The sequence below is a fragment of the Paenibacillus sp. V4I7 genome, from assembly GCF_030817275.1.
Lineage (GTDB): Bacteria > Bacillota > Bacilli > Paenibacillales > NBRC-103111 > Paenibacillus_E.
The window spans coordinates 5,937,278-5,994,948 of the sequence record NZ_JAUSZD010000002.1 but is presented as its reverse complement, the minus strand read 5'-3'; the positions used below and the strand labels follow the sequence as shown (position 1 = coordinate 5,994,948).

Annotated in this window: 40 protein-coding genes, 10 tRNA genes, 3 rRNA genes and 1 pseudogene (1 of these 54 cut by a window edge); 41 read left to right on the top strand and 13 right to left on the bottom strand. The window is 45.9% G+C overall.

Annotation, left to right across the window (positions count from 1 at the left end; translation table 11 throughout):
* Together QFZ80_RS28100 and QFZ80_RS28095 are read left to right on the top strand one after the other, a co-directional pair.
* Positions 1-71, top strand: the 3' portion of a protein-coding gene (locus tag QFZ80_RS28100) for an SGNH/GDSL hydrolase family protein (protein ID WP_307552608.1). Its footprint begins 619 nt before the window's first position; 71 of the gene's 690 nt are visible here — the last part of the coding sequence; the start codon falls outside the window, past its left edge; its stop codon occupies positions 69-71.
* Complete coding sequence (locus QFZ80_RS28095) at positions 64-2,439, top strand: glycoside hydrolase family 95 protein (protein WP_307562117.1); 2,376 nt, start codon at positions 64-66, stop codon at positions 2,437-2,439. Before QFZ80_RS28100 ends, QFZ80_RS28095 begins: the two co-directional genes overlap by 8 nt.
* A 43-nt stretch (positions 2,440-2,482) precedes the next feature.
* Here the strand turns inward: QFZ80_RS28095 and QFZ80_RS28090 are convergent, their stop codons facing one another.
* Positions 2,483-3,514 (bottom strand): zinc-binding alcohol dehydrogenase family protein, encoded by a 1,032-nt coding sequence (locus tag QFZ80_RS28090; RefSeq protein WP_307562115.1) that lies wholly within the window; start codon positions 3,512-3,514, stop codon positions 2,483-2,485.
* A 147-nt stretch (positions 3,515-3,661) separates the two neighbouring features.
* Here QFZ80_RS28090 and QFZ80_RS28085 point away from each other — a divergent pair, with 147 nt between their 5' ends.
* Complete coding sequence (locus QFZ80_RS28085) at positions 3,662-4,039, top strand: winged helix-turn-helix transcriptional regulator (protein WP_047680336.1); 378 nt, start codon at positions 3,662-3,664, stop codon at positions 4,037-4,039.
* Positions 4,040-4,181: 142 nt separating this feature from the next.
* The gene (locus QFZ80_RS28080) at positions 4,182-5,018 is read left to right on the top strand and encodes a sugar phosphate isomerase/epimerase family protein (protein ID WP_307562113.1); all 837 of its coding nucleotides are present in this window, start codon (positions 4,182-4,184) and stop codon (positions 5,016-5,018) included.
* A 110-nt stretch (positions 5,019-5,128) separates the two neighbouring features.
* Here QFZ80_RS28080 and QFZ80_RS28075 read toward each other — a convergent pair whose 3' ends face one another.
* Together QFZ80_RS28075 and QFZ80_RS28070 are read right to left on the bottom strand one after the other, a co-directional pair.
* On the bottom strand, positions 5,129-5,650 hold the full coding sequence (locus QFZ80_RS28075) for a LysR substrate-binding domain-containing protein (RefSeq protein ID WP_307562111.1): 522 nt from the start codon (positions 5,648-5,650) through the stop codon (positions 5,129-5,131).
* A 562-nt stretch (positions 5,651-6,212) separates the two neighbouring features.
* Entirely contained in the window at positions 6,213-6,971 is a 759-nt protein-coding gene (locus QFZ80_RS28070) for an MBL fold metallo-hydrolase (RefSeq protein WP_307562109.1), read from the bottom strand.
* Positions 6,972-7,171: 200 nt separating this feature from the next.
* On the opposite strand from QFZ80_RS28070, the gene QFZ80_RS28065 reads away from it, so the two are divergent.
* Entirely contained in the window at positions 7,172-7,768 is a 597-nt protein-coding gene (locus tag QFZ80_RS28065; protein WP_307552619.1) for a TetR/AcrR family transcriptional regulator, read from the top strand.
* A gap of 198 nt (positions 7,769-7,966) precedes the next feature.
* Positions 7,967-8,521: pseudogene (locus tag QFZ80_RS28060) on the top strand (cupin domain-containing protein); the annotation flags it as partial.
* Positions 8,522-8,893: 372 nt separating this feature from the next.
* Here the strand turns inward: QFZ80_RS28060 and QFZ80_RS28055 are convergent.
* Together QFZ80_RS28055 and QFZ80_RS28050 are read right to left on the bottom strand one after the other, a co-directional pair.
* Positions 8,894-9,505, bottom strand: a complete 612-nt coding sequence (locus QFZ80_RS28055; protein ID WP_307562106.1) for an SGNH/GDSL hydrolase family protein — start codon at positions 9,503-9,505, stop codon at positions 8,894-8,896.
* Positions 9,506-9,522: 17 nt separating this feature from the next.
* Positions 9,523-10,929 carry an FAD-dependent oxidoreductase gene (locus tag QFZ80_RS28050; protein ID WP_307562104.1) on the bottom strand — a complete coding sequence of 469 codons (1,407 nt, stop codon included), beginning with the start codon at positions 10,927-10,929 and terminating at the stop codon, positions 9,523-9,525.
* A gap of 160 nt (positions 10,930-11,089) precedes the next feature.
* Between QFZ80_RS28050 and QFZ80_RS28045 the strand changes: the two genes are divergently transcribed.
* From QFZ80_RS28045 to QFZ80_RS27985, 13 genes are all read left to right on the top strand, one after another.
* Positions 11,090-12,154, top strand: a complete 1,065-nt coding sequence (locus QFZ80_RS28045) for a LacI family DNA-binding transcriptional regulator (protein ID WP_307562102.1) — start codon at positions 11,090-11,092, stop codon at positions 12,152-12,154.
* Positions 12,155-12,247: 93 nt separating this feature from the next.
* Positions 12,248-13,864, top strand: coding sequence for a response regulator (locus tag QFZ80_RS28040; protein WP_307562100.1), 1,617 nt, complete (start codon positions 12,248-12,250; stop codon positions 13,862-13,864).
* Positions 13,865-13,888: 24 nt separating this feature from the next.
* Positions 13,889-15,715, top strand: a complete 1,827-nt coding sequence (locus QFZ80_RS28035) for a sensor histidine kinase (protein WP_307562098.1) — start codon at positions 13,889-13,891, stop codon at positions 15,713-15,715.
* 128 nt (positions 15,716-15,843) lie between these two features.
* A complete protein-coding gene (locus QFZ80_RS28030) occupies positions 15,844-16,809 on the top strand; it encodes an ABC transporter permease (RefSeq protein WP_307552629.1) in 966 nt (321 codons plus the stop codon).
* 10 nt (positions 16,810-16,819) lie between these two features.
* Complete coding sequence (locus QFZ80_RS28025) at positions 16,820-17,695, top strand: carbohydrate ABC transporter permease (RefSeq protein ID WP_307562096.1); 876 nt, start codon at positions 16,820-16,822, stop codon at positions 17,693-17,695.
* Positions 17,696-17,772: 77 nt separating this feature from the next.
* Positions 17,773-19,323, top strand: coding sequence for an extracellular solute-binding protein (locus tag QFZ80_RS28020; protein ID WP_307562094.1), 1,551 nt, complete (start codon positions 17,773-17,775; stop codon positions 19,321-19,323).
* A gap of 435 nt (positions 19,324-19,758) precedes the next feature.
* Positions 19,759-21,381: a type 2 periplasmic-binding domain-containing protein gene (locus QFZ80_RS28015; protein WP_307562092.1), complete on the top strand. Its 1,623-nt coding sequence runs from the start codon at positions 19,759-19,761 to the stop codon at positions 21,379-21,381.
* 30 nt (positions 21,382-21,411) lie between these two features.
* Positions 21,412-22,380 (top strand): ABC transporter permease, encoded by a 969-nt coding sequence (locus QFZ80_RS28010; RefSeq protein ID WP_307552637.1) that lies wholly within the window; start codon positions 21,412-21,414, stop codon positions 22,378-22,380.
* 13 nt (positions 22,381-22,393) lie between these two features.
* The gene (locus QFZ80_RS28005; protein ID WP_307552638.1) at positions 22,394-23,269 is read left to right on the top strand and encodes a carbohydrate ABC transporter permease; all 876 of its coding nucleotides are present in this window, start codon (positions 22,394-22,396) and stop codon (positions 23,267-23,269) included.
* Positions 23,270-23,344: 75 nt separating this feature from the next.
* Positions 23,345-25,720 carry a helix-turn-helix domain-containing protein gene (locus tag QFZ80_RS28000; protein WP_307552640.1) on the top strand — a complete coding sequence of 792 codons (2,376 nt, stop codon included), beginning with the start codon at positions 23,345-23,347 and terminating at the stop codon, positions 25,718-25,720.
* Positions 25,721-25,740: 20 nt separating this feature from the next.
* A complete protein-coding gene (locus tag QFZ80_RS27995; protein ID WP_307562089.1) occupies positions 25,741-28,035 on the top strand; it encodes a polysaccharide lyase 6 family protein in 2,295 nt (764 codons plus the stop codon).
* 176 nt (positions 28,036-28,211) lie between these two features.
* Positions 28,212-30,047 (top strand): hypothetical protein, encoded by a 1,836-nt coding sequence (locus QFZ80_RS27990; RefSeq protein ID WP_307552644.1) that lies wholly within the window; start codon positions 28,212-28,214, stop codon positions 30,045-30,047.
* Positions 30,048-30,067: 20 nt separating this feature from the next.
* Positions 30,068-33,043 (top strand): galactose-binding domain-containing protein, encoded by a 2,976-nt coding sequence (locus QFZ80_RS27985; protein ID WP_307552645.1) that lies wholly within the window; start codon positions 30,068-30,070, stop codon positions 33,041-33,043.
* 102 nt (positions 33,044-33,145) lie between these two features.
* Here the strand turns inward: QFZ80_RS27985 and QFZ80_RS27980 are convergent, their stop codons facing one another.
* The 4 genes from QFZ80_RS27980 to QFZ80_RS27965 are packed head-to-tail and all read right to left on the bottom strand — an operon-like array spanning position 33,146 to position 36,879.
* Positions 33,146-34,156, bottom strand: coding sequence for a FecCD family ABC transporter permease (locus QFZ80_RS27980; RefSeq protein WP_307562087.1), 1,011 nt, complete (start codon positions 34,154-34,156; stop codon positions 33,146-33,148).
* Positions 34,156-35,163 (bottom strand): FecCD family ABC transporter permease, encoded by a 1,008-nt coding sequence (locus tag QFZ80_RS27975; RefSeq protein ID WP_307552648.1) that lies wholly within the window; start codon positions 35,161-35,163, stop codon positions 34,156-34,158. Before QFZ80_RS27975 ends, QFZ80_RS27980 begins: the two co-directional genes overlap by 1 nt.
* Positions 35,160-36,083 carry an iron-hydroxamate ABC transporter substrate-binding protein gene (locus QFZ80_RS27970; RefSeq protein ID WP_307562085.1) on the bottom strand — a complete coding sequence of 308 codons (924 nt, stop codon included), beginning with the start codon at positions 36,081-36,083 and terminating at the stop codon, positions 35,160-35,162. Before QFZ80_RS27970 ends, QFZ80_RS27975 begins: the two co-directional genes overlap by 4 nt.
* On the bottom strand, positions 36,034-36,879 hold the full coding sequence (locus QFZ80_RS27965; RefSeq protein ID WP_307562083.1) for an ABC transporter ATP-binding protein: 846 nt from the start codon (positions 36,877-36,879) through the stop codon (positions 36,034-36,036). Before QFZ80_RS27965 ends, QFZ80_RS27970 begins: the two co-directional genes overlap by 50 nt.
* 195 nt (positions 36,880-37,074) lie before the next feature.
* Here QFZ80_RS27965 and QFZ80_RS27960 point away from each other — a divergent pair, with 195 nt between their 5' ends.
* Positions 37,075-38,124 carry an NAD(P)/FAD-dependent oxidoreductase gene (locus tag QFZ80_RS27960; protein WP_307552650.1) on the top strand — a complete coding sequence of 350 codons (1,050 nt, stop codon included), beginning with the start codon at positions 37,075-37,077 and terminating at the stop codon, positions 38,122-38,124.
* A gap of 56 nt (positions 38,125-38,180) precedes the next feature.
* Here QFZ80_RS27960 and QFZ80_RS27955 read toward each other — a convergent pair whose 3' ends face one another.
* Positions 38,181-39,908: an asparaginase domain-containing protein gene (locus tag QFZ80_RS27955; RefSeq protein WP_307562081.1), complete on the bottom strand. Its 1,728-nt coding sequence runs from the start codon at positions 39,906-39,908 to the stop codon at positions 38,181-38,183.
* 218 nt (positions 39,909-40,126) lie between these two features.
* Positions 40,127-41,323 (bottom strand): asparaginase domain-containing protein, encoded by a 1,197-nt coding sequence (locus QFZ80_RS27950; RefSeq protein WP_307552653.1) that lies wholly within the window; start codon positions 41,321-41,323, stop codon positions 40,127-40,129.
* Positions 41,324-41,697: 374 nt separating this feature from the next.
* Here QFZ80_RS27950 and QFZ80_RS27945 point away from each other — a divergent pair, with 374 nt between their 5' ends.
* Complete coding sequence (locus QFZ80_RS27945) at positions 41,698-42,285, top strand: TetR/AcrR family transcriptional regulator (RefSeq protein WP_307562079.1); 588 nt, start codon at positions 41,698-41,700, stop codon at positions 42,283-42,285.
* Between the two features lie 103 nt (positions 42,286-42,388).
* On the opposite strand, the gene QFZ80_RS27940 is transcribed toward QFZ80_RS27945, so the two are convergent.
* Positions 42,389-43,729 carry an aminotransferase-like domain-containing protein gene (locus QFZ80_RS27940; RefSeq protein WP_307552655.1) on the bottom strand — a complete coding sequence of 447 codons (1,341 nt, stop codon included), beginning with the start codon at positions 43,727-43,729 and terminating at the stop codon, positions 42,389-42,391.
* A 148-nt stretch (positions 43,730-43,877) separates the two neighbouring features.
* Between QFZ80_RS27940 and QFZ80_RS27935 the strand changes: the two genes are divergently transcribed.
* From QFZ80_RS27935 to QFZ80_RS27840, 20 genes are all read left to right on the top strand, one after another.
* Positions 43,878-44,828, top strand: a complete 951-nt coding sequence (locus tag QFZ80_RS27935; RefSeq protein ID WP_307562078.1) for a DMT family transporter — start codon at positions 43,878-43,880, stop codon at positions 44,826-44,828.
* A 262-nt stretch (positions 44,829-45,090) separates the two neighbouring features.
* Entirely contained in the window at positions 45,091-45,882 is a 792-nt protein-coding gene (locus QFZ80_RS27930) for a DUF2935 domain-containing protein (RefSeq protein ID WP_373460179.1), read from the top strand.
* A gap of 390 nt (positions 45,883-46,272) precedes the next feature.
* Positions 46,273-47,814: ribosomal RNA gene (locus QFZ80_RS27925) — 16S ribosomal RNA — on the top strand.
* Between the two features lie 278 nt (positions 47,815-48,092).
* Positions 48,093-51,012, top strand: a 23S ribosomal RNA gene (locus tag QFZ80_RS27920).
* A gap of 69 nt (positions 51,013-51,081) precedes the next feature.
* Positions 51,082-51,198, top strand: a 5S ribosomal RNA gene (gene rrf / locus QFZ80_RS27915).
* The 16S, 23S and 5S rRNA genes sit together here with 10 tRNA genes alongside, the layout of an rRNA operon.
* 51 nt (positions 51,199-51,249) lie before the next feature.
* Positions 51,250-51,321: transfer RNA gene (locus QFZ80_RS27910), tRNA-Glu, on the top strand.
* Between the two features lie 31 nt (positions 51,322-51,352).
* Positions 51,353-51,428: transfer RNA gene (locus QFZ80_RS27905), tRNA-Val, on the top strand.
* Positions 51,429-51,443: 15 nt separating this feature from the next.
* A tRNA-Asp gene (locus QFZ80_RS27900) sits at positions 51,444-51,520 on the top strand.
* Between the two features lie 28 nt (positions 51,521-51,548).
* Positions 51,549-51,624, top strand: a tRNA-Phe gene (locus tag QFZ80_RS27895).
* A 74-nt stretch (positions 51,625-51,698) separates the two neighbouring features.
* A tRNA-Thr gene (locus tag QFZ80_RS27890) sits at positions 51,699-51,774 on the top strand.
* A 71-nt stretch (positions 51,775-51,845) separates the two neighbouring features.
* A tRNA-His gene (locus QFZ80_RS27885) sits at positions 51,846-51,918 on the top strand.
* 27 nt (positions 51,919-51,945) lie between these two features.
* Positions 51,946-52,018: transfer RNA gene (locus QFZ80_RS27880), tRNA-Lys, on the top strand.
* 19 nt (positions 52,019-52,037) lie between these two features.
* Positions 52,038-52,117 (top strand) — tRNA-Leu (locus QFZ80_RS27875).
* Positions 52,118-52,176: 59 nt separating this feature from the next.
* A tRNA-Leu gene (locus tag QFZ80_RS27870) sits at positions 52,177-52,262 on the top strand.
* A gap of 51 nt (positions 52,263-52,313) precedes the next feature.
* Positions 52,314-52,392 (top strand) — tRNA-Leu (locus tag QFZ80_RS27865).
* Positions 52,393-52,702: 310 nt separating this feature from the next.
* The gene (locus QFZ80_RS27860) at positions 52,703-52,975 is read left to right on the top strand and encodes a response regulator (protein WP_307562076.1); all 273 of its coding nucleotides are present in this window, start codon (positions 52,703-52,705) and stop codon (positions 52,973-52,975) included.
* A complete protein-coding gene (locus tag QFZ80_RS27855; RefSeq protein WP_307562074.1) occupies positions 52,962-53,282 on the top strand; it encodes an Hpt domain-containing protein in 321 nt (106 codons plus the stop codon). Before QFZ80_RS27860 ends, QFZ80_RS27855 begins: the two co-directional genes overlap by 14 nt.
* Positions 53,283-53,481: 199 nt before the next feature.
* Positions 53,482-55,134, top strand: coding sequence for a beta-N-acetylhexosaminidase (nagZ, locus tag QFZ80_RS27850; RefSeq protein ID WP_307562071.1), 1,653 nt, complete (start codon positions 53,482-53,484; stop codon positions 55,132-55,134).
* On the top strand, positions 55,134-56,327 hold the full coding sequence (locus QFZ80_RS27845; protein WP_307562069.1) for an anhydro-N-acetylmuramic acid kinase: 1,194 nt from the start codon (positions 55,134-55,136) through the stop codon (positions 56,325-56,327). Before nagZ ends, QFZ80_RS27845 begins: the two co-directional genes overlap by 1 nt.
* Positions 56,328-56,368: 41 nt before the next feature.
* Positions 56,369-56,914: a D-lyxose/D-mannose family sugar isomerase gene (locus QFZ80_RS27840; protein ID WP_307562067.1), complete on the top strand. Its 546-nt coding sequence runs from the start codon at positions 56,369-56,371 to the stop codon at positions 56,912-56,914.
* Positions 56,915-56,928: 14 nt separating this feature from the next.
* Here the strand turns inward: QFZ80_RS27840 and QFZ80_RS27835 are convergent, their stop codons facing one another.
* The gene (locus QFZ80_RS27835) at positions 56,929-57,642 is read right to left on the bottom strand and encodes a FadR/GntR family transcriptional regulator (protein WP_307552665.1); all 714 of its coding nucleotides are present in this window, start codon (positions 57,640-57,642) and stop codon (positions 56,929-56,931) included.
* Between the last annotated feature and the right edge of the window lie 29 nt (positions 57,643-57,671).

Here is a 57,671-nt window from a genome sequence, read left to right as displayed (position 1 = left end):
GGATGGACTTTTATAGCAAACGATTCATGTCTGATAGTGGGATATCAGGAGGAGGGCAAGCGTGTGAGTGAAAAAGAATTGAAGCTCTGGTACGAGCAACCGGCGGTACAGTGGGAAGAGGCGCTTCCGATCGGTAACGGGCGATTAGGCGGCATGGTGTTCGGTGGACAGGTTGAGGAGCGGATTGAATTAAACGAAGATACGCTGTGGTCAGGGACTCCGCATGACGCTCAGCGGCCGCGGCCATTTCCGAGCCTGTCCAAAGTCAGAAGTCTCATTGATCTAGGCAGTTATGAAGAAGCAGAGCAGTTGATCCACCAAGAAGCGTTGAGCTCCTATGCGCAGTCGTACTTGCCTCTGGGAAAACTGATCATTAATCGCAAATACCCGGGAGAGATTTCGGCGTATAAGCGTGAGTTGTTGCTGGACAACGCCGTTACGCAAATGCACATGTCCAGCGGTGAGCGGAGCTTGTTGCAGACGGCATTTTGCAGTAGCCCAGATCAGGTGATGGTTGTACGGCTCAAAGCGGAGCAGCATGAGCTGATCTTTACAGCTTCGCTGCAGGGCATGCTGCAGGGAGAAGTGATCAGGCTGACGGATAAACATCTGGTGTACAAGGGACGATGCCCCAGTCACGTGGAGCCGAACTACAGGAGTATGGGAGTGGAGCCTCCTATTCTTTACGACGAACGGCCAAGCATTGAGTTCGAGCTGCATCTGGCAGTGCTTGCCGATGAAGGTGAGGTTTCGGTTACCAATCAAGGGGAGCTTACGGTGCAGGGGGCGCAGAACGCAGTTCTGCTGATCACTGCTGCGACGACGTATCCGTCAGTTGAGGACCCGAACCGGCAGCAGAAGCTAAGAGATACCTGCCTCAGCAGAATAGAAGCGGCAAGCTCCAGAGGATATGCCCAGCTGCTTGAGCGGCATATAGAAGATTACCAACGCTTATTTCATAGAGTGGAATTAAAGCTTGGAGACGACCCAAAGCAGTCTGAATTACCGACAGACAAGCGATTGGAAAGATTTCGCACAGGCGCGGAAGATCGTGGTTTGGTGGAGTTGTTCTTTCAATTCGGCAGATATTTATTGATCTCTTCCTCAAGACCGGGCTCCCAGCCGGCCAATCTGCAAGGCATCTGGAATCGGGAGCTCCGACCGCCATGGTCCTCTAATTTTACGACCAATATTAACGTTCAAATGAATTACTGGCTTGCTGAAATTTGTAATTTGAGCGAGTGCCATGAACCTCTGCTGAAGATGATCGGAGAATTGGCCCTTACAGGAGCGGCTACTGCATCGGAAACATTTGGCTGCCGCGGTTGGGCTGCTAATCATAATACGGATATTTGGAAGCTGTCTAATCCGGTTGGCGAGAAGGACGGAGGCATCCATTGGGCTTTTTGGCCGATGTCGGGAGCTTGGCTTTGCAGGCATCTATGGGAGCATTATGTATTTAGTAAGGATACCTCCTATTTGCGCCATGAGGCCTATCCGCTGATGAAGGGAGCCGCTATGTTTGCGCTTGACTGGCTAGTGGAGGACGCTTCAGGATTTCTGGTTACGAATCCGTCCACCTCGCCCGAAAATCAATTGATTTCGTCCAATGGTTATATCTCGGCTGTCAGCAAAGCGGCAACGATGGATCTCATGCTCATCTGGGATTTATTCAGTAATTGTATGCAGGCCTGCGAAGTTTTGGAGGTTGATCAGGACTTCCAATCTGCGCTGAGCCAGGCAAGGGAACGACTTTATCCGCTACAGATTGGGCGTTACGGACAACTCCAAGAGTGGATAGAAGATTTCATGGAAAAGGAACCAGGGCATCGGCATATGTCCCATTTGTACGGATTTTACCCGGGGAATCAAATATTGCTTCATGAGCATCCTCAGTTGGCGGAAGCTGTGCGGACTTCACTTCGGAGAAGACTGGAGCAGGGTGGGGGGCACACGGGCTGGAGCTGTGCCTGGATCATTAATTTGTTCGCAAGGTTGGAAGATGGCGAATCATCTTATCGCTATGTACGACAGCTGCTGGAGACATCCGTTTACCCGAATCTATTCGACGCACATCCTCCTTTTCAAATTGACGGCAACTTTGGCGGCACAGCAGGAATCGCCGAGATGCTGCTTCAAAGTCATGCCGATGAACTTAGCCTACTTCCTGCATTACCCACACCGTGGGCTGACGGGTTCGTGAAAGGCTTGCTGGCCAGAGGTGGATTCGAGGTTGAGATCCGGTGGGAGCAGGGGGGATGGATAGAAGTGAGCGTGCGGTCCCTACACGGAGGTTTATGCAGAGTAAGAAGCAAGCAGCCCGTTGATACCGTTGTGTCGGAGGGGGTTATCATCGATTGTCGTAGGATTGATGCTGATCGGATTGAATTCTTTACACAAGAGGGGTGTATCTACGTTTTGCGGTCGTTTGGGACTTAGTAAATAGGCGTTCACTCTATTGAGTGAACGCTTATTATTGTTGTTAGAAGTTTTCCAACACAATCTTTCCTATCGATCTACCTGCTTCCATTTTTTCATGTACAGCACGTAGGTTTTTTGCATTAATTGGTTCTAGGCGTTCAGTTAAAGTGGTTGTTAACTTACCCTTATCGATTAAGTCAGCCAGTTCATTCAGCAGCTCGTGTTGTTTGATGATATCTTTGGTATGGAACATGGATCGGGTAAACATGAGCTCCCATACAAACGTGACACTTTTAGAAAAAAGCAGATCCATATCTAAGCTTCCCGTCCAAGAAGCTTTATCTGCAGGAACGATTGAACAAATCTTACCTTGGGGTGCTATGACCTCTGCCATATTCGAAAAATGTTGCACCGTGTCATTTAAGCAAAATATATAATCGACAGTCTCAAATCCAATATTCTTGAGTTGTGATGCAAAATGGTTATTGTGGTTGATTGTAAAATCTGCCCCTTGATTTATGGTCCACTGGATTGACTCTGGGCGTGAAGCAGTACCTATTACAGTTAGACCTGCTAATTTGGCAAGTTGAGTAGCTATTGACCCTACACCTCCTGCTGCACCGATAATGAGTATGCTTTTATTTTTGTTTTCTTTATCGCTATGTTGGATTCCTAAACGGTCAAATAAACCCTCCCAAGCAGTAATTGAGGTAAGCGGTAAAGCGGCTGCTTGTGCAAAATCTAAACTCTTCGGTTTGTTTCCCACAATTTGTTCATCTACCAAGTGAAATTCACTATTACCCCCTGGGCGAGCCACACTCCCCGCATAATAGATCTCATCTCCAGGTTTAAACAACTGACATTCAGGTCCAACCTGTTCCACGATACCAGCTACATCCCAACCTAGAATTTTGGGTGATTCTTCTTCATAGTTGTTTTTCTCTCGCACACCCAAGTCGGCAGGGTTGACAGAGATGGCTTTTACTTCAACCAGTAGATTGCGTCCTGTAGGAACCGGTTTTTCAATAGACAGATCAACAAGGCTCTCCGGATCGGATATAGGGAGATATCGGTAAGCGCCGACTGCTTTCATTTTTTTGGTGATTAGTCATATTTTTCTACTTCCTTTCAAGTTGGTATATCGTACGTTTGAATTATATGGTGTATACTTACTTTTAGGAAGTAGGCATAATTTTATTATATAGTACTAAAAATCATACCATTGGAGGGAGATGGCGTAATGGGAGATCGAAGAAACAAATACGGTGCGAGTCCAAACATGGCAGGATGTCCTGTGGAGACAACTCTGGATGTCATCGGGGGGAAATGGAAAGGGATCATACTCTATCATCTCATTGACGGAACGAAAAGATTTAATGAATTTCGACGTCTCAATCCGGGTATTACGCAGTTTATGCTTACACTGCAGTTACGGGAGCTTGAACGGGATGGGATTATTCATAGAGAAGTGTATAAAGAAGTACCGCCAAGAGTGGAATACTCATTAACTGATTTTGGAAAGACGTTAGTACCGATCATAGTATCTATGAAAGAGTGGGGGGAGATTTATAAAATCAGACTTAACGAAATTAGAACGCCGCAAGGGGAAGATGCTTGAATGTTCATAAGGGGAAAGGTTGACCTAGATAAGTCATTGCCATAACGAGGGGAAAGTGCATGAACGAGAAGGATTGTTTGATGCTTCAAATTATTTAAAAAAATTTATTAATGCCTACCCATAGAAGCAGGAGGAAGCGTAAATGTACTCATATAGCGTAACGCAATGGATCTACGGAAATGAAGAATTGGAAACAAGTCTAGTTCGACTGAAAAAGTACGGTTATGACGGTGTGGAGCTTGCCGGGGAACCGGATAAGATGGACCTGGGTGCCGTTCAATCGCTGTTAAGCAAGTACGGTCTGACATGCACCTCCATATGCGGAATCTATACATTGGATCGCGATCTCTCTAGTCCTAATGCGGAAATACGGAGTCATGCCGTTCAATATGTGAAGGCATGCGTCGACATGGCTGCGCAATTGGGGGCTTCTATCGTCATCGTCGTTCCGTCGCCAGTCGGGAAAAGTGGCCCGGATTCGACCTATCAGGAAGAATGGAAGCTGGCAGTCTCCAGCCTTCAAGATGCAGGAGCCTATGCAGAGTCGAAGAACATTGTTCTGGCGATCGAGGCGTTAAATCGATTTGAAACCTATTTGGTCAATACGTTAAGCGCAGCTAAACAGCTAGCCCAAGAGGTGGATCAAAGCAGCGTACGAATCATGGCTGATTTGTTTCATATGAATATGGAGGAAAGAAACCATAGATCCGCGCTTCAGAACATAGCTCCCTATCTAGCTCATGTCCATATCGCTGACAACACAAGAGAAGCGGCCGGTTTAGGTCAAACCAACTTTGAGGAAGTATTTAGAACTTTGCAGGAGCTCGGATACCAGGGATGCATTACAATGGAATTTATGCCGCCGGTATCTAATCCGTATATGACGGCTCAACAAAGCGAATCCAGCGCACTTAATGATCAATATACACAACAATCAATCTATCATATCAAGGGCATCGTCAGAGCTTTGATGAAATAATGGTCTGGATAACTGAAGTTTGCGGACGAATGCGTGAGAATGGGGCTTACAAATCGTGTAAAAAAGGGCAGCTTCTCAAGTCGAATGCCGACTTAGGGAGCTGCCCTTGGCTATAAAACAGTTTGATCCAATAAAGGTATGAAATGTTTGGCTGCAGGTGAGAAATGTTTATTGCGATGATAAACATAACTGATTCCTCTAAGAAATTTGATTCCTTGGATAGGGACCTTAACTAGCAAACCATGATTAATTTCCTGTTGAATAGCAAAGTTAGAAACAATAGAGACTCCGAGGTTATGGATGACGCCTTGTTTGATGCCTTCCAAATTACTAATTTCCATATATTTAGGAGGGGTGAACCCGTGCTCTTTAAATTGATCTTCTAAGTAAATTCGTGTAGCAGATTTATCTGGTTTTAAAATTAATGTTTCGTTAACCAGATCCTCTAGCGAACAATCCTGCTTCTGTGCCAGTTTGTGTGATGGATTAATGATAAGAACTAGCTCATCCTGATAGAATGTTGTCCGTTGATAACAAGTTTCATCAATCCGTACACGATCAGAAAGAATCAAGAAATCAACTTTATTGGAATCCAACATGTGAATCAGATGGTTGGAAGATGTAATATTCATGTTTCGTAATACCGAACTGTAATTCTATACTTGGAGCAAATGGAAAGTTCGCTTGATAAGTGCGTGTAGTAAGTAGTTTCATTCGGATTAAGTGTAAACACTTCATGAATATTAGCCGTTTTAGGAATACCTGTGATCAGATACCCCCAAAAAATTTCCATTAAAGCGATGTTAGTTGGATCATTATTTAGCAAGGTTACTTGCATAGTTTCAGTAGTAGATCCCTCAATTGATAATATTTTCTTGTGTTCCTAAGGGACCAGTAAAATTAATCGATGCCGAATTGTGCTGTCCAGCAATTGTTTTCAATAAAAATGTTAGATCCCCCTAGATCCGAATAGACAGCATTTTCGAATATATTATTATTGAATAAATAATTTTGTTTAACTTGGGTAGTTGTCAGGCCATTAGAGTTTACATATATGCCATAAGAATTATTTCGCACAATATTGTTTTGAATCCAGAACCCAGAAAAACTCTGGAAAGAGAAAGTTCCTGGTCCAACTGTTTCAAATAGGAGTCTATTTACTTGAAATGTGCACCTGCTCTTCTTTTAAGGCATTCAAAAATAAATGAACTCACCATCTTGGGGGATAAACACCGAATCCAATGCACGATGTTTCTCTAAATACGAAAAAAGATCTTTTCTTGTTAACGTGCAGTGACGAATTGCATCCATATGCACGGCTACAATTTTAGACGAGGGAGATACTTGTAAAACTTTAATGATATCTTGAGGGGTCATAGTGATAATAGAACCCAACAGCAGCTGAGCTCTTGGCGTATTTAAGATACAAACCCGAGGTTGATACTGCTCAAAAACTTGGTTGATTTGATCGGTGAAAATGCAATCTCCTACAATGTATAAGGAGCCCTCATCTGAAGTACTCAGAATATATCCGGATACTGGACCAAGCAGTTTAGATACGATTCCCTTTGCGTGCTGGCCACTAATTCTCCTGAAATCAATTCCGCACCATTGATGGGTATCATCTATTGGATAAATGCTATAGAAACCACAGGATTTAATATATTTTTGATCAGCAGGTTGGCAAAAGACGGGGACCTTCTTGTTTAGAACGGTCTTTGCTGTTTTATCGAAGTGGTCAAAGTGTAAATGAGTTAATAGTATAGCATCGATATTATCAAAAGTATCCAACGTTACGGGGAGAGGTACGGATGGGTTTCTGCGTAAAGTCCTTGTAAAAGGAACTGGAGGGAGCTGTCCCACATCACTTAACATAGGATCGACAAGAATTCTTTTGCCGTTCATTGTAACAAGTGAGGTTGCATTACGGATATGTTGAATAGAAAAAGACATGGCTATCATCTCCTAATTATTGAAATATTGTACCCTAAATAATACCGACCGGTCTGTTTTATAAATTAACACAGCGATCGATATTCTGCAAGAAATTTTTTCCACCTAGTTGAGAGAATCTTATGTAATTTTGATTGTTTTTCAAAAAGTAGTATGCTATTTTAAGACCAAACGGTACTTTTTTGATTGGAGGTTGTACCATGCGTAAGGGTCAACTAACGAAAGAACATATCATTCGTGAATCTGCTGGTCTTTTTAATACAAAGGGATATACAGGTGCTTCCCTATCTGAAATAATAGATCGTTGCGGTATACGCAAAGGCGGGATTTATAATCATTTTGAAAATAAAGATGAAATTGCTCTTGCTGTCTTTGATTATTCATTCTCGCAAATTCTAGGGTTTCTCACCAAGGCACTAGAGAATGCATCCAACTCCAAAGAGAGACTGTTGGCCATATGCAAGGTGTATATCGATATCATTGAAACTAATTCCTTGGAAGGAGGATGTCCCATATTAAATACAGCGATTGAAAGCGACGATGGACACCCTCATCTCAAAGAACGGGCTCAACATGCGATGAAAATTTTTATTGAGAAGCTAACCTTGATCATTGACAATGGCATTGAGCATCAAGAATTTAGAAAAGATATAGATACTGAAGAGGTTTGCAGCTATATTATTGCTGTGGTAGAAGGCGGCGTTATGCTGAGTAAATTATTTGATGATAGCAAGTACATTCGACATTGCGCGAGTAATGTTAGGCAATATATCGATGATCGAATGCTGATCAAGTAAAGTGTGTAAACAGCTTCAAACACTGCGGTTGAATAATCATCTAAACAAAAACAGGGGCCTGCTGCAGCAGGTCCCTATTTTGTTCATCTATTAGAGCAGACTTTTGTTAGAGGTACGAAAGTCATTTACACAGTTTCTGTATCATATATCTTTTAGAATGAGTATTAAAGAACGCCATCCATGAGAGGAGTCAATGAAATGGAAATTCCGAGACGGCATCAAGGTTCGTACGGAAATGTGCCTCAGCCCATCCGAAATGACGGTGCCGGAGGGATGGATACCGGTCCCCGAGATGTTATGAGGGATATTGAAAACCCTGATATGCTGGTTCCGCCTGTAACGGATTCTGGCTTGCTCCCTAACATGAAATTTTCATTCTCTGACACTTCTATGACGTTAAATCACGGAGGGTGGTCACGGGAAATTACTGTTAGGGAACTACCCATTGCGACCACACTTGCAGGTGTAAATATGAGCTTGACGCCCGGTGGTGTCCGGGAATTGCATTGGCATCAACAAGCAGAATGGGCATATATGATTTTGGGACGGGCGCGAATTACGTCAATCGACTTAGAAGGGCGAAATTTCATTGCCGACGTTGGCCTGGGCGATCTATGGTACTTTCCTCCGGGACTGCCACATTCCATTCAGGGGTTGGAACACTGCGAATTCCTGCTCGTCTTCGATGATGGTAACTTTTCTGACCTAAACACTTTATCGATTTCCGATTGGTTTGCACACACGCCGAATGAATCCATCTTCTCGGTTGAATGATGTTGTAGAAAGTGCAACAATTCTGCCAAGATCTCGCCTATTTCCCCTCGATGTTGCAACAATTTAGCCCCATACAGGCCATTTCGCGACCAATGGGTTCAAAATGTTGTACGAACTGCAACTTTAACTTGCAAAATAGTCTTTTGACGTGTGTATTGTTGTAGAAAATACAACATTTGTAACCACGATACCGATCTACCTTCTCAAAGCTGCTGAACGACTCTAAAATCGAATTTTGGAGTTATGTATCGAATTAGCGATCGTATCAATGGACATTAAAAAAGATGACTCCCGGCGAATACCGAATACAGGAGCCATCTTTTAACAATGGATACCTGAGAACGGCTTTATTCACAAGCTTAATAAAAAAGGTATCGCCATATCCGCAATGCGTCGATGCCCTATCTCATTCGGATGCAAGCCATCTGAAGTAAAGAGGGGCAGCGTCAGCTTATTAATCCCGCTTTGTTCATACAGATTAAGGACAGGGAGCGCATACAGACGACCAATATGCTTAATGGATTCGACATAATCGGATAAACCGTGCCCGGCTGCGTTGATATAGAAGATGTCATAACCATCTTTATCCCGCAGCAGCGGCGTCCACAAGCTTAGGCGGCAGCGTGGATTTTTCACCAAAATATCTTCGATAAGGGTCGTATAGGCTCCGTAAAATGTATAAATATCGGTCGTACCGATGTCGCCAATTGGTTTATCCAAACGAAAATCATTCACTCCTGCGAAGATGGTGACGCAATCCAAGGAAGCATCTATCGTTTTGCCGACATGCGTCGTGGCTCCGTAATCGCGGTCGCCTCCGGCAGTCATCGGACAGCCGCTTTTCCCATAATTGATGACGCTCGAAAAGCCTAGAGCAGACTGAATGAGAGGCTGATATCCCCCTGCCTCCGTAATGCTGTCACCGAGTGTTCCCCAAGTTTTTCCTACCCACTTACTTTGCACTTTGAACACTCCCTATACTAACATTCTTCATCAAATATAACGGCACCTACGGCAACAGTTTGATCCACATCGGGTTTACCCGGCCGTTCCCCAAGCCATGCACCCTGCGCGACCAGCTTGTTCTGCAGTTCTAAGATCGGAATCTCGCGGAAACCAATGCCAGCGAAGCTTGCCATAGCTGCCGCGATACCTGCGGCCTCTCCCATGGCAAAGCAGTTAGGCATAACGCGAAGCGAGCCTTGCACAGGGCGGTCGGACGAGACGGATCGTCCGGCTACGATTAGATTCGATTTGCCTTGTGGGAGCATGCAGCGATAAGGTACGCCATGAGATTTGCCTTTAGGCAGATGCTTGATCGTCATCGTGCTGTTGGCGTTTGCCAGATGGATATCGATAAAGTACGAATTACGTGCGATATCGTCTTCGAATGTCCGCATCGATAAGAAGTCCTCGACAACGAGGGTATAGTCCCCCTGGATTCGGCGTGTTTCGCGGATGCCGATCTGGTCGCCCGAATGAACGAGGAAGATATGCTCAAAACCAGGCACATATTTGCGTAAAAACCGGATCTGCGTGTCGATTAGCTTCCGGCCCTCGATCGCGGCCCGGGTCAAATCCTCCGCTTTCGTACCGTCAATGTCGAAGATATGACCGAAATTAAAACCAACAACGGAATCAGAAATCCAAGCCATGCCCGATATCCGCTTACGTCCCTCTGGGAGGTCGCCGTTTAGCTGCGCTTCAATAACGATGTTTTCCAGCTGCTTATGCGATCCTGTTTCCTGAAGGAATTGCTCAAAGCGTGTTTTGTCAGCACCGGTAACCACATAGCACATGGTACCAGGCTGCAGCTCCCCTTGCTCTCCTCCAACTTGAAAAGGAACACCTGCCAGCGCAGCGAGATCCGCATCGCCCGAAGCATCGATGTACAATTTGGCTTGGACGACGGATCGTCCGGATTTATTACTTATGACTAGCCCGGATATCCGATCGCCATCCAGCAGTACCTGATCCGCTACCGTATGGAACAATACCTTTGCTCCGCTAGACTGTACTTCTGCGTCATATACGCGTTTAAGCGTTTCCACATCGATGGGAACCCAGTCCAACTGTTCCTTGTAACGTCGCATAAAGTCATCACCGGCAGCGTGTTTCATCTTCTCGAGCAGATCAAGTCCGATGCCGCGAATGACAGGCTTCTCCCCATCGGTATAAGGGCAGAAGGCAGGAACTAGCGCAGCGGTCCCCATCCCGCCCAAGTAGCCTCTTTGCTCAATTAATAGCGTATTAGCGCCATTGCGGGCTGCGGCAATAGCTGCTGCAATGCCTGATGCGCCGCCTCCAACGACAACCACATCGGGGGTGTAACTAACTGGAAGGCTCTGCGATGGTATCGTAACGGTCTGAATGTTTTTCTTCGTCATGCTGATATATTCCTCCTAAGTGTTGAGTGTCATTGCTTTCATTATAGATTCCTAGCATGGAGGAACTAGTTTAATTTTAGTTTAATCTAAAAAGAGGACATGATATGATAACTGAACGAATAACAAATCCTGACTACTATATATCGAGGTGCAGCCCTATATGCCTACCCGCAAGCAAGTTACGTTAAAAACGATTGCCAAGGAGCTTGGGTTGACTGTACAGACCGTGTCTAAAGCGCTAAAAGGTAAACCTGGGATGTCGGAAGCTACCAGACAGCTTATCGTCCACACGGCCGAGAAGCGGGGTTATTATACAATGGATCAGATTCGCAGCCTGAGGCTCGATCGCATCGCTCCTTATCCGAATGAACGAAAGCGCTTCCTTTTGGTGCAAACAGCTGAATCCGTGGCCTACAATCGGCTATTGCTTCAAGGACTCCAAGATCGATTCTTTTCCTTCGGCCATCGAATCGAGCTGCTCATGCTGCCGCAAAAGATCAAGAAGGAACATATGGACAATTGGATCGAAGAAAGCGGAATGGCCTATGCGGACGGCATTTTCATCGCTCCAAGCATTGTGCCTAAAGCGTGGGAGCCTGCTCTGTTTGGGCTGCAGCTGCCACGAATATTGCTCAGCTTTCCTCCTCCAGGAGTGAAGATTGACAGTGTGATTTGGGATATTTACGAAGCTACTTTTCAAGCGGTAACCTATCTGCGAAGCCTTGGGCATGAGCGAATTATGTACGTGGGAGATATCCATTTGCAGCGTGGATTTATTTTGCGCTGGCAAGCCTTCTGTCACGCGATGAATATGCTCGGTGTCGAGATCGACCCTTCTAAGCATTCCATCGGTGAACGGACCAACCAAGCGCAGTGGCGTGAAGAGCTGCTGCAACGAATGGAACATTTTACACCAAGCGCCATCATCTGCGGAATTGATCATGAAGTTGCGGTTGTATATGAGTTGTGTAACGAGCTGCAGTGGCGAGTGCCTGAGGATGTTTCCTTGGTTGGATTTCTGAATGAACAATCCGATTCATTGCCATTGTTAACCCGACCGCTGCTTTCGATCCGAGAGACCGGTTATCGCGCTGCAGACCGGATGCTGTGGCGTATTGCCAATCCGACGCTGCCATTTGAACACATTCGTATTCAAGGTGATTTTTTTGTTGGGAGTACAACGTCAGTGCCTGCAAACGGCCGTGTTTTTTCTGAAATCAAGTAAATATAGAACCAGAAATCATAAGATTCTCATATGTCCTTGGCTTTTTTGCAAGATATAATAAGTAGATCTGCAGTTAAAGGGAGGCCACACGAGATGTATAAATTAGTCATTGTGGATGACGAGCCGACAGTTCGTTTTGGACTAAGTACCTATTTTGACTGGAATGCTTATGGGATTGAAGTGGTGGGTGATGCGGATGACGGCGACGTTGCGTTAGAGGTTATTGAGCGAGTGAAGCCGGATTTAGTGTTAACGGATGTGCGTATGCCCAATATGGATGGCATTCAGATGTCGAATAGACTTAGTGAGCGATTTCCTCATATCAAAATTGTTTTTGTGAGCGGCCATGATGATGCCGAATATTTGAAATCCGCGCTTCAAGTCAAAGCGGTCGATTATATGTTTAAGCCCGTCAATTTGGGGGAGCTGAGTGTGGTGGTTGAACGCTTGGTTCGTACCTTGCAGACAGAAAAGCAGGAACGAAAACTGATTGAGGACATGCAGGTCAAGCTCATTCAGAGCATGCCCTTGCTGCGGGAGAAATTCCTCATGTCATTAATTAAGGAAGGGATCACTTTTCCTGCACGTATACAGGATCGCATAGAATTCCTCGGGCTCGAGCTTCCGCTTGAAGCGACATACTGGGTGATTGCGATTCGCATAGATAATGCGTCTGAGGTTGCACAGAACCGTTCCGAGAGGGATCAGCAGTTATTATCCTACTCTGTCCTTAATATCGTGCAAGAGCTTATTGAGAAAGAGATTGGTGGATACGTCTTTGAAAATCAAATAGGCGAGTTCGTAGGCATTCTTCGGTTGGTGGAGCAGGAAGATCAGGAAAGTCTTTTGTTTACATTAGCCGAGGAAGTCCGCGAAAGTCTCTACAACTATTTGAAAATTAGTGTGACCATCGGAGTGGGCGAACGAATATCGAGGCTAGCGGGCTTACCGCAGTCGTATTCACAAGCAAGAGAAGCTGCTGATCAAAGATGGTATCTCGGTAAGAATCAGGTTATCTCCATAGATAATTTGGAACAGGGTAAGGACAGTATGTACCGCTTTGATCCAGCGCAGAATGAGAGATTGATCTTTTCTCTGAAAGCTGCGGAAGCTGGCAAGGTGCAGGAGGAGCTTCACATTATTTATAGCGCTCTTTCCCGCAATCGTGCAGAAGGTATGCAGTATGGGCGCAACTTAAGCTTGCAGCTGCTGCTGCTTGCAAGCCGAATCTTGCTGGAGCTAAATGTTCAGAAGCAGGGGCTGGAAGAAAAAGAGAATGAGCTTCTGGCTGAGGTTTTTCACCAAGAAACGTTAGGCGATTTAAGGAAGCTTGTGGAATCCCATCTTATCGAGGTATGTGAGCGAATCGGTGAAAAGCGCAGCGGAAAAGCCAAAAATGTCATTGAACGTATTCGCTCCCTAATCGATAAACGATTCGCGGAAAACCTGCAGGTGGGGGACATTGCGAAGGAAGTGTTCTTATCTACAACCTATCTTTGCCTGCTCTTCAAACAGGAAACAGGTGAAACCATCAACGAATATATGACGAAAGTTCGGGTAGACAAAGCGAAAGAGCTCTTGAAAGATCCAAGCAACAAGTTTTATGAGGTTTGCTATGCCGTTGGTTACTCGGATCCTAGTTATTTCAGCAAAATCTTTAAGAAGTACACCGGACATACGCCGAGCTCATTTCGTGATCATTTCATGTAAAGATAGAGGGGAATGAAGCATCACATGAGTAGAGGTTGGAACTTCATATCGATGATCTTCAAGGGCATTGTTGCTGCAAGGGTATGGCTGGTCGCCTACATGGTATTGATCCTAATTCCGGCTTCTGTATTGCTGTATGCTTACTCGCAGAGATACTCCCGCATTTTGGAAGAAGAGGTAACGCGAACGATGCTTCAGACGCTGAAGCAGGCTGAAATCAATTTGAATCACCAATTGGATTCCGCACGTGATATTTCGAATGCGATCCTCATGAATCGTAAGCTGCATGATTACTTAAGCAATTCAATATCTTACGGTGATCAACTTGATGCCATGAAGGAATTACGTTATTTAATTGATAATGCAGAGACGAACCCGATTGTATTCCGCGTTCGATTGTATGTCGACGACTCCAAGCTTTTTTCACATGAGAGGGTCAATTTTTTTCCGTGGGAAAGTATTATTAATCGTCCTTGGTACTCAAGTGTAGTAAACGCTAATGGCAATCTTATATGGTCGGGAGCTTACTTGGAAAACTTTATTGATAGAGAGAGCGCTTATATTCTATCGGGCATTAGAGTGCTGCGGGATCCTGATCATTATGATCGTATGTCAGGTTTCTTGTCCATTGATGTTGCAGCTAAGACATTTGAAAATATCTTATCCAATATTGAGTTGAACAAAGAGCAAAATGTATTCATGGTCGCACCGGATGGCAACATCGTCTTGCATAAAGATAAATCTTTGCTCGGGACGAAGCTTATGTCTAGTTCCGTGCTGAGTGCTATCGAGCAGCACAATGAGGGCGTATCTGCAATCACTGAGGACAACACCCAGCAATATGTCGTCTATACGACGATTGGCTCCACAGGCTGGAAGCTGGTTGCGGAAGTGCCTAAGAATGTCATTAGCTCGCGTGCGGCTACATTGAATCAATTTTCCAGTGTGGCAACCTTGTCAGGAATTACAATTCTGTTCCTCATCCTTGTTTTTATACTGATTGCTTTTATCGTGCGCGGAATGAATCGTCGCGTACAGACGGTGATAAGAGCCATTAAACGAGAAGGCATGGAGGGGCTGGATGAACATAGCGGAACGTCGGATGGCGACTTTAACTTTCTAGAAAAGAGTGTCGATCATCTGATCCATAGGGTCCGAGATTTAATGGAAGAGACGTATAAATCGAAGGTGCAGGAGCGTGAAGCACAGCTTCGGGCTTTGCAAGCACAGGTTAATCCTCATTTCTTATACAATACCTTGGATACGATCAATTGGATTGCTATTGGACACAACGCCCACGATATTAGCCAAATGATCGATGGATTGGCCAAATATTTCAGGCTAAGCTTAAACAAGGGCAGAGATTTGGTGAGTGTGACCGATGAGCTTAATTTAGCCAAGGTTTACTTGGAGATTCAGCAAACCCGATTTCCAAAGAGCTTTGAGGTTCATTTTGACATCGAAGATGGTATGGATGATGTTGAAATGCCTAAGCTGACACTCCAGCCAATTGTGGAAAATGCCCTTTTGCACGGGATAAGAAAATCAAAGGGCAAGACAGGGGCTATTTTGATCAAGGCGAGACAAGAAGAGGGGGTTCTGATCATATCCGTCACGGATGACGGCATTGGCATGGAGCCAGAGCTTATGCAAAGTCTTCTGACGAAGCCGCGTCCTACCATGAAATCAGACGGTTCCGGAAGCTCGTATGGGTTGTACAATGTGAATGAAAGGATCAAGCTGTTCGCAGGAGACGCCTATGGGCTGGAACTTCACTCCACGCTCGGACAGGGGACAACCGTCACGGTTCGAATGACAACGAAATATTCATCTGATAAGCCGCCTCTATAGGAAAGAGGTTGGCTTTTTTGTTTGCTTAAATACCATAAGATTGCACCAGAAACAGAAATATTACCATCTACAAGTCATTTCATGGCGCCTTTATAATTAACTTATAAGAACACGGAGGTGAGCCATTCATGAGTGTTACGCTAACAGAGCTTGAACGAAAAAAAGCTCACGCCAAGCCCAAAACAAGAGGTAGTGGCCGTTGGAAGCTAATTCTAACCAATTATGATTTATACCTGTTATTAGTGCCGGGATTGTTAGTTCTGTTTTTATTCAAATATGCGCCTATGTATGGGATTATTATCGCTTTTCAAGATTTTAACATTTTTGATGGTTTTGCCGGAAGTAAATGGGTGGGGCTGGATCAATTCGAGAAGCTCGTACATTCCGAAGAGTTTTATCAGGTTTTCGTGAATACCTTACTGATCAGCGTTTACAAGATTGTGCTTCTTTTTCCGATACCGATCATCATCGCGCTTTTCTTGAATGAGGTTCGAAAGGCCTTTTTCAAGAAGACGATTCAAACGATTATTTTTCTACCGCATTTCTTATCGTGGGTGATTATTTCAGGGTTGTTTATTAATATCTTGTCCCCATCAGGCGGTCTAGTGAACAATATGATTCAGTGGTTCGGTGGGACGCCAATTTCCTTCTTTCTGGACAACCAGTTCTTCCGAAGTGTAGTGGTATTTACAGCAGGTTGGAAGGAATCAGGCTGGAATGCGATTATCTTTATCGCAGCTATTGCAGGTATTGAGCAAGAGCAATATGAAGCCGCTTCTATTGACGGAGCAGGACGTATTAGACAAATGCTCCACATTACCTTGCCAGGTATTTTGCCAACGATCATTCTCATCTTAATTTTACGCATGGGGTACTTGCTTGAAGCGGGTACGGAGCAAATTTTGACCATGTACAATTCTGTCGTGTATCAGTCCGGCGACGTCATCGGTACATTCGTTTATCGTCAAGGTCTTGGTCAACAGGATTATAGCTTTAGTACAGCGGTCGGGTTGTTCAACTCCCTCGTTGGGTTCATCCTGATCGTAGCAGGTAATGAACTTAGCAAAAAACTAATCAAGCGAAGTATATGGTAGGGGTGGAAACATGCATAAAAAAACGCTTAGTGATTGGTCATTAGACTTCTGCATTTATCTTGTACTGCTACTTTGCGGCTTAGCCACACTGCTGCCACTAGCCAATATTCTTTCCAAAGCCGTTAGTGATGAATCGTCTGTGGTTTCTGGTAAGGTAGGGATTTTTCCAGTAGGCTTCCAGCTAGAAACGATGAAATATGTGGTGTCCTCCAGCCAATTTCTTCACTCGATAGGAATTTCGCTGCTCATTACAGTTGTAGGTACAGTGCTTGCAATTCTGGTAACTGCAATAACGGCTTATCCATTGTCCAAAAGGCATCTTCCAGGTATTTCATTTATTATGCTGCTGTTTATTTTCACGATGATGTTTAACGGCGGTATTATTCCAAATTACTTGCTAATGAAACAGCTGCATTTAATTAATAGCTTATGGTCGTTAATGCTTCCTGCCCTCATTAGTGTATTCAATATGCTTGTGATCAAAAGCTACTATGAATCCTTGCCTGAGGCTCTTGAAGAATCTGCCAAAATGGATGGCGCTCGTAACTTTACGATTCTATTTCGTATCATTCTCCCGTTAAGTGTACCCGTTATAGCAACGATTGCTCTTTTCTATGCGGTTTACTTCTGGAACGACTATTTTCACCCGATGCTCTATATTAATGACGCAGGGCTTAAGCCTTTGCAGTTATATTTACGCGACATTGTTTTGAATGCCGACAGTTCCAATGCTTTGAACAAAAGTACGGACGACTTGATGAATACATCACCTGAGGGGGTTCGTTCCGCAACCGTAATTGCCTCGATTATTCCGATGCTACTCGTCTATCCTTATTTGCAAAAGCATTTTGTTAAAGGCGTACTCATTGGCTCTGTGAAAGGGTAATTGTGCATTAACGCTCTGGATTTCAGCATCCGGGGTTTAGTGATATAGTAAACACATACATTTAGGGAGGTCTACACATGCTCAAAAAGTATAACAAAGCCATGCTTCTAACGGTTGCAGCATGCTTGTCCGTTTCGTCTCTTGTCGCCTGCTCTTCCAAAAATACGACCACAGGCGGCAGTACATCTCCAGCTAGCACAACAGCGGCAGTTGCGACAACTACTGGACCGAAGCCAGAGTTAAGATCGTTGCAAATTTGGCAGCAAGAGGATTACAATACGTATCCGGTAGCTAAGTTTCTAGAACAGAAAACGGGCTACAAAGTGAAATATGATATGCTACCCCAAGATAAGCCCCAAGATAAAATGAACATTCTCATTGCCTCCGGAGAGCCTTATGATGTGATCACTTCAGTCGGTGGGACGGATTTCAAAGCATTATATGCAGACTATGCGAAAAAGGGCGCTTTAGTAGATTTAGGGCCGCTGATCGATAAATTTGGACCCAACATTAAATCAGCTGTAGACCCCGAAGCTCTGGAAGCCGCTAAAGTGGACGGAAAATTGTACGCGATCCCTACCAAAAGTATCCCGACCACCTCTAGCAGCTTATATATTCGGCAGGATTGGCTTGACAAAGTAGGAATGAAAACGCCTACTACGTTAGATGAATTGGTTGCTGTTCTCAAAGCTTTCAAAGAGAAGGACCCAGGTGGAAACGCCGATAAAAATATTCCATTAACGGTGAGAGGTGATGCACCTTTCATTGATAACATTGTCGGAGCCTTCGGTATGCCGAACTTCTGGAATAATGTGAATGGTAAGCTGACGCCACGGATTCAAGATCCTGCTTACAAAGATTACGTAAATTTTGCCCAAGATCTCTTTAAACAAGGCTTGATTGATAAAGAGTTTGCCGCCAATAAAGATGCTACCGCTAAAGAAAAATTCACAAGCGGAAGAGCAGGAATCATTATGCTGAACTGGTCTGATGTGCCTGTTATTATAGATGCATTAGTAAAAAACGTACCTACAGCTAAGGCGAACTATCTTCCAGCATTAAAAGGCAAGGATGGCAAAATAGGCCTATCTGCAAACCAAGGCTTTGACCGTATCTCCTTCATTCCTAAAGCATCCAAGCATCCTGAGGATGCCATCAAATGGATGAACGCTAAACTTGAAAAGGATACGTTTAAAGGGATGGCCATTGGTGAAGAGAATAAGCACTTTACGTTCAAGGATGGCGCGTATACACCGATTCAACCTATCTTTACAGATGAGCGCAATAGAGCGAATAATTTCTTAATGGGCACTGATGACAAAAATTATCCGACTTATTGGCAAGCACGTGTGCGTAAGGATTTACGCTTGTTTGAAGCCTGGAAGTTTATGAATGTGACGGAAGCAAATGTAAGAGTGCTTGATCCATTGGGCTTTGCTCCTTACTTGCCAGAGTTCTCGAAAAACTTCCAACAGTTGAACGTGATGGTGGGAGACTATACAACGAAGCTGCTTTTCGGCGCTGAGCCATTAAGCGGTTTGGACGCATTCATCGCTAAATATAAATCGTCTGGCGGAGATGCAAGTGTTAAAGAAGTCAACGATTGGTATGCGACTGCAAAGAAATAAGCATGGCTGCTTGCAATCGACAGAAGACAAAACAAAAAAATGGGATGGCAAGAACTTTGCCACCTCATTTTTTTGTTTTTTGTGACCACATAAGAAAGTATAAGTTTTCGGTTCCCGAAAACCGTTTTCTTATTGGCGATAAAACCTACATCTAAACGCGGTCGCTCATCTTTGAATGGCCTCGATAGAGGTTTTCTCATTCCCGAATCATAAAAAAACACAGTACGCTTTAAAGTTTCACCATGGAGTGCATGGTTCAACCATTGTATGATCAAAGTGACCGTTTTCTTTATATTTAATGGTTCGCATTAAAAATTGCATGTCCTTCCATATTTAGAATCCCCAGTCTTTGTGAAAATTTCGAGGTTTAATTTCGAATGCGCTTTCATTACGATTAGCTTAGATTAAGCATTTTATATAAGGGAGGCGTTTTTATTGTTCAAGGCAAAACCTGCTAAAGTAGGCACAGCAGCGTTATCGGTAACTCTAGCACTATCCGTAGTATCCGGGTGTGTGCCGGGAAGTAACAAAGCCAGCCAGAATTCAGCTCCCAAAGCGAGCGAAGCGGCGTCTAAATTGACTTCATTATCTTATTGGTCGGCATTTAACCCATCGGCTGCGGCTACAATGAAGAGCTACAGTGAAATGGAAGCTTATAAAGAAATGGAGCGGATTACCGGGACCAAGGTAGAATTCCAGCATCCCCCTCAGGGCGCGACAGCAGAGAAGGAGCAATTCAATCTGATGCTTACGTCCGGAAGTCTTCCGGATGTGATCGAATACAATTGGAACACGTACCCGGGTGGACCGGAGAAAGCGATCAAGGACAATCGGATTATCAAGCTGAACGACTACATTGACAAATACGCTCCTAATTACAAAAAAGCGATCGCTTCCAATCCGGAATGGAAAAAGCAAGTTACCACGGATGACGGCAGTATTATCGGGTTTCACTTTATTCGTGGCGACCGTTCTTTGCAGGTATTCAAAGGACCTATTATTCGGCAGGACTGGCTGGATAAATTGGGGCTGAAGCAGCCTACTACAATTGACGAGTGGTACACCGTGTTGAAAGCGTTTAAGGAGAAGGATCCGAACGGAAATGGTAAAGCAGATGAAATCCCCCTTCTCTTAACTCTCTCCGAGTTGAAGAATTCTCATGCGTTCATTGGAGCTTACGGCGTGCCAAACAACTTTTATAGGGAAGGAAATACAGTTAAATACGGTCCTATTGAACCGAACTACAAAGAATTTTTGACTACCATGAGCAAATGGTACAAAGAAGGCCTGATTGATAAAGATTTTGCAGCAACCGACGCTAAGCTGCTTGACGCCAAAGTCACTGGTAACCAACTCGGTGCTTTGATTGGAAACGCAGGCGGAGGTCTGGGTAAATATATGACCCTGATGTCCCCGAAGGATAAAAACTTTAAGCTGGCGGGTGTGCCGTATCCCGTGCTGAAAGCCGGCGACAAGCCGCTTTATGGACACCTGGATGCTCCGGTACCGGGTAAATCTGCTGCGATCACGACAAGCAATAAGAATATTGTGGAAACTGTGAAATGGCTGGATATGGGCTACAGTGAACAAGGACATATGCTCTTTAATTTCGGTAAAGAAGGCGTAAGCTACAAACTGGAGAACGGCTACCCGAAATATACGGACATCATTACGAAAAATCCTGAAGGCATGCCAATGAGTCAGGCTATGGCTAAGCATAACCGAGCTACCTGGGATGGAATCATGGTACAAGATAAGCGTTATTCCGAGCAGTATCAAAGCCAAATTCCGGAGCAATTGGAGTCCATCAAGGTATGGTCGCTGCCAACCAACGAGAAGGAAATGCCTCCGGTTACTCCAAATAAAGATGAAAGCACGAGATATGCGGCAGTTATGACGGACATCAATACGTACAGAGATGAGATGTACAACAAGTTTGTTATGGGTGCCGAACCTCTAGAGAACTTTGATAAATATGTAAAAACACTGAAAAGCATGGGGATTGACGATGCCATCAAAATTCAGCAGGCTGCGCTCGAAAGATACAACAAGAGATAACAGCAGTTGTAGAGAAAGGAAGTGATCGTTATGGCGATGATGGAGAATGAGCTTCCCGTTCGTAACCGGGCAAAGTCCTATGAGAAGGAAAGCAAATTAGCGTTTATTATAAAGGACCTAAATCGAAATAAGTTCATTTATATCATGCTGCTGCCGGTACTTGCCTATTATGGCATCTTTCACTATGGCCCTATGTATGGACTGCAGATCGCATTCAAGGATTTCAGCCCAGCCCTCGGAATCTGGGGGAGCGAATGGGTCGGATTTCAGCATTTCACCGAATTTTTCAATGGATTTTATTTCTGGAGGCTTATCAAAAATACACTGCTGATCAACATCTATGAGCTCCTGTTTGCCTTCCCTGCTGCGATTGTTCTGGCATTACTTCTGAATGAGATTCGCAGCAATATGTTCAAAAGGGTTGTTCAGACCATTTCGTATTTGCCACACTTTATATCCATTGTTGTTGTAGTGGGAATGATGGTTGACTTTCTCGCCCGCGATGGTCTGATTAATCAATTGCTCGTCATGTTTGGTTTTGAGTCTATCGCGTTCCTACGCCAGCCGGAATGGTTCCGTTTTCTCTTCATTTCCTCGGGCATCTGGCAAGGGATCGGTTGGGGATCGATCATTTATTTGGCAGCAATGGCCACCATCGATCCCACCCTATACGAAGCGGCCAAAATGGATGGGGCCGGAAGGTGGAAACAGACTCTGCACATTACACTTCCCGGCATTATGCCAACGATTGTCATTTTGCTGATCATGAATATGGGTTCAATGCTAAGCGTGGGCAGTGAAAAAGTGCTGTTAATGTACAATGCATCAACCTATTCCACCGCTGATGTCATTTCTACTTATGTTTATCGTAAAGGGATTTTGGAGGCGAGCTACAGCTATACCGCCGCAGTCGGCTTGTTTAACTCGGTCATCTCCTTCATCTTAATCGTTAGCGCCAATAGCATTAGCAAACGCGTTAGCGAAAATAAGCTTTGGTGAGGGAGGAGTCATCATGAGAATCAGTACAAGTGAAAGGGTATTCGGCGGTTTCAATGCCCTGTTGATGGTTATTCTTTGTTTTATTACGATGTATCCTTTTCTTTATGTCCTATTCGCTTCACTCAGCGATCCCGCGAGTGTTGCTAAACACCGGGGATTACTGCTTATCCCGCTCGGCTTCACGCTGGACGCGTATAAAGCGGTTTTAGATAACCCTATGATCAGCACAGGATATCGAAATACGATATTTTACGTAGTTGCTGGGACGGCGCTCAACTTGTTTATGACGGCATTGGGTGCCTACGCTCTTTCTAGAAGAAATGTGTATTTCAAGGATTTTTTCATGTTTGCGATCGTCTTCACGATGGTGTTTCACGGCGGCTTGATTCCGACTTACTTAGTCGTTGGCAACTTGGGCCTGCTGAACACACCTTGGGCTTTAATCGTCCCGGGTGCCATCAGCACCTTTAACCTGATTATTATGCGTACCGCCTTTCAGCAGGTGCCGATCAGCCTAGAGGAATCGGCGAGAATGGATGGTGCGAATGATTTCACGATTTTATTCCGTGTGATTATCCCGCTATCCATGCCGGTTATCGCAGTTATGATTCTGTGGTATACCGTTGGTCACTGGAATTCCTATTTCAGCGCATTAATCTATTTGCGTGATCGCGAGCTGTATCCGCTCCAACTGATTCTGCGGGAGATCTTGGTCAACAACAACACGGACAGCATGATGACCGGGGCATCTACGCTGGACAAAATGGATGTGGGGGAAACGATTAAGTACGCCACGATCATTGTCTCCACGCTGCCCATCCTGGTTCTCTACCCCTTTCTGCAAAAGTATTTCGTCAAAGGGGTTATGATCGGAGCCATTAAAGAATGAATGTAACGAGGTACAAGGAAATCGTCAGGGCATGTACGAATAGTATGGATTACTATTTCGTGGAGGTTATTTTCTATGCTGCCTTATGTAAAAGAGCTCCTTAGAAACAAAAAACGGAATAACCGCAGTGTGTTTATTGGCATGCTTATTTCCAATATACTCCTACTGCTGCTGCCTCTCGTGATCGGATTCGTTCTGTATGCGAAGGTGGAGCAAATCATGATCCACAACGCCAGTCGCTCCAATTTAGCCATGTTGGAACAGCTTCGGTTAACGATGGACAATCACTTTAAAGAAGTTGACCAATTAGCCCAACAAATCATATTTAACCCGAAGCTTGATTTGTTGGTGAACAACGAAAGCTCGGGGGACAACACGTATAATGAAATCGAATTTATACGTAATTATCTAAAACCTTATCAGAAAATAGACAGCGGATTTATCAAAGACTTTTACGTGTACTTTAAAGGCAGCGACTCCATCCTCTCGCCTTCCATTCGAACAGATTCCAAAACCTTTTATGATCATTATTACAAATATGAAGACATGAATTACGAGCAGTGGATTAAGGGGCTGCTGCAAAGCTATCACAACATGCAATATCTCCCAACCGCAAAGCTTCTGCGTGACGGCGGCATGGGCATGATGAACAATCTAGACAGAACGCCGATCAACGTTATCACATACGTGCAGTCGCTACCCGCCCGCGAAATTTCAGATATCCGAGGCAGTCTAGTTGTGCTCATCGACGAGCGCCAGATTAAAGATAGGCTAAAACAGATCGAGGCAGCCAACCAAAGCGCTCTATATATTGTCAATGATAAACAAAAAGTGATCTTGAGCACCTCTGAGGAATATAAGCTATCAGGTGATTTCTATGCCAAATTGACGAGCGGGACAGGTTTGTTCGACTATTCGTTAAATGGGAAAGACATGATGATTTCCTATACGACCACGGGTCAGGCGGGATGGAAATATATCTCGGTGATGCCGAAGGATTTGTATATGAAGCCGGTTAATGCCATTAAGATGACTGCGTTTTGGCTCTTTGTCTTGTGCCTCGTAGCGGGAGCCGGATTCGCTTATTTGGCTGCCTACCGAAATTACAGCCCGGTCAAACATATGGTCAATGCTATTATGCAAAGCAAACGGACACAGAATCGCCCTCTGGGAGATGAATATGAATTTATTCGCGAATCCATTGTAGGCTCGCTTGTTGAAGAACAACAGCTGCGGGGCATTCTCACTCAACAGGCTCCTGTCATACGAGCTAATTTCCTATCCCGTTTGATTCGAGGACATGTCGATTTCAGCCAGAATAATTCGGAGGAATCGCTCGGATTCATGAACATATCACCATTTATATACAACTCTTATGCGGTTCTTGTCATCCAAGTGGACGATGCATCCCGGTTTACCGACGACCGGTCCGAAAAGCAATGGGCACTCATTCGGTTTATCATTTCCAACATCAGCACAGAACTGGTCAACGAAAGCTGCATGGGATACGCCGTCGATCTGGACCGTGACCGGTTGGCGGTGCTGATTAACCTTGATAATGATCGGCACGAGCAAGCTGCCACTGACGTCAAGTTCATTGCCAGCTCGCTTAAGGAGGTCATCGAAACCCGGTTCAAGCTCATTCTTACAGTGGCTGTCAGTAACGTTCATGATAGTCTCGAGGGGATCGGCGAAGGCTATGTAGAGGCTCTGGCAGCGCTAGATTACAAAATGATCAAGGGCCAAAGCGTGATCATTTGCTTCGATGACATCAAGGAAGTGGAGCGGCACTATCATTATCCGATCGAAACGGAAGTACAACTGATGAACCTGGTAAAGAGCGGCGATTATGATAGTGTGGAGAAGCTGCTCGACACCATTTACGAACTCAATTTCTCATCGAATCAATTGACGCCTGAACTTGGAACTTGTATTTTTTTCAACATGGTAAGTACACTGCTGAAAATTATGAATGCCACGAATGCCGGTTACGAAGCGATGGAGGAGGAAGGAGCTTTCGATCCGATCAAGCAGCTGCAGGGTTGCCATACAGCTCAGGAGATGCACGCCAAGACGAAGCGGTTTTACGAGCGTCTTACTGGGCTGCTGCAGTCTGAACGAAGTGATCACAGCGATCAGCTGCTATCTGACATCAAGCGATTTATCCACTGTCAACGCACGGATCCAAATCTCGGTCTCGCATTGATTGCCGACCACTGCGGGAAAACGCCACAGTATCTCTCCACCTTTTTCAAAAAAGCAAGCGGGGAAAATATAACGGACTATATTGCAAAAATCCGCATCGATCAGGCCAAAATGCTGATGGAAAACAAAGCATTAACCAATCTACAAATTGCGCAAATGGTCGGCTATTCGAACGATTTGGCTTTTATACGTGTATTCAAAAAAACCGAAGGCGTCACGCCAGGGAAATACCGTGAGAGCCTGTGATTAGAAAGAAGGATGAGCTTATGTTAAAGCGTAAACTGGTTACCAGAATCATTCCATTTCTTTGTTTATTCGCTTTATGTCTTCCAACCGTAGGTTATGCGGCAGTAGAGAGTCCGACTATCATCGCGGAAGCGGGTTTAACAGGTGCTGCAGCACTCTCCGCAAATGTTGTAACCGTCACTACAAATGCAGAGCTTGCAAGCGCTATCAGTAATGCGGCAGCCGGAACTACGATTCTCCTTGCCGATGGAACCTATAGTCAGAACGGTTCCTTCGCTATCACTGACAAGAATGGAACCGAGACCAATCCGATTACGATTAAGGCCGCTAATCAAGGTCAGGCTATTCTAACTGGGCGCGCAGGATTCTCTATCAACAACTCTTCTTATGTCGTAATCCAAGGAATGAAGTTCACGGGAACAGCGACAGCTGTAAACATGAACAATTCCAATCATATACGGGTTACAAAGAATACCTTCGCACTAGCTGATTCCGGAAATCCAAGCGGTATCAAATGGGTACAATTTGGAGGATCCAGAAGTCATCATAATCGGATCGACCATAACGAGTTCGGACCGAGAGTGGATCTGGGGCAAATGATCGCTTTCCAAGGCAACGTCATGTCTCAATATGATGTTATTGAGTATAACTATTTCCATGATGCTGCATTTCAGTCGCAAAATGGAGGAGAGACGATTCGCGTCGGTTTGTCTGGGTCATCTATGTCCAGCGGCTTCACAACGATTCAATATAATCTATTTGTTAATTTAGACAGCGATCCTGAGGTTATCTCCGTCAAAAGCGGGCAGAATACCGTGCGCTACAACACCTTTATCAACAATAAAGGTCAAGTAACGGCGCGACATGGCCACGGAAACAGCTATTACGGAAACTACTTCTACAAGACGATCGATAAAGCCGGTGTAGGTGGCTTTCGAATCTACGGTAATGATCACAAAATTTATAATAACTACTTTGAAAATATACCGGGTACTATTCATATCGATGGTGGCGATTACGACGCAGGTCCCGATGGCAGCCAATTTGATTCCTCCGTATTGACCAAGCATTGGCGAGTGTACCGTGCTCAGGTTTTCAACAATACGATCGTAGGCAGTTCGTCTGGCATTGTCGTTAGCAAAAGCTATACATACACGCCGGTCGACAGTATTGTAGCCAATAATATTGTTGTGGGAGCAGAGGGACCGTTATATAACGAGATGAAGGCAACGAATACCTTGTTTGAGGGCAATTTCGGCTTTGGAGGAGTACTTTCGAACATGACTAGAAACTCCACGGAAATTAAAGAAGCTGATCCTTTGCATACGGTTGTTGGTGGGGTATATAAGCTGTCAGCTATGAGCCCTGTTATTGATGCTGCTGTAGGCAGCTACCCGATTGTTGATGATATCGACGGACAGCCCCGGGTAAACATCGATGTCGGAGCAGATGAATACCACTCAGGACTTCCATATAGACAGCCGCTTTCACCAGCCGAAGTCGGCCCGAACGCATTGACGGCCATTCAGGCACAGGTGGAAGGAATAACGCGGGGTACAGGCTGGTTTTCATCTGATGTTAGGGTTAAGCTAGGTGCCCTCAATGTGGAAGAAGGAGCTGGTCGGTTAGAGTACCAGCTTAACTCCAATACGGTATGGCAGACAGTGTACACAGACACGATTAATCTTTCCGCTGAAGGGACACATAGGATCCGGTATCGTTATGTTCTGGAAGGAGCAGCAGAGCCGGAGAAACTACTTGAGATCAACATCGACAAAACGTCTCCCGAATATCGGATACTGGCGAATGGGTCGCCTCTGATCGATCAGGCCACTTTCTCTGACTCTGAAACTCTCACTCTGAAGCTTGAGGCGCAAGACGACATATCTGGATTAGACAGAGCAACCTTTACTGTTTCCGGGGCCACTTATGAATCGCAGACTGTCCTTCCTTTAGCCGGGAAATTAGGCGAACTAGAGATCATTGTAAGGATAGTAGACAATGCTGGTAACACGAGGGAATCCATTCATCGAGTTCTGGTAACTCCGACACTGGAGACGCTGCTCTCAATGCTCCAACCATATATCGTCTCGGGCGATATTAGAGGACCTCTTGAAGCGCAATTAACCAACAGCTTAAAGCAGGCTCTGCATCATTATCACAAAGATGCATCATCCATCGAACAAAACGTCAAGTTCCTTGTTAAATTCGTAGAAGTTTTACAAGATCCGTCTAAGGAAAGCTATATTTCTTCCGCAGCTAAGAATTCATTAACCGCATATACAGAAGCGTTGATTGCTCACATGAAGCAGTAAACGTCTAGTTTCGAAAAGGATAGTCCATTAGCCAATGGGTCGTCAACGAAATTAATCTTGAAAAACCAAGAGCAGTCTAATTTTTGGACTGTTTTTGGTTATATACATATAAGTTCCAATGAGCTTGAAATGATGGATAAGTCGTAGAGAACACGAACTTGAATCAAGGGGAGGAAATGATGGAAGTCGTTAAAACATGGTTGGAACATCCAACCCTCGTCATGGAGATCGGCCAACCGGCGCTACTTCAGCTAGGAGACTTATTTCCGATTGTACGCGTTCATACGTACGCAGCGATGACGATTAGCGCATTAGTAGAGTTAGAGAAAGGAGATGCTATTCCTCTTCCATCCCAAACCCTTCAAACCGGGGAAGAGAAGGATATCGCGATCCCGGGTACGGTTGGGCGGTTTGGGATGCACATCTTGCGACTAACATTCTCGCGTCCTGGTTATCCGGATCTGCACGATGCCTTCCACTTTTATGTAGAGGACCCGTCGGTAAATAGAAACGACCAATCTGACATTGCTTATATAGGGACAGGCGGTAAGCTTATTTACATACCGGACTACAAAGGAAATCGGATGGCAGATTTTTCCTATGCAGGTTACATGGGCGGCGGTGTACAGCTTCCAGATGTGCAAACCCAAATGACCCTCGAGCCTGGAGAAGGGGATGCTACAGCACGCATTCAGGAAGCCATTGATGCTGTGTCCCTGCTGCCGCCTACGCCAGAAGGATTACGAGGTGCTGTCTTGTTGAGACGGGGAACGTACCACTTGGCCGGAACGCTGAAAATAGCAGCTAGCGGGGTTGTCCTTCGTGGAGAAGGACAAGGGGAAGACGGCACACTCTTGTATGCGAAAGGTGCAACGAAGAAAAATATGTTAGAAATTGGCGGCGCTAGAGGAATCGAGCTTTTGGAAGACACAAGTGCGACTGTATCTGATCTATATGTTCCATCAGGATCCCACTCTTTCCATGTGGAGGATGTTCGTCATCTCCGAATAGGGGATTCGATAATCATACGTCGTTATGGGAACGATGCTTGGATTCGTGAAATCGGGATGGATACGATAGTCCAGCGACCGATAACAGGTGGAACCAAGATGTGGAGCCCATTTAAACTTGATTTTGACCGTATCATTCTCCAAATGGAAGGCAACAAGATAACCGTAGACGCGCCGTTAACTAATTCAGTTGAACTGCGTTGGGGCGGAGCGCAGGTGCTCAAATATGAGGATCCACATCGAATCGAGCATGTTGGTGTAGAGAATATGCGGGTTGACGTCGAATTCGATCCTTCTGTGGCGGATACACAAATTGATGATCGGAAGGGCGCTCTTGATCCGTATTATGCTGACGAAAACCACACAACTAACTTTGCCGTCCTGAATCATGTGAAGCATGCCTGGATACGTGACATTACAGGGTACCATCTTGATCATAGCCTTGTTCTTGCCGACTACGGGAGTAAGTGGGTGACGATTCAAGATTGTACGGTTTTGGATATGGTCAGCATCGTAACCGGCGGTCGCCGCTACAGTTTTCATGTTTGCGGACAATTGATTCTAGTCCAGCGGGCTTACACGGAAACGGCGAGGCATGCGTTCGTTGTCGACAAGTGGGTGACGGGACCGAACGTATTTCTCGACTGTAAGTCCACCACCGACTATAACACAAGTGAACCGCATCATCGGTGGTCAGTAGGCGGTTTGTACGACAATGTGAAGGCGCCAATCGCTATTCAAGACCGCATTTGGCTAGGCAGCGGGCACGGTTGGGCGGGTGCGAATTATGTCACCTGGAACACCGAGGGAGATTTGACGCTGCAGCAGCCGCCGACAGCGCAGAATTATGCGATTGGTCACGTTGGCGAGATGAAGAAAGGGCGCGCACCAAATGACCACGATCCCCGCCCGAGAAGCGATGGGTATTTGAATGTACTAGGCAAGCATGTTTTACCGCGCAGCTTGTATATGCAGCAGTTGAACGACCGACTTAACACTTAAAACGAAAAGGTGGAGATCTAATGTTTCTAGTGAAAAGAACTGTCAGCCGTTGGTTAGCCATTGTACTTTTCTTATCCCTGCTAATGCCCGCCATACTAAGCGTACCAGTTCATACGTCAGCTGATGTGCCAAAAGAGAATTTAGCTTTAAATAAAGCGATATCCAAGAGTTCCGAGTGTTCGACATGCGGGAAAGCTGTATCAGCCGTTGACGGCTCAGCAACCACCTATTGGCAGCCTCTAAGCTCTGACAGAAATGACGGACAGGTATGGATTCAGGTGGATCTGGGTGGTGTTTATTCCATCAATGAAGCCGTTCTTAACTTTGCAGCAGCTAGCGGTATTGGCGGTTACACGATTCAGACTTCTTCCAACCAGAGTGATTGGCAAGATGCGATTGTTAAAACGGTAGGCTCCGTTACAGGCAAAGTAGAAACGGCCAATTTTCCAGATGTAAGCGGCCGCTATGTGAAATTGCTTATTTCAATTGCAAATCCCGGAACTAATTTCCAGTTGAAAGAGTTTGAGCTGTATAGCTCAGCTCCAGTCCCGGCATTTTTGGACAGCGTGGATATCACGGATGCTCAAGGGCGGACGCTGGGCGAGTACGACACTGTGAGTATGACCAAAGGATCTCCATTTCAACTCATCCTTGCTGGCAAAATGAGTGACGGCACACCGGCCAACTTGTCTAGTGGCGCAGTGGCTTGGGAGAGCACGAATACGGGTGCAGTGACTGTGAATGTTTACGGAAATGTAACCACTCTCCAAGAAGGAGTTGCCAAAGTTACCGCACGGGCAACATTAGAAAAAGTAACGAAAGAATCCAGTGTTTGGGTGGATGTTTATGACCCAAGCACACTGTTGGTTAACGCCCAGATCGATCATCCTACGATGACAAGCCAAATAGGTCAGCCAGCGCTGCTCCAGATCGGGGATGTGTATCCTTCCGTACGCCTTCGTCCCTATGTGGAGGGTTCCATAACGGCTTCTCTAGTTTCCGTATCTACCGGGAATTTCATTACAACGCTTCCATCTAGCACAATGAATGCAGGAGTGGAACAGGTGATTACGATCCCAGGAACCGTACAGGGGATAGGATCATATGAACTTCGTCTTCAATACCAAGTACCAGGGAAAAATCCGATCTATGATACCTTCACGTTTACCGCTCAGAATCAGGCAGATATTGGCCCAGATGAAAGCAACATTGCCTATCTCGGTCCAGATGGAAAAATGGTTTATGCCCCAGATTACCGCGGAAACCGCATCATCGATTTCTCAAATGCCGGCTATATGGGCGGCGGTGTTAAACTTCCGGATGTACAGGCAAGGATTGCTGTAGAACCAGGAGATGGGGATGATATGGCGCGTATTCAGGCAGCAATTGATGAGGTTTCGTTGATGCCTCAATCCGCAGACGGCTTCCGTGGAGCGGTCTTATTGAAGAAAGGTACGTATGAGATTAGCGGAACCTTATATATTCGATCCAGCGGTGTTGTGCTTCGCGGCGAAGGTCAAGGGGAAGACGGTTCCATTTTGTTTGCCACAGGTACAGCTAAACGAAATATTCTAGAAATACAAGGCCAAGCAGTGAATCTGCTAACCGATACGGCAACCAAAGTTTCTGATTTATATGTGCCAGCCGGGTCCAGCACGTTCCATGTAGATAATCCAAGCGGATTCCAAGTTGGCGACAAGGTCAAGGTACGCCGATACGGGAATGCAAGATGGATCCATGAAATTAAGATGGATACCATTTTTGAACGAGACGGAACTACACAATGGGCACCATTCGATTTGGATTTCGATCGCGTCATCACGGCAGTTAACAACAACCTCGTCACGATTGATGCACCTATTGCTAATGCCATTGAACGCCAATGGGGCGGTGGAGAAATCATTAAATATGAGGATCCAGATCGTCTTGACCAAGTCGGAGTCGAGAACCTTCGTGTTGATTCGGAGTTTAATCCTAATGTGACCGCAACCAATGGGGGGAAAATATATTTCTCTGATGAAAATCATGCGGTTAGTTTTGTTGTATTGAGCAATGTGAAAAATGCATGGGTGAGGGAAGTAACGGGTCTCCATCTGAATCATGCCTTGGTTCACGTCAGTCGCAATGCGAAATGGGTTACCGTTCAAGATAACCAATCCTTAGACATGGTAAGCGTGATTACAGGTGGCAACAGGTACCCATATAAAATGAGCGGAGAGCTGACGTTGATGCAGCGTAATTATGCGGAGACAGCGAGACACGCATTTGTAGTGGATAGTCGTGTTATGGGGCCTAACGTTTTCCTAGACAGCCAATCCGTCAATGAATTCGCAACAAGTGAGCCGCATCACCGCTGGTCGGTCGGCGGATTATTTGACAACGTGAAGGCAGATATCGCTATTCAAGACCGTGGATTGCTAGGCAGCGGACACGGCTGGTCTGGGGCCAATTATGTCACTTGGAATACGGAAGGTGACTTGGTTTCCCAGCAGCCTCCAACTGCGCAAAACTATGCAATCGGTCATGTTGGAACGAAAGTGAAGGGCTACTTGCCTAATTCGGATGATAAAAGGCCGCGCAGTGATGCCTATTGGGATCATGCTGGAAGCCGTGTAAACCCAAGCAGCTTATATTTGCAGCAGTTGCGGGATCGGCTTAGCGAGCGGGGGATACTAAATATTCTGCAAGCTCCGGTAGGCGGAGGAACACTTGATATCCCGCAATTACCCCAAGGTCTCCCTTTATTAAAGGGTATTCAGATAAACAACAAGCATTTGAATGTATTTTCACCGAACATATTTGATTACACGGTGGAGTTGCCGCTTGGTACAACGGACATTCCATCGATCAGACCTCATGATAACCGGGATGATGTAGAAGTCATCCAAGCCTCAACCCTATTCGGGAAAACGATTTTGATCGTTAGAGATAAGAAGAATCCGCTTCAATCGGTTAGATACAATGTACGGTTCACTCTATCAACTCCGAGTGAATAATCGATTATGAGAAGTTGAAAGCGGGCCATAGGCCCATAAATGTATAACAAAAAAACTGAACCCATGATGCAATGGAGCTCAGTTTTTTTGTTATATATATGCTTATTTTTTCAATAATAAATACATAAAATACGGCGCCCCAATTAAAGCAACCATAATGCCGGCGGGAATACCATCAGGTTCAATCACATTACGTCCAACGGTGTCGGCTATTAATAACAGCCAACCACCAATCAGAATGGCGACTGGAATAAATAATTGATTTCTAGGTCCTACCAAAGCTTTGGCCATGTGAGGAGCCATGAGTCCAATGAAGGCAATTCCTCCAGTGACCGAAACGGCCGAAGCGGTCAGGGCAACCGCTGTTAAAAGTAAGATAATACGTTCCTTTTCAACAGATACGCCTACGCCGATGGCCACAGGTTCGCCAAGTCCCAAGAGATTCAAACGATTTGCTTTGTATAGCGTAAATGGAATGAGAATGGCTAACCAGGGAAGGATTGCCCAAATAAAGGGCCAGTCAGAACCCCAAATACTTCCGGCTAACCATTTTGCGATAAAATCGACTTTAGCCCGTTCAGCAGAGGAAATAATGACAATCATGACCCCAGATAGCGCCATTGAAAAACCGACTCCAATTAGCATTAACCTGACGGGTTGAAGACCTACCTTTTTATTATACGAAAGCAGATAGATGAAGCATGCCGTAAGTAAAGCACCAATGAAAGCGACAAGGGGGAGCAGATAAATAAACGAACCCGCCTTGATAGGAAAAAATAAAAAGAATACGGCAATAGCAATACCAGCCCCAGAGTTAATGCCAATAATGCCCGGATCAGCTAGATCATTTCGAGTGATTCCTTGTAAAATAGCACCCGATAAGGCGAGTGCCATGCCTGCTAGCAATGTAATGACCATCCGTGGTAATCGAATCGAAAATATAACAAACTCTTCTTTGAATGTGCCTTGACCGAGAAGGGTGGGAATCAGCCTATCATAGGATATAGAGGAGTATCCCATTCCCATCCCGAGAACGATCGTCATTGTAATAAGTGCAAGTGAACCATATAATAGCAACCGTTGTTTTTTTATTAAAGCGGGAGGATGAATCATTAGAACGCCTTTCCTCCTTTACGTATGATGAACAAGAAGAAGGGTAAACCCATCATCGCCACAATAGCCGCGACTGGTGTTTCATAGGGAGAATTGATCGTACGTCCAAGGGTATCCGCAAAAAGCATAAATACGGCTCCTATAATTGCCGACATTGGCACAATAAAACGATAATCGGTTCCAACAATAGCGCGAACAATATGAGGAATCATCAAACCAATGAACGCCATATTCCCAACAAGCGCAACAGAGGCACCCGCGAGTAAGATGATGATGATAAAAAGCATGGTTTTGATTTGTGTCGTCTTCTGTCCTAATCCAACAGCGACTTCTTCACTTAAACTTAGAATGGTAAGCTGCCTGGAGAGGAACAAGGAAATCAGTGTACCGATCGTAATAAATGGTGCAATGATTTGGAGTTGGCCCCATGAAGTGCCGATCAACCCTCCTGCTGTCCACATGGATACATCTTTTGAAATTTTAAAATAAATACCGATACCTTCCGAGATCGCGTATAGGAACGCAGATACAGCAGCTCCGGCTAATACAATTCGCAGAGGGGAGAAGCCGCCCTTTTTCACTGCGCCAATACCGAAGACGATGCATGCACCTACGGCTGCTCCAATAAAACAAGCAATCGTAATCCCGAAGTAATTGGCTGATGGGATAAAAGCAATCGTAAACGCCAGTGCCGCGTTTGCTCCAGCGGTCAAGCCAAGTAAACCGGGATCAGCAAGCGGGTTTCTGGTCATTCCTTGCATGATGGCACCGGAAACGGCCAGCGCAGCACCAACAAATATCCCTGCAATTTCACGCGGTAGACGGATTTCACGGATGATTGAAATTTTATCCCCAGCAGCATGAGAAGTAAGGGCCAGCCAGACATCTTTGACGGTAACATCTGCGGCCCCAAATGCCATGGAAACAATAAACATACCCACAAAGACGACTAGTCCAGCAAGCAGTTTATATACGAATGGGACGAACCGTTGATGTTCCGTAATCATTTACTACCTAAGTTTTTAACGAAGAAATCGAGTTGGTATTCTAATGTCTGTGGATCATTGAAGTAGAACTCTTTCGCATTGACTTCAAAAACTTGTTTGTTTTTAACCGCTGGAATGTTTTTGTAGGTATCGGTTTGTTGAAACGAATTATCTGTATCAGTGTTCTTGCTGAAGATAACGTAGTCGCCTGCATATTCCGGAAGTACTTCCAAAGACAAGGCGTAATAACCGGCTTTTAAAGCCATTTCTTTGACTTTTTTAGGCATTTCTAGCTTCATTTCTTGGTAAAGAATTTCGGTGCCACGACCCCAGTTATTCCCGAAGACGTAAAGCTGTTTATCGAAATTTTCAACAACAGAAATCGTTTTGTCCGCACCAATCTTTGTTTTAATGTCTTCTCCGGCATTCTGCGCCCGGTTTTTAAAGTCAGTAATCCAAGCTTGCGCTTCTTTTTCTTTATTTAAAAGTTTTCCGATTTCTAAGTGCTGGGTTAAATAATCTACCTTTCCGTATGTATACGTGACTGTAGGGGCAATTTGCTTCAATTTATCCACGTTTTTAACACTGGATAGACCAATGATTAAATCCGGTTTCAATTCAATCAATTTTTCTAGGCTTTCATCAGATACTTCTTGTGCAGCTTTTAGTGTTGTTTCGAAGCGCGGGTTCATTTTAGACCATGAATCGACACCAACAAGATTAACTTTTAGAGCCATTACATTTCCTGCAAAAGTAGAAAGTACAACGACGCGTTGCGGATTGGCTGGAACTTCGACAGGTCCATTTTCAGATTGGTACGTAATGGTTGTTGGTTTGTCTTCAGCTTTCGCTGCGTTCTTCTCTGTTTGGGTTGTTTGGCTGCTGCAAGCACTAAGAGCTAATGAGATGAAGAGCAGGAATGGAATGAGTCGTTTGTTCATTTTGATTATCTCCCTTTAATAAATTGTAGGTAACGCACATAGGCTTATTTGTTCGAGGATCTCGCCCGATTTCAGCATCAATGTGAAAAACTTTCTTGAGCACTTCACGGTTCATCACTTCTTCGCAAGTGCCAGCTTTCACGATTTCACCATCTTTAAGAGCGATGATATAGTCAGCAAAACGAGCCGCTTGATTTAAATCATGGAGGACCATGACTATCGTGCGTTCCTGTTCCCTATTTAGTTTTTGCAGAAGCTCTAGAACCTCTAATTGATGCGCCAAATCTAAATAGGTGGTGGGTTCGTCTAGGAAGATGATCTCCGTTTCTTGCGCAAGCGCCATGGCAATCCAAACGCGTTGGCGTTGTCCTCCGGATAGTGCATCTACAGGACGGAACTTAAAGTCAATGGTACCTGTAACTTCAAGCGCCCAGTCTATCACTTCATAGTCCTTTTTTGATAAGCGTCCAAAGCCCGTTTGATAAGGAAAGCGACCATAGGATACTAACTCACCGACGGTTAAACCACTTGCACTCTCGGGTGCTTGTGGAAGGATGGCCATTTTTCTAGCGAGTATCTTTGTATGTTCCTTTGCAATATGTTCGCCATCTAGAACGATTGAACCAGATTGATGGGAAATAATCCGCGTGGCTGCTTTCAAAAGGGTAGACTTTCCACAGCCATTCGCTCCGATAATGGTGGTGATTTTCTTGTCTGGAATCTCTACACTGAGATTTTTTACAATTAAACGTTCACCATAACCAATGTTTAGCTGATCTGTATACAGGCGAACCATAAGATAACCTCCATTTATTTCAAATAGGTACCACCCATTAACTGATAATGATTATCAATTTCACTACAATACACACAATAATGCGAACAAATTTATTTGTCAATAACTTTTTTTGTTGTCAAATGAGAAGAATAGACGTATATTTAATTGAGAATGATAATCATTTACATTACTTAAACCAAGGAGTGATCGGGGATGGAAGAACAGGAATTGTATGATGTGACTGTCATTGGAGGAGGGCCAGCAGGGCTTTACTCTGCTTTTTATAGTGGACTTAGAGAAATGAAGACCAAGCTTATTGAGTACCAAACCCAACTAGGTGGAAAAATACATATTTATCCGGAGAAAATGATCTGGGATGTTGGAGGACACAAGCCAATTCCAGGTGCAAAGCTCATTGAGAATCTTGTAGAACAAGGATTAACGTTTCATCCGGAAGTGGTGTTGAATGAAAAGGTAGAGTCGATCACACTTAATGAAGAAGGTATCTTTGTCTTACAAGCTGCTTCTGGTCAAATGCATTACTCGAAAACAGTTATCGTTGCTGTTGGAGGGGGAATATTGAATCCGCAGAGGCTGGAGATCGAAGGCGCGGAGAGGTATGAAGTGTCTAATTTGAACTATACCGTGAAGTCTTTGCAGCATTTCAGAAACAAGACGGTGATCATTTCGGGTGGAGGCAATTCTGCAATAGATTGGGCAAATGAACTAGAGCCTATCGCCAAAAACGTTTACTTAACCTATCGAAAAGAGGCTTTAACAGGTCATGAAGCGCAAGTAAAGCAGCTCTCGGAGAGCTCCGTTGTTTGTTTCTTCCATACGTCCATAACCAAACTAGTTGCTAGCAGTAATCATGAAGTCATAGAACGTGTCGAACTTACCAACCATGAAACAGGTGAGGTATCGTATTTGCCCATTGATGAAGTGATTATTAATCATGGTTATGAACGTGATACGACACTACTTAAAAATAGTGAAGTGAATATTGCGATTGCAGATAACTATTACATTGCTGGTAATGCGGCTAGCGAATCTTCGATAGATGGACTTTATGCGGCTGGAGACATTTTACATTACGATGGAAAGCTGCATTTAATAGCCGGTGCATTCCAAGATGCTGCAAACGCAGTAAATAAAGCAAAGCAATATATCCAGCCGGATGCTAATAAGGTGGCCATGGTGTCTTCGCATAATGAAGTCTTTAAAAAGCGCAATCGAGAATTAGTTAAACGCATGATGACCTAGAAATTAAAACCCCCTCTTGTATGAAAATCATACAAAGAGGGGGGGATCAGCGCTTACTAATATTTCTTGTTCAGCATGTTAATAATGACCGTTACAGCTTCAGCTCTTGTCGTAGAGCCGCTCGGAGCATACTGATTGTTTTCGTTGCCGCTAACGACACCTGCTTGCTTAAGTGCAGTGACGGCCCCTTTACCCCATGATGGGATATCCTGATCATCGGTAAATCCTGTAGCTTCAGAAGGATCAGCTTTCAGATTCATCGCACCTGCAATCATGGACGCCATTTCCGTGCGGGTAATCGGTTCATTCGGTCGGAATGTACCATCGTCGTAGCCTTGGATGAAGCCCACTTTGACAGCTTGCGCAACGGCATTCTTAGCCCAAGTGCCAATCTCATGCTCATCGGTAAAAGCGAGCTTCGCTCCTTCGCCAACTGGTTTCAAACCATTCATCAGCATAACTGCAAATTCCGCGCGAGTAACATTCTTGTTCGGTTTAAACGAAGTATCAGGGTAGCCTGATACGATGCTGTCTTTGATCGCTTTCACGATGGTTATCTCTGCCCAATGCTTCGCGATATCGGACGGATCCACGCCAATACTCTGTGTACCGTACGTCGCAAACAAGCCTTTGATCGTGTCGTAATCACTCGAGAACGCTAGTGAAAGAAGAAGCATAAGGCGGGCATGCTGGGCATTCAGGCTATCACCGGCAAAGATGCCATCCGTCGTTCCTGGATACATCGTGCCTGAGCCAGTTCTCGTCGTTGTAACGAAGACGACTCCTTTTTTAATAGCTTCTGCACGGGCTGCACTCATTTTGGCAGAAATACCGCCTGCGCCTGTACCTGAAGTAACTATCCCTTTTGCACCGTCTGCAACAAAGCCGTTAATGGCTCCGCTGCTTGCTTCTTGGTAGCTAGAGACGATCTCAACGATCGGCAGCTTTTCCTTGGTGATTGTCTTTAAGTCGAATGGGGTTGCCCAATCGGCCTTACCAGCTTTCATGGCGCGTCCATTCAAGCGATACATACGAATATTGTTCTCGTCGATATATCCAAGTGAGCCCAGCATCGGAGTTGCAAATGTATCCATCCGGTGTGCGTTCGATTTGGTAACTTCTCTGGCCGCTTGGATGACATCGTTCAGCATGATCACTGTGCCATACCACTTCGTCTTGCCGCTTCCGGCCAGCTTGATGGCATTGTACAGGTTAGCTGGACCGTCGGTTCCTATAACGTCCCAAGGGCGCATAGCGCCAGTTACAACAACCGGTTTAGGACTTCTCACGGTTAGATCGAGGAAATAGGCGATTTCCTCCATAGTGTCCGTACCTGTCGTAACTACGGCGCTATCGTAAACCTCAAGCGCTTGATCGACAGCTAGAGAAAGATCGTATAGATCAGCGATGGTGTAGCCGCCCGAGCCTTTGTTACCGAATTGGTAGGTCGTTACATCGGCAATTTTTTGCTTGTCAGGCAATTGTTTGACGAGGTCTTCAATTAAATACGTGCCCGCTTTATAGTTTTGAAAGCTCGTGCTATCCTCGGCTTTGCCGGCTAAGGTACCGCCGGTCCCGATAACAATCACGTTTGAAAGCGATGATTGCTTAAACGTATCGGAGAGGGCAGGTATCGGAAAGCTGGAAGACTTGGGAGCAACTTCTTCCGCGAAGGCGGTTGTTGCCACTCCACCGAATGCCAACATGGTGCCTAACAAAGACACGATAAGGGGAAGAGTGAACAGCTTTTTGACCACATAAGAAAGTATAAGTTTTCGGTTCATGAAAACGGCTTTCTTATTGGTGATAAAACCTAATATAGGGATCTTTGGTCGTAGACCAAAGTCTCTCCTCGTTAAACGCGGTCGCTCATCTGTGAATGGCCTCGATAGAGGTTTTCTCATACGGCTATTTTGGTTATGTTTAGTCCATGTCATCAATGGTTTACCTCCTTGTTATGTGGATGGCCGATACTGGCATCTCTTCTGTGGTCTCGGAGGACTTAAGGAGTGGTAGGTAGCTGCGCATCGATTTTGACATCCTGCGTACCATAATTAGCGAACCAGCCTTTGATCTTGGCTTGATCGTTAGAGAATGCTAGTGAAAGTAGAAGCATGAGACGAGCATGCTGCGCATTGAGGTTGTCACCTGCAATAATGCCATCCGTAGTTCCAGGATACATCGTGCCTGAACCTGTTCTAGTCGTTGTAACGAAGAGTACGCCTTGTTTAATTGCTTCGGTACGGGCTGCACTCATTTTGGCAGAAATACCGCCTGCGCCGGTTCCAGCTGTTACAATCCCTTTCGCACCATCAGCAACCAGACCTTTAATAGCCCCTCCGCCTGCTTCTTGATAGCTATAGACGATTTCAACGGCAGGCAATTTATCTTTCGTGATCGTCTTCAAATCGAAAGGTGTAGCCCAATCCGTTGTACCAGCTTTCACTGCTCGAGCAGGAGCGCGGTAAATGCGGATACTATCGTCAATGTACCCCAGTGCACCAAGCATAGGTGTCTCAAAAGTGTCCATACGGTGCGCGTTGGACTTCGTCACTTCTCTAGCTGCATGAACGACATCGTTCAACATAAGCACAGTGCCAAACCATTTCGTCTTGCCGCTGCCAGCCAGCTTAATCGCATTGTACAGGTTAGCTGGAGCATCAGTACCGATAACGTCCCATGGCCGCATAGCGCCGGTTACGACGACTGGCTTTTCACTGCGAACGGTCAGATCAAGGAAGTAGGCAATCTCTTCCATGGTATCGGTTCCAGTTGTAACTACGGCACTATCATACACCTGAAGCGCTTGATCCACAGTAAGCGAAAGATCGTAAAGATCAGCGATGGTGTAGCCGCCTGATCCTTTGTTACCGAATTGGTAGGTTGTCACATCAGCGATTTTTTGTTTACCCGGCAATTGTTTCACCATGTCTTCAATTAAATATGTACCTGCTCTATAGTTCTGGAAGCTTGTGCTATCTTCAGCTTTACCGGCAAGGGTGCCGCCAGTTCCGATGACGATCACGTTAGAGAGTGATGATTGCTTAAATGAGTCAGAAAGCGCAGGAATCGGAATGCTAGCTGGTTGAACTGGAGCATCCGCTGCGAAAGCTAGTGAAGATCCGCTCCCCAACATGGTAATAGTAAGTAAAGAGAAAAGGACACGCTTGAAAACTTTTTTGCTTCGTTCTAATGTCATGAAATATTACCTCCCGTGAATGGTGTTGGTATGTAAGACAAGATAATCTTATATCGTGTTAGATAAACTGACAAATTCATCAAACTCTTAGAAAGCGATAACAACCATGCCGTACATTCAATAATCTATCTTATACTCTGTTATTCTATGTTTTTAAGCTTGTTTTTTATTTCCAATGATTTTACAAAGCAATATAATTATAGAAAAACAATATATTAATGTTAGATAACATTACATAAAATAAATTTATAGCTTAATGTCGGTGTCATGGAGATTTCAAAAGTAATAAACATAAAACAAAATAACGATATTGTCATTTTGTTTTTGATACTTACTGTGCTATCATGGAACTACTAATAGAGAGGGGGACCAACATGTCCAATGATCTTCCACTAACGAAGGAAGCCATACTAGACGCGGCTGAACAGGTGCTTAGGCGTTATGGACCTGACAAAACTTCCGTTGTCGATGTGGCTCGGGCGCTTCAAGTTAGCCATGGGACTCTTTATCGACACTTTGCAAGTAAAGCCTCATTAAGAGAGGCGGTAACCGAGCGATGGCTGCACAATATTATTTTAGATCCTTTAGAAACTATTGCCGTTCAGTCTGGAGGTAGTGCTAAAGAGCGTTTGCGCTCGTGGCTTGAAATCTTGGTCCATACGAAGAGGACCTATGCAATCAATGATTCCGAAATGTTTGCCATGTACGCGGCTGTTACATTAGATGCCGTTGAAATGATAACTACGCATGTCAATCAATTAATCGATCAGATTGCCCGGATTATTGAAGAAGGAATAAAGTCTAAAGAATTCAAACTCGTTGAATCAAACGCTACTGCGAGGGCTATTTTTATTGCTACTTCGCGTTTCCATCATCCTGCACATGCGCATGAGTGGTCCTCAGATACGATTGATCAAGAATTTGCATCGGTTTGGGTTTTGCTACTTTCTGGAATCTCTTAGCAGATGAATGTGTAAATAAAGCCCTTCTGATGAAAATAATCAGAAGGGCTTTTGCTTTGAATAGGAAGTGTTGATATTTTCCGGGACTCGAAGGAACCCCGTTTCACCCAAGCATCCGCTTGATCTCAACCGCAATAAGTCGTACGCCGGCTTCGATCCGCTCCTCGGATACTTGCGTTACGCTAAGACTTAACAAATGCTCAGGCTTAAACGCAGGTAAGTAATAAGGTTGGAGGTCCTGCAGAATAACACGCTTCTTACGCAATCTATCCAACAGGGTTGGGATGTGCAGTTGAGCTGGGACGTTGATATGGGTGTACACACCCGAGATCACCTCAGATGGAGATAGGAATGCGGTGTCACTGTTTGATAGCAAGGATTTATTCAGATGCATTAATCTACGCGAATAAGAATCTCTGATTTTTCGCTTGCGCCGTTCAAACATACCACTCTGAATATAAATTTCTAATGCTGCTTGCGAGAGAATGGAACTGTCGATGTCCGATAATTTCTTGTAATTGTTGAATGTGGGCGTAAGGTCCGAAGGGAGGACGGCTGCGCCTACTCGTAATCCTGGAAACAAGATCTTGGAGTAACTTTTTAAATAAACAACATGGGTTGAAGCATAAGCGAAGATGGGGTCAGATTTCGTATCGTTCTCCAAATCAGCCAGATAATCATCTTCGACGATGTAGACGTCATAGCGTTTGGCTAGTTGGGCAATTGCTTTCTTCGTTTGTTCCGAATAAGAGCTACCGAGAGGATTATGGAAGCGGGGCATTGTATAGAAGAACTTAATATCTTCTGTACGGAATAAGCGCTCTAATTCATCTAGATCGATGCCGCTGACTGTTCTTGCGATGCCAAAAGTAGGGATTTGATAAAGTTCTAAAAGGCGTATAAACAAATAATAACTCGGTTGTTCAAGCAATACCCCTCGTTTTCCATTCGGAAAAGGCATCAAAGCCAAGACGGATAAGGCTTGCTGAACACCTGATGTAATATGTAGGTTGCTTGGATTCGTGAACACCTGATAGTTGGCCAAATGCTTGGTTAACACCTTTAATAACGAAGGCAATCCTTGTGGGGTTCCGTACACGAACAGTTCATTCTTATAAGTATCAATCGCTTTATTTATACAATGTTTAAAATCGAGATAAGGAAACAGCTCAGGGTCTGGAGCTCCCGAAGAGAAATCATAGACTGCTTGTTCCGTAGGATGGATGCCATCTGTTCTCTTCTGTACCGCATAATACCCGCTTTGAGGGATGGAGTAAATGAGATGGCGATTCTCAAGCTCTGTATAGGCGCGAATGACCGTGCTCTTATTGCAAGAATAGGTGATGGACAGCTCCCTTATTGACGGCAGCTTTTGTCCGGATCGTATTTGTCCATCCTCAATTCGCCGTTCGATGTCATTGAAAATAAGAGAATATTTATGCATAGATATGTCCCCCGTCCCATAATTGTACCGGAACAGTTGGTTGGTAAATAGATTGAAGTACGACAGTATTCGTTCTATGCTATAACCAACAGCTGGCCGGCACCATTACCAATAAAGTACCATAAATTCGTTAGGAAGTGGGGGAATTATGAATAACCGAAAAGGAATCAAACTTGCTTATATATTTGCCATACTAAATGCGGTGATCATTGGATTTTCTTTCTTGTTTGCCAAAATAGCTCTTGATCATGCTAACCCGCTCGATACGCTTACCTTTCGTTTTACCGTTTCGTTCGCAGTCTTCTCCATCCCGGTTGCACTTGGCTTGGTTAAGCTGAATTACCGTGGAAAACCGATAATCAAAGCGCTGCTGCTGGCCACGACATATCCGCTAGGCTTCTTTACGCTTCAAGCGTATGGGCTGCTGCATACCTCTTCGGCTGAGGGAGGCATCCTGTACGCATTCACGCCGATCGTAACGATGGTGTTTGCTTCCTTGTTTCTGAAGGAAACCACAAACGTCTTGCAGAAACTATCGATTTTCCTCTCTGTATCCGGCGTTTTGTTTATTTTCATCATGAAGGGGAGCACGCTAGATTTGTCAAACATGACAGGGATCATTCTGTTGGTTCTTACTTGTGTGGCTTTTGCTGGATACAGTGTTCTGGCTCGTTCGCTTTCGAAGCAGTTTAGCCCAGCGGAGATCAGTTATTTTATGCTCGGAATAGGATTTGCTACCTTTCTTGTTGTTTCGCTTTCGAGTCATGCTAGTGCGGGGACACTTGAGATCTTTCTTTCACCGCTGTCTAACCCTTCATTTATTGTGGCGATACTCTTCCTAGGCTTGTTCTCCTCACTGGTGACGGCTTTGACAGGTAACTATGTCTTGTCCAAGATAGAAGCTTCCAAAATGAGCGTATTCACTAATTTATCAACCATCGTCTCCATAGCGGCTGGGGCCCTTTTTCTTGGGGAAAAAGTGACAATGTATCACTTGATCGGCTCTGTGATGATTCTAACAGGGGTGATCGGGACGCAATATTTGGGCCGATATAAAGTGACTTTGCCAAAGGTTAAAGCTGATCGTGTAAGAGGGTGAGAAGTGAATGGGATATGGGAAATCGCAGTTATGTTATTAATGCCCGCGCTGAAGTAGAATCATTCGAGTTCTAGGAATTCATTTCATTCCTAACTATGATGAAATTCTGGAGGCTTCTATATAAGCTAGATAGTTGCTTCCCACTAAGACGCCACGCGGCGTCTTTTTTTGTTTTATCTAAAAAGTAACGGGGATTGGTTTTTTATAACTACATCCTTACATACAATCAATTAGGTAAAGTATTAGAGGGAAGGGGTATGAGATGATGGAACAAACATTGTTTGAGCATCGATTTTGGCTGCAAATTTTAGGGGATCACGCGAGGTTTATATATAATGCCCTTGCTCCTGAGGAGATCAAAGATATTGCTATCGCCCATTCCTACATAAACCAATATGATCAGCTCCTTGGTCAAGCGCGAATGAAGGAAGTTGCCAATTTGGCTCAATTAAACAAACAAGCTTACGATTTAACGGCAAATTTACGCGAGTATAAATTGAATCTTTTAGATCGTCTTTTACTCGGGCAAATAAAGCTTGGATTAACACCGACCTTTCTCAATCATATGTTGAATGAGCTTGAAGAGTACTTCAAAATACTTATTGTGCTCCTGGAGGGTAAGCCGGTCCCGAAGTATGCTCCTTTGCATCATGATTTGCTTTGGCTAAGTGATGCTGCTGGTCATGCGTCAGCTATTGCAATGGACTTGGATGCGGTAGAGAAGAGATTAATCAAGAAAAGCGAGCAATTTGAGAAGAATTTCAATGAGTTTTATTTAAAAGCGATTGAACTTGCAGGTTATTTACGTACGTTGCGAGCTAGTTACCCTTCAATTAACAAATTCCATTCTGATATTAATATGGAAATGTCTATATTCATGGCTTTCTTGAAAGAAGTCGAGGAGCTTGGGCTAAGTGCAGAGCTGTTATCGCGTATTAACCCTCTCGTGCCTGATCATATGTATCGCGAAGAGTGCTACTATTTATTGAAGTTGTCTCAAAGCGGCGTTGTTCCCCCGCAGAATTGCGATCCCACAAAACCTAGGGTCATGTAGTTCCTAAAAAGAATCTCCATTAAGAAGACGATAAGAAGTCGATAAAAAAAGGCTGTTCCTAATTGGAATCTGCCTTTTTCGTTTATATTTAAAAAACATTATAATTGTAAAAAATAAAACATTGCTATGTGTTTGTAATCCATGTTATATTATCACTCCGGCCGCAAGACAGGCTGGTGAAAGTAACTAGAAAAAAACTAGTTGCAAAATAAAAATCAGTATGGTATATTACTTCTCGCTGCTTCGGTAACACGGCAGTGAGCGAAAGAAATTGATCTTTGAAAACTGAACAACGAGTGAGTAAGCACGAACGAGAAATCGTTCAAAAAAAGAGATTGCAAAATCTCGCTAGCAAGTCAATGAGCATTTCAGCTTTCATATAGTTTTACTATTATGGAGAGTTTGATCCTGGCTCAGGACGAACGCTGGCGGCGTGCCTAATACATGCAAGTCGAGCGGACTTATCCTTCGGGATAAGTTAGCGGCGGACGGGTGAGTAACACGTAGGTAACCTGCCTATAAGATCGGGATAACTATCGGAAACGATAGCTAAGACCGGATAACTGGTTTTCTCGCATGAGAGAATCATGAAACACGGAGCAATCTGTGGCTTATAGATGGGCCTGCGGCGCATTAGCTAGTTGGTAGGGTAACGGCCTACCAAGGCGACGATGCGTAGCCGACCTGAGAGGGTGAACGGCCACACTGGGACTGAGACACGGCCCAGACTCCTACGGGAGGCAGCAGTAGGGAATCTTCCGCAATGGACGCAAGTCTGACGGAGCAACGCCGCGTGAGTGATGAAGGTTTTCGGATCGTAAAGCTCTGTTGCCCTAGACGAACAGCAAGAGGAGTAACTGCCTTTTGTGTGACGGTATAGGAGAAGAAAGCCCCGGCTAACTACGTGCCAGCAGCCGCGGTAATACGTAGGGGGCAAGCGTTGTCCGGAATTATTGGGCGTAAAGCGCGCGCAGGCGGTCAATTAAGTTGGGTGTTTAAGCCCGGGGCTCAACCCCGGTTCGCATCCAAAACTGGTTGACTTGAGTGTAGGAGAGGAAAGTGGAATTCCACGTGTAGCGGTGAAATGCGTAGAGATGTGGAGGAACACCAGTGGCGAAGGCGACTTTCTGGCCTATAACTGACGCTGAGGCGCGAAAGCGTGGGGAGCAAACAGGATTAGATACCCTGGTAGTCCACGCCGTAAACGATGCATACTAGGTGTTGGGGATTCGATTCCTCGGTGCCGAAGTTAACACAGTAAGTATGCCGCCTGGGGAGTACGCTCGCAAGAGTGAAACTCAAAGGAATTGACGGGGACCCGCACAAGCAGTGGAGTATGTGGTTTAATTCGAAGCAACGCGAAGAACCTTACCAGGTCTTGACATCCCGATGTAACACCTAGAGATAGGTGCCCTCTTCGGAGCATTGGAGACAGGTGGTGCATGGTTGTCGTCAGCTCGTGTCGTGAGATGTTGGGTTAAGTCCCGCAACGAGCGCAACCCTTGATCTTAGTTGCCAGCACTTTGGGTGGGCACTCTAAGATGACTGCCGGTGACAAACCGGAGGAAGGTGGGGATGACGTCAAATCATCATGCCCCTTATGACCTGGGCTACACACGTACTACAATGGTCGGTACAACGGGAAGCGAAGCCGCGAGGTGGAGCCAATCCTTATAAGCCGATCTCAGTTCGGATTGCAGGCTGCAACTCGCCTGCATGAAGTCGGAATTGCTAGTAATCGCGGATCAGCATGCCGCGGTGAATACGTTCCCGGGTCTTGTACACACCGCCCGTCACACCACGAGAGTTTACAACACCCGAAGTCGGTGGGGTAACCCGCAAGGGAGCCAGCCGCCGAAGGTGGGGTAGATGATTGGGGTGAAGTCGTAACAAGGTAGCCGTATCGGAAGGTGCGGCTGGATCACCTCCTTTCTATGGAGACTCGGATCTGATAGATCCAGTCAAGTGATATATAGGGATCTTTGATCGTAGATCAAAGTCTCTCATTGTTCACACAAACCGCTTACTCACTCGTGTTCAGTTTTGAAAGAGCAATCTTTCAAAAGTATTATAGTTGTTCCTTGAAAACTAGATAACGAAACAAAACGTAAAGTAAGAACTTAGGTTGTGTTAACCTTCGGGTTACACAAAAATCTTTAACTCTTTCCAATAGGAGAGACTTTTGCTTAGCGCAAAAGATCCCTATAAATGGTTAAGCTAGAAAGAGCACACGGAGGATGCCTAGGCACTAGGAGCCGAAGAAGGACGTGGCGAACGACGAAATGCCTCGGGGAGCCGTAAGCAGGCTTTGATCCGGGGATGTCCGAATGGGGGAACCCAGCTGTGGTAATGCGCAGTTACCATGCAGTGAATACATAGCTGCATTGGAGGCATACCCAGGGAACTGAAACATCTAAGTACCTGGAGGAAAAGAAAACAAAAGTGATTCCGTCAGTAGCGGCGAGCGAAAGCGGAATAGCCCAAACCAAGGAGCTTGCTCCTTGGGGTTGTAGGACCTCGTTGTGGGGTTAGTTCGGTAGGCGAAGAGATCTGGAAAGGTCCGGCATAGAAGGTAAAAGCCCTGTAGCCAAAATCGAACGAAACCCCTAGAGGTATCCTGAGTACGGCGGGTCACGTGAAACCCCGTCGGAATCCGGCAGGACCATCTGCCAAGGCTAAATACTCCCTAGTGACCGATAGTGAAGCAGTACCGTGAGGGAAAGGTGAAAAGCACCGCGGAAGCGGAGTGAAAAAGAACCTGAAACCGTGTGCTTACAAGAAGTCAGAGCCCTCTATATGGGTGATGGCGTGCCTTTTGTAGAATGAACCGGCGAGTTACGTTCCCGTGCGAGGTTAAGTTGAAAAGACGGAGCCGTAGCGAAAGCGAGTCTGAATAGGGCGCTTTAGTACGTGGACGTAGACCCGAAACCGTGTGATCTACCCCTGTCCAGGGTGAAGGTGAGGTAACACTCACTGGAGGCCCGAACCCACGCATGTTGAAAAATGCGGGGATGAGGTGGGGGTAGCGGAGAAATTCCAATCGAACTCGGAGATAGCTGGTTCTCCCCGAAATAGCTTTAGGGCTAGCCTCGGATGTTGAGTTGTGGAGGTAAAGCACTGATTGGGTGCGGGGCCCGCCAAGGGTTACCAAGTCCAGTCAAACTCTGAATGCCACAAACTTAAATCCGGGAGTCAGACAGTGAGTGCTAAGATCCATTGTCAAAAGGGAAACAGCCCAGACCATCAGCTAAGGTCCCCAAGTGTGTGTTAAGTGGGAAAGGATGTGGAGTTGCACAGACAACCAGGATGTTGGCTTAGAAGCAGCCACCATTGAAAGAGTGCGTAATAGCTCACTGGTCGAGTGACTCTGCGCCGAAAATGTAACGGGGCTAAACACGCCACCGAAGCTATGGCTTGCACTTTAGTGCATGGGTAGGGGAGCGTTGTATGTACGTTGAATTCTGACCGTAAGGACAGGTGGAGCGCATACAAGTGAGAATGCCGGTATAAGTAACGAAAAGATCAGTGAGAATCTGATCCGCCGAAAACCTAAGGGTTCCTGAGGAAGGCTCGTCCGCTCAGGGTAAGTCGGGACCTAAGGCGAGGCCGAAAGGCGTAGTCGATGGACAACAGGTGGAAATTCCTGTACCACCGTAGCCGTTATGAGCAATGGAGTGACGCAGAAGGATAGTGACGCGAGCTGATGGATGCTCGTCCAAGCAGTGAGGCTGATGTGTAGGCAAATCCGCACATCGTTAAGGCTGGGCTGTGATGGGGAGGGAAATTTAAGTACCGAAGGTCATGAGTTCACACTGCCAAGAAAAGCTTCTAGCCAGGCGAAGGTGCCCGTACCGCAAACCGACACAGGTGGGTGAGAAGAGAATTCTAAGGCGCGCGGAAGAACTCTCGTTAAGGAACTCGGCAAAATGACCCCGTAACTTCGGGAGAAGGGGTGCCTCGGTAGGGTGAATAGCCCGAGGGGGCCGCAGTGAAAAGGCCCAAGCGACTGTTTAGCAAAAACACAGGTCTGTGCGAAGCCGCAAGGCGAAGTATACGGGCTGACGCCTGCCCGGTGCTGGAAGGTTAAGAGGAGTGGTTAGGGACCTCGGTTCCGAAGCTATGAATTGAAGCCCCAGTAAACGGCGGCCGTAACTATAACGGTCCTAAGGTAGCGAAATTCCTTGTCAGGTAAATTCTGACCCGCACGAATGGCGTAACGACTTGGGCGCTGTCTCAACGAGAGATCCGGTGAAATTTTAATACCTGTGAAGATGCAGGTTACCCGCGACAAGACGGAAAGACCCCATGGAGCTTTACTGCAGCTTGATATTGGACTTTGGTACGATCTGTACAGGATAGGTGGGAGCCTTTGAAGCCTGAGCGCCAGCTTGGGTGGAGGCATCGTTGGGATACCACCCTGATCGTATCGGAGTTCTAACCTGGTACCGTGATCCGGTATGGGGACAGTGTCAGGTGGGCAGTTTGACTGGGGCGGTCGCCTCCTAAAATGTAACGGAGGCGTTTAAAGGTTCCCTCAGAATGGTTGGAAATCATTCGCAGAGTGCAAAGGCATAAGGGAGCTTGACTGCGAGACCTACAAGTCGAGCAGGGACGAAAGTCGGACTTAGTGATCCGGTGGTACCGAATGGAAGGGCCATCGCTCAACGGATAAAAGCTACCCTGGGGATAACAGGCTTATCTCCCCCAAGAGTCCACATCGACGGGGAGGTTTGGCACCTCGATGTCGGCTCATCGCATCCTGGGGCTGAAGTAGGTCCCAAGGGTTGGGCTGTTCGCCCATTAAAGCGGTACGCGAGCTGGGTTCAGAACGTCGTGAGACAGTTCGGTCCCTATCTGTCGCGGGCGTAGGAAATTTGAGAGGAGCTGTCCTTAGTACGAGAGGACCGGGATGGACGTACCGCTGGTGTACCAGTTGTCTCGCCAGAGGCATCGCTGGGTAGCTATGTACGGAGGGGATAAGCGCTGAAAGCATCTAAGCGCGAAGCCCCCCTCAAGATGAGATTTCCCAGTATGTAAGACCCCTTGTAGACGACGAGGTTGATAGGTTCGAGGTGGAAGTGCAGCAATGCATGCAGCTGACGAATACTAATCGGTCGAGGGCTTAACCAATAAACCTAAAATTTTAACTTTACGCAAGTTTCGTATCTAGTTTTCAAGGCGCAAACCACGCTTTGACTGTTTGGTGATGATGGCGGAGGGGACCCACGCGTTCCCATCTCGAACACGACCGTTAAGCCCTCCAGCGTCGATGGTACTTGAACCGCAGGGTTCTGGGAGAGTAGAACGTTGCCAAGCAGTACCCACTAGTTGGGTATTTTTTTTGCCGCCTCTTTTGCGTGGAAGTAAGGCCCGTTGGTCAAGTGGTTAAGACACCTCCCTTTCACGGAGGTAACAGGGGTTCGAGTCCCCTACGGGTCATTAATAACCCCCACAAGGGCATATTTCTCATGAACGCTTAGCTCAGCTGGGAGAGCACTACCTTGACAGGGTAGGGGTCGGCGGTTCGATCCCGTCAGCGTTCACCATATCATGTACATTTTGGAGCTGTGGTGTAGTGGCCTAACATGCCTGCCTGTCACGCAGGAGACCGCGGGTTCGAATCCCGTCAGCTCCGCCATTTACACCAAAAAGTGATCATCAAGCATGGCTCGGTAGCTCAGTCGGTAGAGCAGAGGACTGAAAATCCTCGTGTCGGCGGTTCGATTCCGTCCCGAGCCACCACTTTACCCCAAAAAGTGAAGTATAGTATAAGGTATAGTTTCCGATTACTTTTCGGGGACCCCATAACTAAATAAGCCGTTGTAGCTCAACTGGTAGAGCAACTGACTTGTAATCAGTAGGTTGGGGGTTCAAGTCCTCTCGACGGCACCACAGTACCCAAAAAAGCGAAGCGTTGTAATAACGCCGAGTACTTTTCGGACTCAGCAAGACTTATTCATATGGCGGTCGTGGCGAAGGGGTTAACGCACTGGTTTGTGGATCCAGCATTCGCGGGTTCAAGTCCCGTCGTCCGCCCATTTTTTCAAAACTCATGTCTTACATGAGTCATTAGCTCAGTTGGTAGAGCACCTGACTTTTAATCAGGGTGTCGTAGGTTCGAATCCTACATGACTCACTTGCCTTATTTACAGCATGCGCGTATGGCGGAATTGGCAGACGCACTAGACTTAGGATCTAGCGGGCGACCGTGGGGGTTCAAGTCCCTCTACGCGCATTCCAAAGTGACGAACTGGATTGTAGTTTAGTTACTTCCAGTTCGGAGCTTTCAATTAAGCCGGAGTGGCGGAATCGGCAGACGCACAGGACTTAAAATCCTGCGGTAGGTGACTACCGTACCGGTTCAAGTCCGGTCTTCGGCATTATCATCTTAACTGCAGGCGCGCCTTAACACATCAAGGTGCGCCGTATAAGCCGGCGTGGCGGAATGGCAGACGCGCTCGACTCAAAATCGAGTTCTAACGAGTGGAGGTTCGAGTCCTCTCGCCGGTATCGCATTATAAAGTAAAGTGGTTGAACAGGAAGCTTTCCTGATCATCCACTTTTTTTGTCGTTTAATCACCAAATAGGATTTCGACAAGGGCAGTCCCTTTGATCACGAGGAGCCTTAGGTGACTGTCTATTTTTGCAGGTGCGTCACTTGGGGTACTGCATTCTGAAAAGTTTTGGCTTAGTGCCCGTATAGCCGAACGTTTTTTTCATACATAAGGCAATATAATTGATGTGGAAATGGAGTGCTTCTGCTAACTCATAATGAGATCAATCAGATGGTAGCCAAAGAATTTCTAAGTGAGAAGGGGATGTGTTTGTCGATGTGGCGGAGAATGGTGCGGTAGATATAAACATGGTAGGATATAAGCGGTATGACGCCATTTTAATGAACTTGCAAATGCCTGTGATGGACGGATATGAGGCTACGCATCAAATCATAAAGATAGGCTACAAAGTTCCACCCATTATCGCTATGACGGCTGATGCGGTGAAGGGCGTTAAGGAGCAAGTGCTTGAAGCAGGAATGAAGGCTTATATAACAAAGCCCTTTGAACCCATTGAGCTGTTCAGTGTGGGGAAATAAAACGGAATTATATCATCGAATTTTACGGCTATTTGTGCAAAATCATGCAGAAACAGCTGTAAAAATTCGAGAGGCGCTTCAAGCAGACGACATCAAGAAAGCTATATTGCTGGTTCATACGCTGAAAGGGATTGCTTCTAATATTGGGGCGATAGATATTTCCAGCTCGGCCTATGTCTTGCAGGTTGCAATGGATGAAACAATTCTTGATTCACAAAGTAACTATGAACAGCTGGAATCTAAGCTGACAGAAGTTAATCGCAAATTAGAAGGGGTTTTAGCAGCGATAGATAACTATATGAGGTAGCATAAAAGAGGCAGCGAGTGGGGTTACATTCGTTTGCCTTTTTCATGTTTCTTGGTTCTGATTTTAAAATAAAATTTCATATTTTAAATTTATATTGAAATATTATTTTGTTATTCCTATAATAATAGGTATTCAGTTAGCTTTGTAAACACTTACATTAATAAATTTGATAGCTTTACGAGGGGAGTTAGTAAACGATATGAATATGAGCGGGAGCCAGATAGACCTTAATGCATTGACACTTCGGCAAAAAATCGGTCAGATGATCCTCTGTGGTTTTGAAGGCACGGGTATGACGGAAGACTTGGAGAGCTTTATTGAACAAAACCATATAGGCGGGGTCATTTACTTCGCTCGTAATGTAAAGGATACCCAGCAAGTTGCTCAGTTATCCGAGCAGCTCCAGCAAGTTGCAAAGAGATCTCAGAATCTACCGTTATGGATATCGATCGATCAAGAGGGCGGCATGGTGGCTCGCTTGACTGAGGGCGTGGCGCTAATGCCAGGGCAGATGGCAATAGCTGCGGGAGCTATTGAAGCAACTGACGGTTCAAAATCTGCTTATGAGTCGTCCTTCATTTCAGGGCAGGAACTTCGAACGCTGGGCGTTAATATGAACTTCGCACCTGTTCTGGATGTGAATAATAATCCGGATAATCCCGTTATCGGCGTTCGATCATTCGGGGAGTCTCCGGAACTTGTCGCTAAATTTGGTCGTCAGTCGATGCAAGGTTATCAGGATGCTGGGGTCGTTGCAACAGCCAAGCATTTCCCGGGTCATGGTGATACGAACGTGGATTCACATCTGGATTTACCAACGGTCGAGCATTCGGAAGCGCGTATTCGTGCGGTTGAAATAGTGCCTTTCGTTGAATCGATTAAGAATGGCGTGGATGCTATTATGTCAGCGCACATTTATTTCCCCGCTTTGGAATCGGCTAAGCTGCCTGTTACTCTTTCGAAGTCGGTACTTACTGGATTGCTCCGTGAAGAGCTCGGCTTTGAGGGAGTTATCATGACCGATTGCATGGAAATGAACGCGATCTCCGAGCATTACGGCACAGCGCCGGCGGCTGTCATGGCGGTCGAAGCGGGGGCTGATCTCGTGCTGATCAGCCACAGCCGCGACCGCCAGCTCGCGGCCATCACCGCGCTGGAGCGTGCGGTGCAAGAAGGGCGGATTACCGAAGCGCGTATTGACGCTTCGGTCGCCCGTTTACTCGCGCTCAAGGAGCGGCGCGGCTTGTTTGAAGCGCGGCCGAGTGCGGCGGCCGCGGATGAGGTTGGGACCGCGGCGCACCGCGCGGTCGCCCAGCGCCTCAGCGAGGCGAGCATCACGCTCGTCAAAGACGAGCAGAGGCTGCTCCCGCTGAAGCGGGTGAAGACGCTCGCGATCACCGTGGCCGCAGCTGTTTCGTCGGGTGTCGACGAAACATACGCGGGCCCCGCGAGCTTGGGGGCTGCGCTGGCCGAGCACGGCCTGGTCGTGCTCGATCGCGTGCTGCCGCTGCCGGAGGTGGCAGCGAGCAGCGATGGGCTGCTCGCCGAGGCGCAGCAGGCGGAGCAGATCGTCATCGGGACGTACAACGCCCGATTCCATCCGGCGCAGGTCGAGCTGGTGCGTGCCCTGCAGGCGCTCGGCAAGCCGCTTGTCGTCGTCGCTCTGCGAGTGCCTTACGATTTGCTGGAGCTGCCGGAAATTTCAACCTTCGTCGCGGCATATGAGAGCCGGCCGCTTGCTCTGCAAAGCGCGGCCAAGTGTTTGCTGGGTCAGCTTACTCTGCAAGGCAGACTGCCGGTCTCGCTCGGTCTAGACTATCCTGCAGGATGGAAATGGGAAGGTGGTTTGTGATGCTTCGTTCCTTATTGAATCAAACGTCTCTGACGGTTGCTGGAATCATGTCAGGTACTTCCCTCGACGGCATTGACGTCGCGCTTGTTCGAATTGATGGCTGCGGCGTTGACGCGAAGGTCGAGGTGCTCCACTTTGAGAGCTTTGCCTATGAAGATGAATTACGGGAAAAGCTCAAAGAATTATGTTCCACCGAACATTCCGATGTGTCTTTGCTATGCGGGATGAACTTCGCGATAGCGGAACGCTTTGCCGATGCAGTGTTACGTGCGGCGGCAGCAGCTAATATCCCCATGGAGCAAATTGATCTCATCAGTTCTCATGGGCAGACGGTTTGGCACATTCCTGTAGCGGATGAAGCAAATCCATTTCTGCCGAAATCAACCCTGCAAATCGGTGATTTATCCGTCCTTGCTAAGCGGACTGGAAGACCTGTTGTTGGCGATTTCCGTACAGCGGATATGGCGGTTGGCGGTCAAGGTGCACCGCTTGCGCCTTACGGGGACTTTATTATGTTCCGGCACGAGGAAAAGGGACGTATTCTCCAAAATATCGGCGGGATTGGCAATTGCACAGCCATTCCAGCTTCCGCATCGACCGATGCTCATCGTCTTATCGCCTTTGATACGGGACCAGGCAATATGATTATGGACCAAGTTGTTTTTGAGCTTTCACAAGGCCGGTTGACTTATGATGCGAATGGCGCGTGGGCCTCTATTGGCTTTGTAGATGAAGAACTGCTTAATAGCATGTTGGCACATTCTTACTTCAAACTCCCTCCACCCAAAACGACGGGGCGTGAGCTGTTTGGTAAAGCATATGCCTCTTCTTACTTGTCGACTGCCCTTGAGCGAGGATTACCTCCAGAAGATATTGTGGCGACTGCGACTTCATTTACCGCTCATTCCATCGCCCGTGCTTATAACGACTTCGTTTTCCCAGAGTATACCATTGCGGAAGTGATTGTAAGCGGTGGCGGTGCGCACAATCAAACGCTGCTCGGAATGCTCCGAGAGCTGCTTCCGGAGCAATCCATTCTTACATCGGATGAACTTGGCTTATCGGGTGATGCCAAAGAAGCTGTCCTCTTTGCCTTGCTGGGCAACGATTGGATTCATGGCATGCCTAATAATCTGCCGTCCGCTACCGGAGCTGAGCGGCCTACGATCATGGGCAAGTTAGCCTTGCCATAGATGAGCAATTTCCGATGGTACTTTTGGGAGGGCGAGAAGAGATGAAAAGAAGCGAGATCACGAGGGCTCAAGAGCGCACAGCAGAAGTGCTGAAGCTCAGCGGTATTTTGCTTACAGACAACGAAATCAGGAATATTGAAGTGGCTGGTTTTGGGCTGAATCAATTGGAAGTTCAAGGGCTTGAATTAATTACCTATGTGAACACGGATCGTTATTGTGCCAAAGAATTAGTTCTGTTCCCAGGTCAAACATGCCCGGAGCATTTACATCCGCCTATCGACGGTGATCCTGGTAAAATGGAGACTTTTCGCTGCCGTTCAGGAAGCGTCTTGCTCTATGTAGAGGGAGAAGCGGCTTCTAACCTCAAAGCCATAATTCCTGCTGGGAGTGAGGCTTATTATACCGTTTTTCACGAGATTGAATTACATCCTGGTGAACAATATACGATCGAACCTGGCATTAAACACTGGTTTCAAGCAGGGGATCAAGGCGCAGTTGTTTCTGAATTTTCCAGCACTAGCCGGGATGAGTATGACATCTTTACCGACCCCCGAATCGAGCGGATACCCGTTATTGAAGAAGAGTAAGCAGTGAAGCTTTCTCAGAATGCATCCGTAGAGATTTTGGCAAGCTTTTGAATAATCTGGTCCACTTTATGAATATGCTGCGACATCTTCTCCGCTGCAAGCTGCTCATCTTTCGTCTCGATGGCATCAACGATGTCACGATGTTCATGAAGGAGCTTCTCAGCGGAAGCACGTTCAGCAAAAAACCATAGACGGCGAGAAGCCTTCATACTTTGCTGCAACCGCTCGGTTAATGACTCCATCATCCCGATCATGAGGGAATTGTGGGAGGCATTGGCGATTTCTAGGTGAAAGCGAATATCGGCTTGCTCGCTTTCTTCTTCATTTTCAAGTGAAGCTTCCATCGTGCTGAGGATTTGTCTGAGCGCCGTCAAATTTTCTTCGGTACGGCGACTTGCAGCTAACGAAGCACAACCCGCCTCTATGAATCTCCGCACCTCCTGCACTTCCTGCAGCGTTTGGCCTTGATCGAAGAGGCTGCTGCTGTCTATTGGCAAAGGGTTCGTAACGAAGGTGCCTCCGCCATGTCGAATATCTACCCACCCGATTGCCTTTAATCCGCTAAGCGCTTCTCTAATCGTCGAACGCCCAACCTGAAAGCTGGCTGCAAGTTCAACAACAGTTGGAAGTTTCGAACCTGGTGCATAAGTACCTGTTTCGATTTGCATTTTTATTTGCTGAAGCACGATTTCCGAGCCCTTTTGCGGTCGAATCTGCTGAAATGTCATATAATTCCCCCATAAAGTATCTATACATC

What these genes read in the sequence shown, in the direction of transcription:
- QFZ80_RS27985 (WP_307552645.1), top strand. Translation starts at nt 30,068, where the DNA reads ATGTTTCTAGTGAAAAGAACTGTCAGCCGTTGGTTAGCCATTGTACTT.
- QFZ80_RS28090 (WP_307562115.1), bottom strand. Translation starts at nt 3,514, where the DNA reads ATGAAAGCAGTCGGCGCTTACCGATATCTCCCTATATCCGATCCGGAG.
- QFZ80_RS27980 (WP_307562087.1), bottom strand. Translation starts at nt 34,156, where the DNA reads ATGATTCATCCTCCCGCTTTAATAAAAAAACAACGGTTGCTATTATAT.
- QFZ80_RS28045 (WP_307562102.1), top strand. Translation starts at nt 11,090, where the DNA reads ATGCCTACCCGCAAGCAAGTTACGTTAAAAACGATTGCCAAGGAGCTT.
- QFZ80_RS28000 (WP_307552640.1), top strand. Translation starts at nt 23,345, where the DNA reads ATGCTGCCTTATGTAAAAGAGCTCCTTAGAAACAAAAAACGGAATAAC.
- QFZ80_RS28010 (WP_307552637.1), top strand. Translation starts at nt 21,412, where the DNA reads ATGGCGATGATGGAGAATGAGCTTCCCGTTCGTAACCGGGCAAAGTCC.
- QFZ80_RS27845 (WP_307562069.1), top strand. Translation starts at nt 55,134, where the DNA reads ATGCTTCGTTCCTTATTGAATCAAACGTCTCTGACGGTTGCTGGAATC.
- QFZ80_RS27940 (WP_307552655.1), bottom strand. Translation starts at nt 43,729, where the DNA reads ATGCATAAATATTCTCTTATTTTCAATGACATCGAACGGCGAATTGAG.
- QFZ80_RS27965 (WP_307562083.1), bottom strand. Translation starts at nt 36,879, where the DNA reads ATGGTTCGCCTGTATACAGATCAGCTAAACATTGGTTATGGTGAACGT.
- QFZ80_RS28065 (WP_307552619.1), top strand. Translation starts at nt 7,172, where the DNA reads ATGCGTAAGGGTCAACTAACGAAAGAACATATCATTCGTGAATCTGCT.
- QFZ80_RS28085 (WP_047680336.1), top strand. Translation starts at nt 3,662, where the DNA reads ATGGGAGATCGAAGAAACAAATACGGTGCGAGTCCAAACATGGCAGGA.
- QFZ80_RS28040 (WP_307562100.1), top strand. Translation starts at nt 12,248, where the DNA reads ATGTATAAATTAGTCATTGTGGATGACGAGCCGACAGTTCGTTTTGGA.
- nagZ (WP_307562071.1), top strand. Translation starts at nt 53,482, where the DNA reads ATGAATATGAGCGGGAGCCAGATAGACCTTAATGCATTGACACTTCGG.
- QFZ80_RS27990 (WP_307552644.1), top strand. Translation starts at nt 28,212, where the DNA reads ATGATGGAAGTCGTTAAAACATGGTTGGAACATCCAACCCTCGTCATG.
- QFZ80_RS27930 (WP_373460179.1), top strand. Translation starts at nt 45,091, where the DNA reads ATGATGGAACAAACATTGTTTGAGCATCGATTTTGGCTGCAAATTTTA.
- QFZ80_RS28020 (WP_307562094.1), top strand. Translation starts at nt 17,773, where the DNA reads ATGCTCAAAAAGTATAACAAAGCCATGCTTCTAACGGTTGCAGCATGC.
- QFZ80_RS28080 (WP_307562113.1), top strand. Translation starts at nt 4,182, where the DNA reads ATGTACTCATATAGCGTAACGCAATGGATCTACGGAAATGAAGAATTG.
- QFZ80_RS27975 (WP_307552648.1), bottom strand. Translation starts at nt 35,163, where the DNA reads ATGATTACGGAACATCAACGGTTCGTCCCATTCGTATATAAACTGCTT.
- QFZ80_RS28050 (WP_307562104.1), bottom strand. Translation starts at nt 10,929, where the DNA reads ATGACGAAGAAAAACATTCAGACCGTTACGATACCATCGCAGAGCCTT.
- QFZ80_RS28030 (WP_307552629.1), top strand. Translation starts at nt 15,844, where the DNA reads ATGAGTGTTACGCTAACAGAGCTTGAACGAAAAAAAGCTCACGCCAAG.
- QFZ80_RS28025 (WP_307562096.1), top strand. Translation starts at nt 16,820, where the DNA reads ATGCATAAAAAAACGCTTAGTGATTGGTCATTAGACTTCTGCATTTAT.
- QFZ80_RS27970 (WP_307562085.1), bottom strand. Translation starts at nt 36,083, where the DNA reads ATGAACAAACGACTCATTCCATTCCTGCTCTTCATCTCATTAGCTCTT.
- QFZ80_RS27995 (WP_307562089.1), top strand. Translation starts at nt 25,741, where the DNA reads ATGTTAAAGCGTAAACTGGTTACCAGAATCATTCCATTTCTTTGTTTA.
- QFZ80_RS27945 (WP_307562079.1), top strand. Translation starts at nt 41,698, where the DNA reads ATGTCCAATGATCTTCCACTAACGAAGGAAGCCATACTAGACGCGGCT.
- QFZ80_RS28075 (WP_307562111.1), bottom strand. Translation starts at nt 5,650, where the DNA reads ATGAATATTACATCTTCCAACCATCTGATTCACATGTTGGATTCCAAT.
- QFZ80_RS27960 (WP_307552650.1), top strand. Translation starts at nt 37,075, where the DNA reads ATGGAAGAACAGGAATTGTATGATGTGACTGTCATTGGAGGAGGGCCA.
- QFZ80_RS27835 (WP_307552665.1), bottom strand. Translation starts at nt 57,642, where the DNA reads ATGACATTTCAGCAGATTCGACCGCAAAAGGGCTCGGAAATCGTGCTT.
- QFZ80_RS27935 (WP_307562078.1), top strand. Translation starts at nt 43,878, where the DNA reads ATGAATAACCGAAAAGGAATCAAACTTGCTTATATATTTGCCATACTA.
- QFZ80_RS28070 (WP_307562109.1), bottom strand. Translation starts at nt 6,971, where the DNA reads ATGTCTTTTTCTATTCAACATATCCGTAATGCAACCTCACTTGTTACA.
- QFZ80_RS28035 (WP_307562098.1), top strand. Translation starts at nt 13,889, where the DNA reads ATGAGTAGAGGTTGGAACTTCATATCGATGATCTTCAAGGGCATTGTT.
- QFZ80_RS27950 (WP_307552653.1), bottom strand. Translation starts at nt 41,323, where the DNA reads ATGACATTAGAACGAAGCAAAAAAGTTTTCAAGCGTGTCCTTTTCTCT.
- QFZ80_RS27840 (WP_307562067.1), top strand. Translation starts at nt 56,369, where the DNA reads ATGAAAAGAAGCGAGATCACGAGGGCTCAAGAGCGCACAGCAGAAGTG.
- QFZ80_RS28005 (WP_307552638.1), top strand. Translation starts at nt 22,394, where the DNA reads ATGAGAATCAGTACAAGTGAAAGGGTATTCGGCGGTTTCAATGCCCTG.
- QFZ80_RS27955 (WP_307562081.1), bottom strand. Translation starts at nt 39,908, where the DNA reads ATGAACCGAAAACTTATACTTTCTTATGTGGTCAAAAAGCTGTTCACT.